This window comes from Austwickia sp. TVS 96-490-7B, assembly GCF_019331795.1.
Lineage (GTDB): Bacteria > Actinomycetota > Actinomycetes > Actinomycetales > Dermatophilaceae > Austwickia.
On sequence record NZ_JAHPZL010000003.1, the window covers coordinates 540891 to 598561 of the forward strand.

Genomic DNA, 57671 nt, shown 5'->3' on the forward strand with positions numbered 1-57671 from the left:
CAGCGCGCCGCTTTTCCCCGCCAGAGAGCTGGTGACATCTGCGATCGACGTATGAGGATAAACCCACCGTGTGAAGCACATGAAGGATCGCCTGACGCTCCTGCAGATCAGCTCCTTGCCATGGCGGCCGGTGGGGCACCCGTCCCAGCCCGACCAGTTCCCCCACCCGCAGTTCCTCAGGAGGTGCTTCCTCCTGGCTGACAAAAGCCACCTGTCGAGCGCGACGTACCGCCGATAAAGAGGTCAGATCCACGTCATCAAGCCGAACCTGCCCCCTCGAAGGAGGCACCATTCCCGCGAGGGTCCGTAACAATGTTGATTTTCCCGCGCCGTTGACTCCGACGATTGCGGTCCGGGATCCAGGCGGAAGCGTCAGATCAATCCCGCGAAGAATCACCCGGCCACCCACCGCACAGCTCAGGTCTCGCGCGTTGATCTCCGGGATCTCGGATGTGATCCGATCAGAGTGAGCAGCGGTGACCGCACTCACCGGGCACCGCCGAAGGAATACGACCGTCGTCCCATCAACGCCAAGAACACCGGAGCACCGATGACTCCAGTCACTACCCCCAGGGGCATCTCTTGTGGAGCAGCCGCAACCCGCGCCACCACATCCACCCACACCAAAAACAGCCCCCCAGCCACCGCTGCGACCGGAATCATCACCCGATGGGTCGCGCCCACAAGCAGCCGAGCAGCGTGCGGAACGATCAAACCAACGAACCCGATGCCACCACTGATGGCCACCAGTCCTCCAACGAGAAGCCCTAACAAGACAAACAACGTCAGCCGCACCCCCCGGACCGGGACACCGAGGGCCGCCGCTGTCTCCGGACCACAGGACAATGCATCAAGCCAAGAATGCCCCGCCCACAGAAGTAGCCCGGAGCAAAGAACAAGCACCGTGACTGGACCAATCGTGGTCCACGTCGCTCCGTTCAATGAGCCCAACATCCAGAAAAGCACCGAGGAAGCCGCGCGGGAATCCTCACCGAGAAAGATCAAGAACGACGCCATGGCGGAGAAAGCTGAAGACAGCACCACACCGGAAAGCACCAGCCGCATCGGAGTGAGCCCACCTTGGGCCATCGCGACGAGATAAACCGTCCCCGCAGCCATCAACGCGCCAAGGAGCGCCCCTAACGACAGCGAGTAGATCCCCGCCCCAGACAACACGCCAGTCGTGATGACCAGAGTCGCCCCGACTGATGCTCCGGAAGACAACCCCAATAAATAAGGGTCTGCCAATGGGTTACGCACCAGGGTTTGCATCCCCGCCCCGGCCAGAGCCAAGCCAGCACCGACAACTAGCGCCAGCAGCGCTCTGGGAAGGCGCAACTCCCACACAATGGCATCCCAGGGCGATCCATCGGAAGACTCACCGCGCACATGTGTGGACACCACCTGCCACACCACGTCGACCGGAATGTGTTCGCTGCCGAACGCCAAAGACATCAGCACACTGAGCAGACATCCCAACGACAAGGTGAAAAGCAGCAGAGGCACTGCCCAACGAAGTGGGACACGACGGCGTCCCTCCGGGGAGGAAGACGTGACAGTGGAGACACCGTCCGAAGACAACGACATGACGTATTCACACCTGACAGGACAGGGCCTGTTCGCGAGGCCACGTGGGTGATTCCGCGAGTCGACAGGTCTTCGGACTCAGAATCCTCCCCCATCCACGCCTTCCCAGGGTCTCCCCCAGTGGCATCCGTGTGGATACGGTCATCCTCACCGCTGCGCGCCAGTCCCGGAATTACACCGGGTTCCCTGACATCACGCTCCCGCGTCGATGTGCGATCGACTCGGCGCACACCCTAGCAGCGTCCGCTGATGGCAGCGTAGATCCGAACACGACAGCGGCGCCGTCCGTCCTGGTGTGGACGAGCGGCGCCGCTGAGTAGGCAGGTACGTCGCACCTCCCTCGCGGTGGGGTCAGGTCAGCTCACAGAACCATCCCGGCGATTGTGGCACTCATCAGGTTGGCGAGAGTCGCCGCGAGCACGGCTCGCATTCCCAGATGCGCGATTTCACCGCGTTTGTTGGGGGCCATGCTGCCCAAGCCCCCGAGCAAGATGCCCAACGAGCTGAGGTTGGCAAAACCGGTCAACGCGAAGGTCACGATCGCAGCGGTCTTCGGGGTGAAACTCGCCACCACCGGGCCGAATTCAGAGAACGCCACGAATTCGTTTACGACGATCTTCTGGCCGACGAAGCTGCCCGCACGCACCGCCTCATCCAGGGGCACCCCAATCATCGCCATGACGGGGGCAAAAACATATCCCAGCAGAGTCTGGAAGGTCAGATCACCGTGCCCAAAAAGACCACCGATTGCACCGAGGATCAGGTTGAGCAAGGCGATCAGTGAGATAAATGCCAACAGCATCGCACCGATATTCAGGGCGAGCTTCAAACCGTCGGCAGCCCCCGCAGCGGCAGCGTCGATGACATTGCGATGCTCGGGCTCTTCGGTGTCGGGAGCCGCTGTCGCCGTGGCCGTGGCCGAGGTGGGGGCGGCATCAGTCGCTGTGGCCGTGACCTTGTTTGCGGGCTCGGTCGCCGTGACAGTTTTTTCCGACGTCGCCTCGACCTTCGCGACCGTCTCGACCTTCTCAGCTGCCTCAGCCGTGGCGGCACGTCCGCCAAGCCAGCGCGGCCAGGTACGGCGCGCCTTGACCTCACTGTCGATGGTGCCGTCCTCAGGGACGACGATCTTAGCCATCAGCAGCGCGCCAGGCGCGGCCATGAAGCTTGCCGCGATGAGGTAGTCCAGGTTGGCGCCGAGCAGGGCATAGCCGACGAGGACTGAACCCGCGACCGTCGAGAGTCCTCCGACCATCACGGCAAACAACCCGGAGCGGGTCATCCCGGACAAGTACGGACGGATCAGCAGTGGCGCTTCGGTCTGGCCGAGGAAAATATTGGCAGCAGCATTGACCGATTCGGCGCGCTCAGTGCCGAGAACTTTTTCCAGGGCTGAACCCAGCCCTTCGACGAACCGTTGCAGTAGACCGAGGTAATACAACACTGAGGTCAGCGAGGCAAAGAACACGATGACCGGCAGCACCTGGAAGGCGAAAACGAACCCTTTTTCGGTGATGAGGGATCCAAACAGGAATCCAATTCCGGTCTTGGAGGAGTCAATGACCGCCTGGACACCCTTGGCCGCGCCGTTGAGGACGGAACGACCGGCGGGCACAAAGAGCACCAGGACACCGAAACCGATCTGCAGGCCCAAGGCTGGCAGGACGGTCCGGAGGGAGATGGCTCGACGGTTGGTGGAGGCGGAGACGGCGATGGCGAGGAGGCCGATCATGCCGACCAGTCCCCAGAGGATATGCACGGTGGTACTCCTTGATCCGCGGTAGCGGGGTGTGGACACAACAGCCGCTCACCGTAATACGAGAACCTCCACGTTGGCATCACGCAGCCAGAGAGCGGCCCGGCCAGGCCTCCCCCACCAGGACTACTGCTATTTGCGCGAATTTTATTTGCCACCAGCATCATTCGCTTATTTCTCTGAAACTTTCCTTCGTTCCCATGCCCGCACTGACCGGCAGGAACCATCCACGCCTCACCCATCAAGAGGCCCGCACCGCACCGCCAAACACACCCACCGCCCTGATCAACATCCCGCTCCACCGACCATCGGCAGCATGTCAGAACCACCCCAGACATGCCTTCAGAACCCCAACGACGATGCCCAGCACCACCCCACTCATCCGATGCCGCACTCCATCATTCAACTACTGATCAGTTCTTTTATCATTTCAGAATCAATCAAATCTCACCCAGAAAAATATGGTAGAAATGACGCTTGTCACTGGACAACTTCCGGATGCCCCGATTGCCCACCAGGTGAGGAGCCTTTAAGAATGTCCCAGATGGGGAGACGTTCCTTCATCGTCGTGTCCAGCACGGCTGCACTCGCATTTGGCTTAGGAATCAAGAGTTCACAGGCCGTCGAGGTGAACAGCAAAGAAACGAAAATCTACGACGATGCCGCCAAGAAATATGGCATCCCGGTGACTGTTCTTGCCGCGTTCGCCCATTGTCAGAGCCGCTGGCAGGACCACCAAGGCCGACCGAGCGTCGGCTCCGGCTTCGGCCCCATGCACCTCATCGATGCTGCCGCCCGGCGAAAAGCCTTGGAACGCGCAGGCAAACCCATCGCCGCTTCCGAGGACACCCTGGCAGCCGCTGTCAAAGCCAGCGGACTCGACGCCAACAAGGTGCGCAAAGACGCCGCCGCCAACGTCGAGGCTGGGGCCGCCCTCCTCGTGGCGCTGCAGAAGAAGTACCGTCGCCCGACTGGGGTGACCACTGGACCGGAGAACTGGTATCTCTCAGTGGCCCGGGCCAGCGGGATGTCAACGATCACCGCTCAGGCCGAGTTCGCCGATCGCGTGATGAAGACCATAGCGACCGGTAAGAAAGAGCGGCTCCCCCTGGGGCGCGCCATCGTCTTGCAGAAGAGCGACGTCGGCTCAGTCGAGGAGCAGAAGACCCAGCTGCTGAAGGCCTCCGTCAAGGAAAAGCCCGAACAGCCCCAAGACAAAACCGAATGGATTCCGGCGCCGTACGAACAGTACGGCGAGAACGCGGGCGACTACGGCAACCATGACCGCGCCTTCCGCCCGAAGGCGCCGACCATCAACTACATCATCATCCATGACACTGAATGCTCTTGGGAAACCACCCTCAAAAAGGTCCAGGACCCCAAATATGTCTCCTGGGAGTATTCGATCCGGTCGAGTGACGGGCATATCGCTCAACATCTCAAACCGCAGGACATCGGTTGGCATGCTGGCAACTGGTGGTTCAATATGCATTCGATTGGTTTGGAACACGAGGGTGTCGCAGCCCGCGGTCACAAGTGGTACACCGAGGCGATGTATCTTGCCTCAGCGAAGCTGGTCAAGAAATTGTCCGCACAGTATGGGATTCCCTTAGATCGCGCTCACATCATCGGGCACGATCAGGTTCCAGGCGAAAAAACTGAGAAGATCGCCGGTATGCATTGGGATCCGGGCCCGTTCTGGGATTGGGAGCATTTCTTTGAGCTTCTTGGCGCTCCACTGTCCAAGGGCACCAGCACCGATCCCGTCAAGGTCGGAGATGTCGTGCGGATCCTGCCGGGGTTCAAGGGCAATGCTCAGCCGATGACTGACTGCGGTGACGACGGCCCCTGCGAGTCCGGCAACACCAACTTCGTTCCGCTGCACTCGGCTCCGTCAAAGGACGCTGAGCTGGTGCGCGATATCGGTCTACGCCCGAAGGGAGACCCGCCCACCACTCAGGCCTCCGATATTGGCGCCCGGGCTGCTGCGGGGAATGAGTTTGTCGTCGCCAAGATCGAAGGCGACTGGACTGCGGTGTGGTTCCTGGGCTCGATGGGTTGGTTCTACAACCCTCGGTCAGCGCCCAAGGCCCGCAAAGTCACCGAGAAACGCACCGTGGTGACCACCACCGGCACAACCAAGGTCTACGGTCGGGCCTTCCCTGAGAAGGAAGCCTTCCGTGACGCTTCCCGCTATCAGGAAATCTTGCCGCTGGTCTATCAGATCGGGGACAAACAACAGTACGTCGTCGGTGAGGCGAACCCGGCAACGGCGTATTACTGGTCGAAGACCTTCTCGATGGATACCCCGGACGATCATGTCTTGATCAAGGGAAACGACCGCTATGTCTTGGTGTCCTTTGGGCACCGGCTGGCGTTCATGCGTCGCGCGGAGATCACGCTCCGCTAAGTCGCCCCGTCCTCCATCGCTGCCGCAGTCTCTCCTCAGGGACTGCGGCAGCGGTGTTGACGCATCGCTCGCTGCCAGGCGCCCGCGGAGGGGCTCGCGCAGCCTGGCCAGACGATGATGTGCCCTATGACTTCTCGCTATGACTAGAACTTGCCAATTAGTCACGCTACGATGACAAGCATGACAGCCTTCTCCTGTGGCTCATCTCGGATGACGGACGGCATCGTGGCACAAAAAACACCTGTCCAAGACAGGTTGAGCCGCCGAAATATGCCCCTCCACCAGCACAGAAATCTCTCCATGCTCTGACATAGATTTGTCATAGTGTCATTCATCTGCCAGTTCCTTGTCAGCACTGGCAGCAGGCGGAAGTCTCGACCCCGGCAGCAACCACGTCGAGGAGAGAGACCATGACACACGCTCTGGCCACCCGCCATGACCACCACCGGCCACCGACAATCCCACCAGTGCCACCAGTCCTAACTGGCTTGACCGGTTTGACCAGTGGATGCCAGCAGATCCTGGACAGCCGAGAACATCTGCTCTTGGGCATCAGCCCGTTCTCGTCAAAATTTGACCGCAGCTACCTCAGCACACTCTTCCGCTGGGCCCACGACCACTTCCGCGGCTTCGATGTCCTCATCCCCGGAGCCCTCTCTGAACATCTCCTCCGCGGAGCCGGATCAAGCCCCACCAAAGCAGCACAAAAATGCCGCCGAGAAACCCGACGGCAACTCACCGCCATCACCGACGCTCTCACGCTCGCTGACACCCAACTCCACTCCGGGCGGCCCTTCGTCATCTCCGAACACATCGGACAGCCCCTCTACCAAGACATCCACACCCTCACCGCCGCCTATTACCAGCGTGACGAGGCCTTCCGCGCCGCATGTCGAGACATGTCCGCTCACGCAGTCGACCACCGGCGGCGCGCCACCACCACCAACGACGCCACCCCCACCTCCGCCGAAAATCTCGACATCGCCGTCGAATACATCTTTGGGGAAATGCCGTTTTTCCTCGCCGCCGCCCCGTTATGCGGGCTCCCCCGTACCTGCCTGACCTATTACCGCAACTGGCCGATCAGCAGGTTCGTCACTGACCCCATCACCCCGTTGACCCTCCGACCAGGCAGCGGATTCGCTGTCGGACCATTCTGAGGAGATGTCATGACGACGTCATTACTCGACCCCGAGGTCATGGTCGACCCCTACCCCTTCTACCGGGAGATCCAACACACCCCCGGCATCCACCACGACCCTCGCCTCAACGCTTGGCTGATCAGCCGATACGACGCCGTACGCTCCGCCCTGTCTCAGGACACCCTCTTCACCACCGCCCCCCTGGCCACCCGCGCCGAACCCGTGATGCGCGGCCGGGTCCTCGCCCAAATGACCGGATCAGAACACGCCCTCAAGATGGCGGCGATCATGAAAGGAATCTCCGGGCGCATCCTCACCGAACGGTACGCCCCCCTCATCGAAAAACTCGCCACCCGCCTCCTCAATGACGCCATGTCACAAGACCACTTCGACCTGGTCACCGACTTCGGACGGCGCTTCGCAGTCCTCGCCACGCTGACCATCCTCGGGATCGACGAGGAATACGCCCAGCAGATCCGAGGATGGCACGACGGGATCACCCACTACGTCACATCCCTCGTGTCCACCGAGGACGAACGCCGCCATGACATCGCGTGCAGCGAACACCTCGAACAGTTCCTTCTGCCCTTCATCCACGAACGCCGCCACCACCCCGACACCGACCTTCTCTCCCTGCTCTGCCAGACCTCCAACGGCGGCATGACCGACTCAGAAGTCGTCGCCTTAGCGATCAACATCCTGCTCGCCGCAACCGAACCCTCCGACAAAACCCTGACCTACCTCACCTATCACCTCCTGACCCACGGCCCGGACGCCACCGCAAGCGCGCACCAGGACCAGGCCTACCTCCAGGACTGCATCGCCGAAACCCTCAGACTCCACTCCCCGGTACAGCTCATCCCCCGACAAACCGCCCAAGACACCATCCTCGACGGCACCCTGATCCCTGCTGGTGAGACGGTCTTCTGCCTGATCGGTGCCGCCAACCGAGATGCAGCCGTCTTCGACCACCCCACCGAGTTCCGCCCCCACCGACACGGCAGCGGCGGCGCGCGACCCTTCACCGCCGCAGCCCACCACCTGGCCTTCGGCCACGGCTTGCACTTTTGCATCGGCGCCGCCTTCGCCCGAATGCAACTGACTACGGCCGCCGCCGTCCTGGCGGCGCACCTGCCCCACCTCCGCCTCGACGGAAACCTCGCCGAGTCCGGGTTATACACCCGAGGCCCGATCACCCTGCCCCTGAGCCATCGATGAGGACGACCATGACTTCCACTCCACCGCTCCCGACTTCCACCCCACCGCTCCCGCAGAAACTCCTCACAGCGCTCGCGGTGGCGTGTCTGATCCCCTTGATTGACACCAGCGTGGTCAATGTTGCTATCCCCCGCGTGGTCTCTGACCTGAACGTTGCTGTTGATCGGGCCGGGTGGGTAGTCACCGGCTACATGATCGCTACGGGGGTGGGGATGGGGATATCAGCCGGATTGTCGAGGTACGCCGGGTTGCGCCGCACCTGGATGGGAGCCATGGTGGTTTTTACCGCAGCCTCACTGGTGTGCGGGTGCGCGCCAAGCTGTGACGCGCTCATCGCGGCCCGCGCCGTGCAGGGGCTCAGCGGCGGGGTGCTCACCCCGATGGTGCAGGCCATCATCGTCGCTGTCGCCGGTCGGGAACGGATGCGAGATGCGTTGGGTGTCATCGGGATCCCGGCTGTGGCTGCCCCGGCGATCGGACCCTTGTTAGGCGGATGGCTCACCACGTCACTGAGTTGGCGCGCGGTATTTCTCATCAACGTGCCGTTATGTCTGGTGGCGCTGCTCTTAGAGGGCCGCGCTATCCCGCAGGAATCCCACCCAGAGATCTCCTTGGACATCATCGGCGGGGCGCTGTTGGCGGTGGGTTTGGGCTCAGGCCTGCTCGGGCTGTCCTGGGCGGTTGAGGCGGATCCGCGTCCGCTCCTGCTCTGTACGGCGGCGTCGATCCTGGCGCTGACAGTGTTCACGGTCCACTCTCGCCGGGTCAGTGAACCCATTCTCAAGGCATCTTTGCTGTCCCACAGAAGCATTGGGACGACATTTGGCTTGTCCTGGTGCGTCGGGGCGACGTTTTATGCGTTCCTTTTTGCTTACCCCGTCACCGCGCATCACACCTTTGGCACCTCCATGACGATGATTGGGATGGCCCTGGGCATCCAAGGAGTCGGAGCGTTCATCGGCCGGCGACTACTCGCGACGTCGTTACGCACCATGTCGTCGTTCACGCTGCTCAGCGGGGGTCTCATCGGCACGGCCCTCACGACTTTGCCCTTCTCGATGATCGACGTCTTAGGAAACTTATGGGCCGTCAGCGGTCTTTTTCTGATCCGCGGTGCCCTTTTAGGAATTGTCACGATTGTCCTGTTAGGCGCCTGTGTCGAAAATGTCGATCCAGCTGATGCCCCGCATGCAAGTGCCCTGATCCGGATCGGCCTTCAGATCGGCGGGGCTGCAGGGATTGCCGCCACCACAGTGATGGTCTCTTTGGGTACGACGGTCACGTTTGTCGGCATCTCAGGTTGCGCCGGAGTCGGGGCGCTGTTGGCGGCGCCTTCGGCGCTCAGGTCGACCCCGCGGGTGCCGGCAGGCAAGCCCTAAACTGACCTGCATGAACAACCCCTCGGATTTCGGTCGGCGTCTGAAGTTCGCTCGTGAAAAGGCCCACCTGACGCAGAGCGAGTTGGCTTTGCGCGTTTCCGGGGTGAGTCCGAGTTATCTGTCTCGGTTGGAGGCGGGTACCCGTCGACCCAGTACCGAGGTGACCGAAGCGTTGGCGACCGCATTGGGCCTGACGGTGGGCACCTTGAGCGGCGCGGATTTTGGACAGGTCAGCGAATCATCCGATGTGACTGATGTGCTGTTGGCCGCGCTGACTGCCGGGGGAATAGTGGAGTCCTCGGTGGAGTTTCGGCGGCATGTCCACGCTCATCTGGTCCCGGAGGGGGTGTCGGATACCCCAGTGGGATGGCGCACCTTGGTGGTGCGATGTTGGCTTCATCTGATGGGGTCGCGGGTGTCGGCCGCCCATGAGGCCATCGCGCAGGCTGTCGAGCAGTGCCCCAGGAAAGATATTCGTGTCGTCCTGACCGCATGTCGAGAGACAATCGCTGAGCTATCAGAGAATCCGCGACGGGCAGCGCTCATCGGGATGACTTATATGGCTGATTTATTTATCCTCGATGCGCCATCGCCGATTCTTTTGCCTTGGCTGGTCAATACCGCTTTGAAACAGGCGCTGTCGACGTACGGCGACTTTGAGGGTTTTGCCGAAAAGTGGTCGCAACTTGCCGATCGGCAGCTCGTCGATTTCATTCTTGATGGAGAACTCGCAGCCATGATCGCCGCTGCGGGTCACGGTGGCGTGGAGTTCAGCGGATTGACTCAGACCGATTCAGATATCGGGATAGTCCATGCGCTTCACGTCACCGGGATCGGGATTCTGTCCCGTCCCGGTGACGATCCTGTGTCCGCGCCGGACATTGAGGCGATGGCTTCTTTGGAGGAAGCGGCCCGGCCCTTTGTCTCCACGACGATCAGGAAGCGCATGCTGGTCGCTCTGGTCCGCGCGCTGATCCATGTTGGCGATCACGAGCGCGCGCACGAAGTGCTGACGACCGCTGTCGCTCAGGATGCGCGTCTACTCACCCCGATCACTGCCGCCTTGCTGGCTCGTACGTCGATTGGCCTGGGGCGGTGGGACGAAGCGACGACTCACCTTGAGTCGGTGTATTCAGGCTCGTGCGCTTGATGTGAGCGTGCCGCTGGTGGCCGGGACGCTAGGCCGCAACGGGAACTCGAAGTGCAGGGTCTCAAAACGCGTGTCGGTCTCCCAGCCCCGATCGTCTTGGACCAGGTCAGCTCCGGTGGATCGCCAGAAGGCTTCGGCACCTGGGACGGCGGCGTTGGTGTGGAGGTAGATGACGCGATACCCGCCGTCTTGGCGGGCCCAGTCGACGGCAGCATCAACCATCTGACGGGCAAAGCCGCGACGGCGGGCTTGGGGCACAGTGACCACGCGGAGGAGTTGGGCCACGTGGTGGCGGTCGGCGTACCGGGCGGCGATGGCGGGGTGGTGCGGTGGGGAGTCCGGGCCGCCGACGCGGATCCCGGCGGTGGCGACGATCGTGCCGCCGAGGCGCCCGATGAGCATGACGTTGCGGGGATTGTCGAGATAAACCTCTCGGAGGTGTTCGACGTCCCAGTGCCAGTCGAATCGATAGCCGTAGCTCTGATCGTCCTCCATGCTGCGTCGGATCACGGCCCGGGCCTGATCGACGTCGTCGGGAGTGGTCACGGGGTCGATCCTCAGTTCCACAGGCACCTCATGTTTTAGCGATTTGTTTCTGAGACAAGGAAATTCCCAGGCCAAGCGGCAGATAAGGTCATCCTATCCTGATACACGTAAAGTAAATCTGTCCTGAACATCATTCTCAGCAAGCGCAAGGTCGTCCATGAACACCGCTGTCCGTCGCCCCTCCCGCCGCACTACTCTCCTGCTGACCGCCGTGGCCCTGGCCGCTACCGCCGGATGCGGCAGCGCCAATACCACCGCCCCCACGGGCACTGACGGCGACAGACCCACCATCACGTTAACCAACTGCGGCGAGACCGTGAAACTCGCCAAACCCGCCCAACGGGCCGTCACCACTGAGCAGTCCGCCACCGAGACTCTGTTGGCCCTCGGGCTTGCTGACCGCATCGCCGGCACCTCCAACCTCAAGACCAGGGTTGCTCCCGAATTCGCTGACGCCTACGCGAAGCTGAAAGTCATCACCCCCAAGGTGCTCACCCCCGAACAGACCCTCTCTGTCAACCCTGACCTGGTGTTTTCTCCCTTTGTGGACATCATGACCAAGGATCGGGTGGGCACCCGCGCCGAACTCGCCAGTAAAGGCGTCGCGACGTACCTCTCCGAGGTCGACTGTCCCGCTGACAAACGCACCATCACCAACCCCATCGAGGGGATGTACGCCGACTACCGCAACCTGGGCACTCTGTTCGGCGTCCCCGACCGTGCCGACAAACTCATCGCCGATCAGAAGAAGAGCGTTGAAGAGGCGACGGCCAAACCCACCGGGAAAGCCCCGAAGATCCTGTGGGTCTACGCCACCTACTCCGGATCGCCGTACGCTGCCGGGGGCACCGGCTTGGCACAAGCGATGACCGAGACGGTCGGTGGGGTCAACCCACTGTCCGAGCTGAAGGAGAACTGGCCTGAAGTCGCCTGGGAGAAACTCGGCGAGACCGACCCTGACCTCATCGTGATCGCAGACCTCGCTGAGCGGGGCAAACCCGGAGACTCCGCGGAATCAAAGATCGCTGACCTGCGCAAAAACCCGGCGACAGCCAAGCTGGACGCGGTCCAGAAAAACCGATTCCTGGTCGTTCCTGGCGTGGAGACCGACGCGACCGTCCGGTTCCCGCACACGCTGAAAGCACTGCACGACGAGTTGGTCAAACTCGAACTCGTCCACTGACATGGCCGCTTCGTCCCGAGGTGGAAACGCACGCCGATACGGCGTCCGATCCGCCCTTCTCTACCTGGCCGGAGTGCCGATCCTCCTGGTCACCATGCTGGTGTCCTTAACGTTGGGGGCAGCTGACACCCCGGTCACCGCGGTCGTCGATGTCCTGTCTGCACACCTTGGCCTGCCCAGCGACCCGGTGACCCCGGTCGTCGACTCGATCCTGTGGGGCTTGCGAGTGCCACGGGTCGTCACCGCGGCGCTCGTCGGAGCGGGGCTGGCGGTGTGTGGCGCGACCTTACAGGCGCTCACTCGCAACCCGTTGGCCGAGCCCTATCTGTTAGGTCTGTCTTCCGGGGCTTCGGCTGGGGCCGTCGTTGTCGTCGTCCTCGGCGTGGGCGGTCAGGCTCTCGGCCTGACCGGTGGCGCCCTAATCGGCGCGCTCAGCGCGCTCGCGCTGCTGTTGATTCTGCTGCGCCGCAGCGGGCTGGATTCGGTGCGGGTGGTGCTGACCGGAGTCGTGGTCGGTCAGCTGTTTGCCGCGTTGTCGTCGCTGGTGTTGATGGCCGATGGAGACGCTGAAACCACCCGGGCCATTACCTTCTGGCTGTTGGGCTCGATGGGCGCAGCCCGGTGGACGACCGCTCTCACCTGCGGCGTCGCGCTGCTGATCGGTCTGGCGGTGACCTGGTGGCATGCCCCCACCTTGGACGCACTGTCCCTTGGATCGGACACCGCTTCGTCACTGGGCATTGATGTCCGACGGACTCGGCTGGTGCTGCTGATCGTCACATCGCTGATCACCGCTGCGGCGGTGGCCGGGGTGGGCGCCATCGGTTTCGTCGGGCTCATCGTGCCGCACGCCATCCGTTTTGTCGTCGGCCCGCTGCACCGATATTTACTGCCCGCGGCGGCTCTCACCGGTGCGGTGCTGCTGGTCATCACGGATGCTCTATCTCGGGTGGTGTTCTCCCCACGGGAAATTCCCGTCGGCGTACTGACTGCCCTCATTGGCGTTCCGGTGTTTTTGCTGGTGATGAAACGGCGAGGTGAATTGTGAGTACGCAAGCACCGGTACGCATCGACCTCGAAGGTGTGTGCTGGAATGTGCCGGGGCGACGGATCGTGCACGACGTCCAAGCGGAGATCGCAGCCGGTGAAGTGGTGGGATTGGTCGGGCCGAATGGGTCAGGCAAGTCCTCCTTGCTGCGGTGCGTGGTCGGGGTGCGCCACACCAGTGCCGGAATGGTCCGGTACGACGGAGTAGACATCCGGGACATCCCACGCCGGGAGCTGGCCCGCCAGGTGGCTTTCGTCGATCAAGCTGGCGCCTCGCCGGACGACCTGACGCTGGCCGATGTCGTCGCCTTGGGCCGGATCCCGCACCAAGACAGGTGGTATGGACCCCGGGCGCAGGACGAACAGATCGTCGCCGATGCGATGGCACAGCTGGGCATCACCCAGCTGGCCGACCGGCCATGGCGACAGGTGTCCGGTGGGGAGCGGCAACGTGCCCAAGTGGCCCGCGCCTTAGCTCAGCAACCGCGAGCGCTGGTCTTGGATGAGCCGACCAACCATTTGGATATCCGTCACCAGTTGGATCTGATGCGTCATCTGCGGGGATGCGGGCTGACGGTGGTGGTGTCACTGCATGATCTGGGGTTGGCGGCGCGCCACTGCGACCGGGTGCTGGTGATGCGGGACGGACGGTTGCATGGTGCCGGTGCGCCGTCGGCGGTGTTGAGCCGGGAGCTGATCGACGACGTATTCGAGGTGGATGCGGTGGTCGGGGAAGGCCCGCGGGGAGAATGGGCGGTCACGCTCTATCCCCGTGAGGGTGCGTCGTCGGTGGGCGCGACGGTCTCGACGGATGACGATGGCGAGGTGGAGCTGAGCCTGGCCCCCTGATCACGGACTCGATGAGACAACGATGGGCTTCGGCGTACTGACTTGTGGTCGTACGTCGAAGCCCATCGTGATCGGTCACAGTAGACCGGGTGACCGGCGAGGTGGTTCCCGGGACGGCGGGTCAGCCAGTGGGGACCGGTGTTCGAGGTGGCACCTCCTGAGTGGGTTCCGGCGCGGCGGTGGGGGGTGGGGCGTCCCGGTATCCCAGGTCTTCGGCGGTCCGTCCGATCCGGGCGGCGGTGCGGTCCTGCTCCTCGACCGGAGCGATGTGGCGCATCAACGCGACGTATTCGGGGGTGTCGGAGTAGATCTCCTGAGTGCAGGGGTTACGGCGCAGGGTGACGATCCGGTAGACATGCCAGGCCATGACGCCGATGTTGGCCAGCAACGAGGCGAGCGCGATGAGGAACATCGCGGTCGGGTTGTGGGCCGAGCGGTGAGCAAACATGGAGTCCTGGGTGAAGTGGGGGACGGTCAGTGCGACGGCGCTCCACATGGTGAGGGTGTAGGCCCGGTATTGGATCCAGGCTCCGCGTCCGAAGGAGAAGAGCACCGGGACGGTGCAGGATGCGAGGAGCGCGAGTCCGGAATACCAGGAGCGGTCGGCGAGACAGTTGTAGATGTAGGAGAAGTTCCACAGGTCGTAGGCGATGATCCACCAGATGGTGAGGTCGCCCCAGATGATGGCTTTGCTCTTGCCCTCAGCGACGAAAATGCCGACCCACCCGGAGATGGCGAGGAGATTCAGGACGCCTGCGATGGCGTTCATGATGTTCCACGGCCCTCCCCAGGTGACCATGCCTTGGGTGGGGTCGACGCCGTTGAAGGAGTGACATTGCAGCTCCCGGACGACGGCTTCGAGGATGTTGATCGCCAGGATCAGGGCGGGGAGCAGCAGGTACCAGTTTTTTCGGCGTAATGACGGAATGTATTGCAGGCCGACCAGGCTGAAGCTGCCCACGAGGGCGGAGTAATGCTTGACCACGGGGAACCATCCGGCGACTTCGGTGCCGTCGGTGGAGTGGGGCCACCAGAAGATCGTCATCGTCAGTGGAATGACGACGAAGATGATCACGACTGCTGTCTTGCTGCGTTGGATCAGCCAGGCGGCGAAGGCCAGGCAGGCCGCGACGACGATCAGCATCGCGTAGTCCCACCATTCGCCCCGTTCGAAGAAGAACAGGGTCGGATAGTCGGGGGTCATGATCAGTGACCTATCGGGGAATGGTGTGGTTCTTTACCCCAGTTGGGCAGGTAGGAGCGTTCTTTCTTCTGGCGGATCTGCTCAGCCCAGGAGAAGGTCGGCTCGGTCCACCCGTCGAAGTAGGTGTCGTCGACGACGTCGGCCCAGGGGGTGCCGGGGCCGGTCGGCGGCCAGGTGGGGTCTTCAGTGACCGGCGGGCGGATTTCGGAGGCGGCGGGCTTCTGGCGTCCGTAGCGCATCCACTGGGTGTAGGTCTCTTCGAAGAGGGGGGTGCCGTCCCAGCGGCCTGCGGGGGTGCCGTTGTTGAAGAACCGTCCACCAAGGACGCCGCGCATGAACTTGCCGGAGAGTTGTTCGCGTTTGTGGAACTCAGCGACTCGCTTGATGTAGATGTTTTGCAGTCGGGTCATGACGCCACCGATCAGTTCGATGTTGATCCAGTTGACGGCGCGCGGCAGGCCGGTGTCGGGTTCGAAGCCGATCCGCCAGTGGTTGATGAGCCGGGTCCCACCGTTTTTGAGGGGGATCATGTGGAACGACCAGGTCACGCCGTAATGCTTCATGCTGGGGTAGCGGAAGGCGTAGCTGCCGGGCGCCGCCGGGGGGTTCTTGGTGTCGACCCATTGCACGAGGTATTTGCCGGGGACCACGTCGGTCCATTCCATGGACATGCCGTGGTAGTCGAAGGCGCCGATGTCGCCGGGCATGAGGGAGTCAGGCTGCTGGAACTCCTCTTGGATCTCGTAGCTGTTGTGGAACGGCAGTCTGGCGAAGGTCCGTTCGAGGAACTCTGAGCTGAATGATCCTGACTTGTCGGCGCCGAGTTGGCGGAAGAGCCGCCAGACGGCGTAGGCCGGTGCGTCGATGTTGATGGCGTACGTCGACGAATACGCGTTGGCGTAGTTGGCGTCGACGAGGTCGTCACCGGGGTAACGCCAGGCTTGTTCTTCGGGGGTGGCTTTGCCGCTGAACTGGCTGAACCAGACCATGCCGCCGAGTGCCCCTAGTGCGCCCAGCCCGATGAGCGCCTTGCCGTGACCCAGTCCCCTGACCATTCGAATCCTCCTTGATCCCCGGGCGTTCGATCCGACGCACCGGACTCTCCGCAAACTCGCACATACCGCGGGTTCGTGCTATAGCGTATCTAAAAACGGAGTACAGTCCACTTTCCAAGGATGATCCATGTCAGACCTGTTCCTGTGGGAGCTCGGAACCCCACGCGTCTACGCCATCTGGTTGCTCGTCTTCCTCGCACAGATCGCCGTCGCCGAAATCAACAGACGCTGGAACTGGACCGTCTTCGCGTTATGGACGGTCGGCGGGCTCATCCTCATGCCGTACGCCGCCTTCCACGGCACCCCCATGGTCGGCTGGTTCCCCTTCGGCAAATACGTGATCATGGTGCTCACCGCCACCATGAACGGCGTACTGATCGTCTACTGCAAGCGCAACCCCGTGAAAGCGCACCGCTACGCCATCTGGCTCGGCGTCGCACTCTGGGTCGGCCTAGCCGCCAACATCATGGAAGCCAACATCCGCGACCTGACGATCTTCGCCCAACGCGACAGCTACTACGCCTGCGCCGCCAACTGGCAATGCCTACAAGACATCAACAACACCCACACCATCGACATGATCGCCGGGCTCCCCGAAGCCCGCGGCGTCACCGCCCCCCTGCACAGCCAAGAGTGGTACAGCGCCGTCGCCACCAACCTCGCCGCCCACGGCGTCGGCATCGACCCCGCCACCGGATTCCGCACCATCGGCGGCTACTGGAACCTCATGTCCGCACTCGCCGGACTCCTCAACATCATCACCATCACCGGCCTCGGCAAAATCTTCGTCACCTCCCGCAAAGGCGCCAAAGTCCGCGGCCTCATCTGGGTCGACATGGTGTGGCCCTGGGTCGTCGCCTACGACCTGTGGAACCACGCCTTCCTCTACAACGCCCTCGGTGACTACACCTGGTATTGCACCCTCGCCCTCCTCCTGGCCTGCACCATCCCCGCATTCACCTGGGCCAAAGGGCAATGGATCTGGTTCCGCTGCTACACGCTCATGTTCTGGATCGCCTGCAACAACCTCCTCCCCGAAATCCTCGTCCCACCCAACGGCATGACCAACTTCGCCACGATGGACCCCACCGCAAACATCGTCTGCTCCGGAGCAGCGCTGGCCGCCAACGTCATCCTCTTCGGCTACTGGCTGTGGAAGATCCTCAAGCACAAGCGCAACCCCCTCACCAACGTGCTCTACCCCGAACTCGCCGAATTCCGCGCCATCATGAACGAACACGCCGACGACAAAGACAAATACTTCGTCACCGACATGATCAAAGAAACCCCCTACGAGTTGGGCTTCGAACCCACCTCCACCACCCCACCCCGCGACGGATACGTCGGCCACATGCCCTGGTGGGGACGCACCGACAAGCGCTACCCCAAGCTCCGCACCCCCGTCGCCGCCGACCCCGGACTCGTCGACAAAGGCGTCATCTCCGACAGCCAATGGGATGTGCCTACCCCCGAACAACAGTCCGGCCCCGTCGAAGCCGGTAGCACCCGATGAACTGGACCCGCCGCGACATGAACCGCTGAAATACCACCCCCCAACCACGGCGGCGCGTACGGCGCATCCGCGTCGCCGTCCCGGCCGTTCCCACCCAGGTCTGCTCCTAGGTGGTAACGGCCTTCCCCATTTCCCGCCCTCTCCCCTTCCGCTCTCTCCCGCTCTCCCCACGTCCCCAAAATTTTGAAAACCCGCCCACGGGCGACTTCCCCCACACCACACCCCGCCCACGGGCGACTTCCCACCACAAAACCCCAAGACACTCCCCACAAAACCCACCCACGGGCGACAAGTGCCATGACCAAAGCCGCCCGTGGGCGGGTTTTCAAAATCAGGTACGGCGAGACATAGCAGCAGACGGGCGAAATCCATGGCGTCACTCAGAGATCCAGCCCGCCAAACCCAAACCCAGGCCACGCGGCTCGAACCGAAGCCCAATCCATCAAACCCAGGCCACGTGGATCGAGCCGGAGCCCAGGGCGTCACTCCGAGTTCAAGAGCCCCGAGCTGCTGTCGAGTACGTGGAACTGAGGTCTGGCATCAGGAAACATAGCCAGTGCGCTGACGGGCAGTCGATACGTCGATGTCACACCAGCAACATGAAACAAGTCAGAGGTTCACATGACGACGTACCGCGAAGGTCAGGCTGGCTGGAGCCTCCCCCCAGTGAGCACGCCGAGTCTGGCGTCGCACTATCAGCGCAATGAACCTCTGAAGCAACTCACTCCCCACCGCATGAAAACAGCAGATTCATTGCGCCTCAAGAGATTTCATTTTTCCTGTGGGCAATGATTGTGACGCTAGTTGACTTCGTGACAACAGGGGCAGAAGCTGTGCCTGCATCAAACGTGAATGATGCTCTCCCACAAAGGCCCTCGAAGGTTCCCATGTCCCCATTTCGCGCCCTCACCGCGCTGACTCTCGCTGTTGTCACCCTCACCTCCTGCAGCGCACCCTCCACTCCGGAAACCGCTCCCACTCACGCACCCGCATCATCGACGTCCAGCACCCCCCTCCACCCCACCACCAACCCCACGCACACTGATCAGACCATGAACCCCAGTGGTGGCGACGAGGACGACGATGCCCAAGCCGCCCCAGCAGCGCCGAGTCACACACCTGACGGGGCAGGCTGCGCCACTACCGCCCCCGGCGGGATGGAGTATTGGAAGTGCATCACTCCGCGTCGTCCTCGCACCTGGTGTCTAGAGCATCTCTGCCCGCCGCCGTTCTGCGGCACCGATGTTGCCCGTCGCTCCGATGCGCGCTGTGACTACCTGCCAGCCACCCCACCAGCTGCCGCACCAACTCCTACCCCCACACCGACACCCCCCGCCCGAGTTGAGGAACCCTCACCTTCCCATCCTGCCGAGATGCCAACTTCTTTCTCATGCCGCGGAGGTTACGAAATCTGCGGCAAGAATCCATCAGTGAGACCAGGCGTAGCCTGCCCCACCGAGGGAGCCGTCGTCTTCTCACGATTCGGCAAGCTGACCTGTGAGGTTTACGGCGATGACGGAACCCCCCGGTGGCACAACTGACATCAGAGCAACCCCCAGCTCCGCAGGGATGCGGTCGCTGCCCCACGCCCCCCTGAGCCAGAGGCATACGTTCAGCGCGACAAGTGCAGTTTCAGCAGCCTGATGCGCACTCCCCCACTGAGCCACTCCCCCACTGAGCCACTCCCCCGATGGTGAGGCCCTCACTATCGGGGGAGTGTCTGCAGCATGTGAAGGATCGATCCACTGGTAGGCAGCATGTCCGTCTCGACAAGATGTGTCACCGTCACACCCTCCACTGCCTATCCGACGTGACCCCTTTACCGAACCACGCTGATAGCGACCTGCACGCCTCCTTGGCGCCACGTCAATATTTCTCTCTCAATGAAAGTGATATTGATAAGATTTTCAATCAATGAGGGTGCGACAGGCCAATGGTGAACGTCTCACCACCTTTCCACCATTCATAATACCTCAAAGTAAGCTGATTAATTGCTTAATGCAACCTGAGTAGCCGGCAAGGATCTCCGAGGATCTCAGATAATTACGGTGCAGTATTAAATTTAATCTCCCTCGGTCTTTAAGTCGGATTAATGGCTGCTCTCAGGGTTTATTCAGTGTTGACATCAAATCCTCAAAACCCCTACTCTTCAGATGTCGCCACGGCGACGAAACGAACACCCAAGCTTCTCGCGTAGGCCCACCGGGGGCGCCACCTATGCATCCCCTAAAATCAGCATGACCCAAACTTAAGACACCTAAACTAACACTATCCTACCTATGCTTTACCTAAAAAGATAACGTGCAACAAAAAACGTTTCTTTGATATTCATTGACGACCCTCTATGGCAGAGGATGATCCATTAATGATATCTGCAAGAAGTCCACCTTGATTGAGTCACCGCCACAGCTGCCATGAACTCCACCCAGGGCTCAGCAGCAACAAAGTCACCGCAGCAATCAGGTCAATGCGTAAAGCACAACGAAGCCTCACCGAAAAATCCGGATCATCGCTCAGTCGGACCCACTGCGACCCTCATCCCCACCGAGGGAGCCACTTCTTGGCACCAGGTCGCAGCCGCCGTGACCGATGAGTCCCTACACCTGCTCCTCACCGTGCTGACACTGGCAGCTCACCGGCATATCTCACCAGGTGAGCGGTCCAGTTGAACGCGTATCACAGCAAACACACCACGTGCAGCACCACTCACGAAAGGGTATAACGATGTCAAAAACCACCGCAGTCACCGCTTTGAAGCGGCTGGTCATCATGGGGGCCGCTCTTTCCATCACAATGGGCGGCGTCACCTCCGCACACGCTTCCTCCGAGCTTGATAAAGGCGCCAAAAGGGCACGGGAGCTGACTAACCCCATGTCCATGTATGAGGTCACCACTGGCGATCCTTGGAACGCCAAGTCCTGCTCTTTGGGCTTTGCTGGCACTTGGAAAGGAAACGAGAACTCTGTCGCCTTCCTGACGGCAGGTCACTGCACCACTGAAGACGACCTTAATAATGGCACTAAATACTATGTCGGCCCCTACCACTCCTACCTCCAGGCATCAGTCAAGGCTCGGAAGTGGGACGGCGGCCTCGGCAAGAAGGACTATGCCGTCATCGAAGGCGAGAAGAAGCAAGACGGCGCTGGAAAATTCTCCTTCGGACCCTCGAACGCCATGACCATTGACACCAAGTACAGCGAGTACAAAAAGGGTGTCATGAAGATCACCGGCATTGAAGACCCCAAACCGGGCATGGTGGTCTGCGCGCCGCTACAGACCAACGAAACGGTCAAATACACCGATAACCGCCAGATCACCTGTGGCAAGATCCCAGAGACTGACAACAAGACCAAGAGCGGCGAGAAGTGGATCGCCGAAACTGCCCGCATCCGTGGAGGCGACTCAGGCGCACCAGTCATCACCCCTGAGGGGAAAGCCGTCGGGATCATCAGCGAGCAGAAAGACCAGAGGACGAAGTTCGTCTTCACCGCCATCAAGGACATTCTGGAAGAGCAGCCAGATTTCAAGCTGGCGGTCGGATGACGTGATCACTGAGGGGCCGACAGCTGACCAGAGATGTCGGCCCCTCAGCCGCGTCAGGGACCTCCCACCACCAGTAGCTGTTTGACCCAAAAACTCACGACACAACCCGGGTCGTTAAACGGTCCGCCCCGACGTACGCCGGCTCGACGTACCACTCTCCCCGCCGTACGCGATCTCAACTGGTTTGCGCCGACTCGCGCGGTCGACGTACCCGATAGACCGCCACCCCGGCGAGCACCCACATGGCGAGCGCTCCGAATTCGGGGGCGCCGAGTTGGCCGGGTGAGCCGGGGACGAGGAGTAGGAGGAGGAAGGCTGCGGAGGCGGCGACGCCGACGCGGGCTTGGGTGCGTTCGCGGCCGACGCCGATGCGGGCGGAGATGTAGCAGGTGGAGAGGTAGGCGACACCGGCGAGGACGGAGCACATGTTGACGATGTAGTTGACGACTTCTCGTCCGGCCCAGGGTGCGATGAGGCTGATGGCGAGCGCGAAGAGCACGGCTTGGTCGTAGACGCCGATGGGGTTGAGTCGGTGGAATCGGGCGGGGAGGAAACCGTGTGTGGCGAGGGATGCGGTGAGTTTGCTGGCGGACAGGATGAATGCGTTGATGCCGCCGAGGACGGCTCCGGCGAGGGCGATGACGAGGATGCCCAGGCCGATGGGGCCGAGGACGGTTTGGACGGCGGCGCCGGTGGGCCAGGTCACGGTGTCGGCTTGGTCGGGGGTGAAGATCAGGGCAGTGAGGGTGTTGAGGGCGGTGTAGATCAGGCCGGCGAGGACGATGCCGGTGACGGCGAATCGGCTGGCTCGGCGTGGTGCGAAGCTGAGGTCGCGGGTCACTTGGGGGATGACATCGAAACCGACGAAGAGGAACGGCACGATCGCGATGACTGATCCGACGCGAGCCCAGGAGATGGTCCAACCGTCGAGGTAGGTGTGGGTGAAGGGGGTGGGGTCGACGAGGGTGACCATGAGCGCGAAGATCACGGTGACGTTGACGACGAGGCCGATGACGAGGAGGTTTTGGACGCGGGAGCTGCCGCGTAGGCCGCGGATGTTGAGCCAGGCGAAGGCGACCATGATGGCGCTGGCGATGGCCACGTCGGTGGCGTAGACGGGGTATCCGGCGACGGTGTAGAGGTGCCCGAGGGATACGGCGTCGCCGACGATGCGTTTGAGCACGAGGACGAATGCGGTGCCGTTGAGGCTGACCAGGCTGATGTAGGCGAGGAGCAGGGACCAGCCGACGGCGAATCCGGCGGCGGGTCCGAGGTGTCGGTGGGCGTAGCTGAATTCGCCGCCTTCGTCGTCGTGGTGGCGCATCATGACGTGGTATCCCGCTTGGATGAACACCATCAGGATGACGCCGACGGCCATGCCGATGGCGGTGTCGACGACTCCGGAGGTGCGGAGGAAACGGGATCCGGGGAGGGTGAAGGAGCCCCAGCCGATGGTCGCGCCGACGACGAGGGAGAGGACGTCGAGGCGGGTGAGCCGGTGCGTCCCGGGGGTGGGACGCACCGGCGCGGTGTCAGTTGAAGTTGTAATCGGTGACCACTCGTTCCCGCGGGTCGGTGAGGTCGTGGAAGTATTCCAGGCAGCTCAATCCAAGGAAGGCACCGTTGATGTTGCGCGCGAGGGGGTATCCGATCTGGTTGAGTTCACGGGTCACGTAGTAGGAGCGTTGCCCGATGCGGCAATGCAGGTAGACGGGGGTGTCTTGGGGAATCTCGTCGAGGCGGTCCCGGAATTGGCTGAAGGGGATGTTGATGGCGCCGGTGATGTGTCCTTGGGCGTATTCGCCGGGTTCTCGGACGTCGATGATGGTGGCGCCTTCGTCGAGGAGTCTGCGGACGTCGCTCATTTGGACTTGGGTGATGTCGCCGGTCAGTTGGTTGACGGCGACGAGTCCGGCCATGTTGAGGATGTCTTTGGCGGTGCCGTACATCGGCGAGTAGCAGAGTTCGAGTTCGGTGAGGTCATGCACGGTGGCGCCTTGCATGATGAGTGCGGCGACGACGTCGATGCGTTTGTCGGCGCCGTCTGTGCTGATGGCTTGGGCGCCGAGGATCCGCCCGGTGGGGGTTTCAAAGAGCAGTTTGAGGTGGAGTGGCGCGGAGTCGGGCATGAGGCCGACTTTGTTGGCGTTGATGTAGTAGATGGTGTCGTAGGACAGTCCGGCTGCTGCGCATTCGGTGTCATTGAGGCCGGTGGAGGCGGCAGTCAGGTCAAAGACGCGGATGACGCTTGATCCGATCACTCCGGTATGCCGGTTTGTGCGTCCGTTGACGTGGTCGGCGGCGGCGCGGGCTTGGCGTTGGGCTGGGCCAGCCATGGTGAGGCGGACGGGTTTGCCGGTGAGTCGCCCATATTCTTCGATGGCGTCGCCGACGGCGTAAATCGACGGGTCGGAGGTGCGGTAGTTGTGGTCGACGCTGATCCCGCCGGTCGTCCCGATTTGCAGGTCAGCGGCGCGGGCGAGGGATGTTTCGGGTGCGACGCCGACGGCCATGACGACGGTCTGGGCGGTGACGGTGCGTCCGGACGCCAAGGTGAGGGTGTCGCCGTCGATGCGGGCGACGGGGTCACCGAGGAGGAGGGTGACACCGTGGTCGTGGATTTCTTTGTGCAGGAGTTGCGCAATGTCCGCGTCGAGGCGGGTCATGACCTGATCGGCAGCTTCGATGAGGGTCACGTTTTTGCCGGTACGGCGGAGGTTTTCCATCACTTCGAGGCCGATGAAGCCACCGCCGATCACGGCGATGTCGGTCGCGGCGTCACAGGCTGGTTTGAGTCGTTCGATGTCGGTGACATTGCGGACGACGTGGACAGTGTCGGCGTCTTTACCGGGGATGTCCGGGATGATCGGGCTGGCTCCTGGGGAGAGGCAGCACACGTCGTACGGTTCGTCGAATTCTTCGCCGGTGTCGACCCGTCGTACGGTGAGCGTTTTGGCGGCGCGGTTGATGCGGATGACGTCATGGCCGGGGCGTACGTCGAGGTTGTATCGCTCACGGAAGATCTGCGGGGTGACCAGGACCAGGTCGGATGCTTCCGCGACCACCCCGGAAAGGTGGAAGGGCAACGCACAGTTGGAGAAGGAAACGTCCCGCCCCCGTTCGAAGACGACGATCTGCGCGGTCGGATCGAGGCGGCGGCAGCGCGCTGCGAAGGACATGCCACCGGCGACTCCGCCGACGACCACTATTTTCTTGCTCATGCTTCTGTTCCTTTCGTGGCCGGCGTCGATGCGGTGCCGTCCGTCCCGGATGTGGCGATCTCGAGGTAGTTGCGGGGTTGGGTGTGTCGGTCGGGTCCGACGAGGTTGATGCGGCCTTGGAAAATTTTCAGAGCAAGCAATCCCCCGCCAAAGAGCGCGATCGCGAAGGTCCACCCGGACAGGGAGAGGTTGCTCACTCCTGAGAACAGCGCACCGATGTTGCAGCCTCCAGCAAGCCGAGCGCCAAAACCCATGCACAACCCGCCGACGGAATATGCGACAGCGTCACGGGCCGTGAAGTCACGGTCGAAGCGGAACCGTCCAGCGAGCAGCAGTGCGCACGCGGACCCGAAAATGATGCCGATGTCTCGGACGCTGCCGGGGTGATTGATCAGCCCGGACGCCACCGAAGCGTTGATCGAGGTGAAAGCAGGGTCGGTGAACTGCACACCAAACAGGTTGAGGAAAGCGACAGCCCACACGGTGAACGCGCTGGTCACACCCCATGACTTGCCGGTGGTGATCAGGATGAACACAAACATGAACGCCAGGAGGATCCCGCCGGTGCGGAAATCCCATCGCGTGACTAGCAGGTTGTGGTAAGTCCGAGCGTCAAAGAATGAGAAGGGCTGGCCGGTCGGTTCTTGCGGGACATGCCGCTCAGTGCTGTCCCACTCCTCAACGCTGTAATAACCTTCGCGTTTGCGGAACTGCTCGTATCGACGTACGAGCACCCACACTCCGAGCAACCCGAGGAAGGTCACCGCGACCGCCCCCGGATAGCCGAAGACATCCGGCAGGTACACGCGGAAACCGGCACCGACGGGGCTGTGCGTCATCGTGGCACGTAACCAATGCCCAGGGATCGATCCCAGCACAAAAAATGGCAACGAAAACAGGACTCGTACGGCGCCTTCACCGAGGTCAGCTAGCGTCCCGGAGGCGCAACCGCCAGCCATGATCATGCCGACACCGAAGATGACCCCACCGATGATCAGCGGCAAGTTGGTCTCAGCGACCGCTTCCGTGCCGGGAATCACGGATTGGCCTTTGGCGGCAGTCCAGGACACCACCGCGCCTCGATGAGCGGCGGCCCAATGCAGGCCAGCAGTGACCGCTGACGCCAACCCGAATGTGAGGAGCAAGGCCTTGGACAGGCTGCCTTCTCCAGTGACGTAGATGCGTTTGATACCACCGGCGAAACCAAAACGGCTTCGCGTCAGGATGTATCCCAATATCAATCCGGTGCCCATAGAGAGCACAAAAATCTCTGGTTTTTTTGCTAACAACCCAGCTAGCAGCATGGCAGCAATGATGACGACTGCGATGACGGGTTGATGGCGACGATGAAGTGGGGGTGGGAGATGTCGCAGCGTGCGATCCGGGCTCCCCGACATCGGGGCGGGGGCAGCGTCGCTCTCCGTGGCGGACGACATACTGTCCTCCTTGGGCGAGTGCTTGCAGGTGAACGGCTTCGCCGTTGAAGCGGTGCAGGAGGGGGTAGTCCAGGGCAGGGGTCGTCCTCGCGACGGGGAGGACGGGTGAATACCCGTTCAAGCAAGCTGAACCTTACGTGAAGTTTGGGACATCGAATAGGGGTCTGGAACAAACAGCGCCAGACCAGGCACGAAACCCCCCTCCGACCCGAATAGGCCTGCGCGACAGGTGCCGACGCCCGCGCGCACTCCTGCCTCACCCCCGACACGCCGTCCGTCAAAAAGCCGCAGATGCGACGAGGACGCCGCGAAGGACCATGACACGACGTGTGGGCCGTCGCGACCACTCGCCGTCGCGACCACTCGCCGTCAGCGCTTTGACCTGCAGAGATGCCGTCACGGAACACATACTGGCCCGTCGGACACCTGGTGGAGCGTGAAACATGCGGCCGACGTCTCGGCCCCCCACTCAACTCCTGCTTTGCTCACTGCCCGCCGCGTTGAAATGTGGGTCCAGTGAGGGAAACCGAAGTGGAGTCTGCGAGAACACCTGCCGAGGGGGCATGGAGTTGATTCTTAGCGTGTCAAGGCACGATCGAGCGCAAGAAGTCCTGGGTTTCCGGGTCGGTCGAGTACAGCCCGATGCCCCGCATCGCGCGGGTGAGAAGCACTTTATAAACGTTGCGGATCAGCCGGTCGACTTCCTCATCGGTGACCGATTTCCTCGATCGGAACGCTGGATCACGACTTTCAGTACGTCGGGTTTCCCAGCGACCGGCACGTCGTACGAGGTCGGGACCGAGCACCACTCCTGCGTAGTCATATTCGAAACCTTGGGCGGTATAGACACAGCCGACTTGACCAAAGCCGGCAGGGTCGGTTGCCCACAGTGATTTCGGAGGTGCGCCACCGACAGCGCGGTCACTTTTAAGGTTCCATGGCCGCGTCCAATCACCGATCTGAATGTCGTGGACCAGCGATCCGTCGGGGCGAGGGTCACTCCATGGCCAGCAAAAACCGGCAGACATGCGCGCGGTCGTGTTGTCGTCGTGACGCGCTTCTAGCCAGGCTTGCAATTCCTGGGGTGATTCCATGACCTGTACGTCGAACGCAGCGTCACCTTCCCACGGGATTGTTTCTTCCCCGGTCAGACCGAGCAGACGCTGGACCCACCGCACATAGGCTTGGGAGCCACCGCACCGGAACTGGTCGTCAAGCTCAATCACTAGTACATCAATGCCACGTTGAGCAGCTGCTTCTCGAATGTCGTCAACAGTGCCCAGCTCGCCCGGACGGACCACTTGATGCTGGTCCAGGAGGAATACGGGCGTGCGGGCAGCGCAGAGGAGCTCATCGATTTGGGGACGACCTGTCCGCAATGATGCTTTGGTGTATTGGTTGACTGACGTTTCTCTGATGCGGTGCGCCTCATCCATGATGAGGACTTCGAGGTCGTTGGGTTCAGCTTGCATGAACGAGTTGAAATATTGGAAGGTCTTGCGGACTCTCGGTGAGCCTTTCGCTGCTACTTTGCGCAGCGTCTGAGTGAACGACTGCGATCCGGTGGCGTGAATCACTGTGCGACCTTGGCGGGCTAGCTCACCCATGAGTGATAAGGCAATCACGCTTTTACCAGATCCTGGGCCGCCAGTGACGATCACCGCAGTTTTCGTGTGGGCTCGCCTGGCGCTACTCACGGCATGTCGCACACATTCATAAGCGTCTCGTTGGTCGTCGAGCAGCACAAAGCATTCACGTTTCTGCACTTCCTCAGCTGCCAACTCCATCAATTTCCTCGTGGGGCCAAGGCTGCTGTTTTCGAGAATATCTGCAGCTTCTGCACCACTACGCGGGGCGAAATATGCGGTGAGAAATTCTCGAAACTCTCCACGGCGTTGCCCAGTAAACATCCGTCCCAGCTGGCCACCGGGACGGGTCAGGAGGTCGGCGACGCCGTACTCAGTGGCGTTATGTAAGTAGGCGACGCCGGCAAGGGCTTCGGGGGTGTCCGCCAGTGCTGCGGTGAAGTCTTGAAGGTATTCGCAGTAGCCGCGCACTTGGTCGATGGGATGTGAAACCGGACGGCTATAGCCGTCGACGGCAACGAGGACATCACTGTCTTCAAACTGGTATGCGTGAGTCCACTGTTTGAGTTCAACGACGAGGTACGCCGGACGTCCGGTGGCGGCGGAGATACCTGCGAGGACGACATCAGCGCGTTTGTTAGTGAACGGCAGCTGATATTCCAGCAGCATTTCCACACCGTGCAGGCCTGCATCACACAAATCTGCGGCAAGAGCTGGGAGGCTATGGTCCCATGATCGACGTTCGCTGGGCGATGGGTAGTGGCCCACTGAGTGCCACATGTGATCTGCGAGCAGCTGCGACAGCCGTGCCTCAAGCAGAGAGAATTGTCCGGCAGGTAAACGATGCAGTGACGACACGAAGAGGCTCCCGAGCAGCACGACATGGCGTGCGGGGAAGCATGTCCTTCTCAGGAAGCTCGTCGATCCGCGAATGACAGCGTCACCTTACCGAAGCTGTCGACAGCTCGACAGCGCATTGACTCTCACCCATCAGGTCAGCCCAGTAGGAGTCGACGTGTTCGACTGGCCTCGAACGCATTTCGCCGTACTACGTACCACGGCACCGCCTGGCTGGGACCAGGTGAAGGCTGCCGCGTCGCGCGGGCATCATGGGCGCCCGAGTGGACTGGAACGGGTCAGGGCAAGCAAGAGGTCAAACTTGAGGGCTTCGCTCAGCGACCCTCGGAGAGGGATAGATGCAGGAACAGTCAATGCTGAAAACGGTGATGATGAGCACTCAGATCGTCATGGCTTGGGTCGCCCTATTGGGTCTCGTCGCCGATCTGGGATGGATTGATGCGGCCATCTGGTGGATCCTCTGGTTCACGCATAGCACGTGCGTGTATGCGCTGCGGGACCCAGACAGCATTCCAGCATTGGCAAAAATCGTGATGATGACCCCTGCTTGTGCAAGTTCTGGAATCATTCTCTTTGATATTTTCCCCGCGCTGGCGCGCAGGCCCGATGCTATCACCTGGGGAATCTCACTGCGAGTGATCGCTGCGGCTGCTGCTATCTCATTCTTATTTCCTGCAGTTCATCGTGGTGTCGATTTCACTGTCGAGCCCGACTGACCGACTCTCAGACAAGCCAGGCTGGCCAGCCCTGCTCCACTAGGGCGACAGATGCGCATCCGGATGTGCATGAGCGCCACCTTAGTGCTTCATAAATAACCATTTGAACGTAGAGTGGCATCAGATCGGAATGTCCCCGTCATTGCGCTAGGCACCTAGCGGTGAGAGTGACTGCTGTTTAGTCAGACAAGGCTCATTTCATTGAGGCTCGAATAGCCAAACGGTGAGACAACTCATAGCTAACACACCAGGAGACTGCAATGACCTCACCCACCTTCACGATCCGCATGATTACGATCGACTGCCTCAACCCAGGTGCATTAGCTGAGTTCTGGTCAGCCGCAACCGACCGCCCCGTCCTGGCGGACCACGGCGACTTCGTCATAGTTGACTCGCGCCCACTCTTGGGCTTTCAACGTGTTGACAGTCCCACCCCTGGAAAAAATCGGATCCACTTTGACGTCGGGTCCTCAGATCGTGAAGCTCTCGTCGGTCGGTTGCGGCAACTCGGCGCAGTAGAACACGAGACCTACACCGTACCTGGCCTGACATGGACAGTCATGCGTGACCTTGAAGGAAACGTCTTTTGCATCGGCAACTCTCACAACGATTGACGATCGCAGCGACACCTATTTGCCCCGATGCCTCTCATGGCCATTGCGATTCTTTATGTGAATACTGCAGGCGATTCGACATCCGATGGGCATCCCACATACGACCCACATGTCAGGTCGCTGCGATTCTTTTTCTGGTGCTGCCTGTCATCAACATTTACTCACACAGCGGCATATTATCTCAAGCTCATGGCGCTATAGCAAGGACTTTACGTGGGCGCTCCCGAGTCACAATTTATACGTTTGGCGCCGATCGTGGCGCATACCGCTGCTGATCTGGGATGAGGTGGTTCAGCCCGCCCAGATTTTCTGTCTAGTATCACGTCGAAGCAGCAGTCCTGAATCTTTCATCAAGGAACGACGTCGATGTAGCGGGGGTTGTCGCCATCTGCAACAGGGGATACTACTTCACGTGGAGGTGACAGTTCCCCATGCATGCCCAGCTATAGCTTGGTGATGAAAAGAACCAACCCGCCAGTATGGCGAGGGTACTGGACTGCGCTCTTGATATGAGCCCTCAACCTGCCACGCCAAGGTGTCGCACACTCACCGAGGCCCGGAGCCGGTCTTGAGTCTGCCCTCAGTCCGGGTCAGGCTCCGATTGGATGTCTGGTCGAGGGATAAATAAATACCCAGAGGTACCCATCCCTAGAATAAATGAGCCCCACGCGAAGATGGTGCTCGGCGTGTTAAGGGGAGCATTCTGGATGAGCGCTAGTGCGAGGCCCAGTATGCATGCGATCGCGCCCACACCGGTCAACGTTCCTACAACGATACGGCGAAAATAGCCGTGAATTATGGTCACCCAGCGATCATAGATGCACAGGCATGGCGGACCATGCCGGTTTGCCGGGATTCGCCGGTACCCCACCCTTAGACCGCTCTGCCAGCACCGCGATGCCCTCCTGGTTCCTCGACGGCAGGCGCGGACGCCTTGGGCAACAACCTCGGCTCCGTGGGGAACTGGGTGAAGCCAAGCCGCCTCACCGGACCCTCTGCCCCAGCGGAAGCCGTGACCGGCGAGGTGCTCGTGATGGCCTTCCCTGGGCTGCGCTACTCGGTGTTGTCCAAACTGTGGAGTAAAGAAGCAAGACTGCGCCTCAGTTGCTGCCACCTGCATCGTGGTCGTGATGTTGATCGCAGGAGCTCACTGTGCCCTCAAAACAGAAAAGCCCCCGATCGGAGTTGAGGGATTTTCTGAGCTGCTGATCCGAATCAAACAGACGACCTATTCATGACGGCAGCCGGCCTTCAGGCACGTCAGTGTCATGGCGAGGGAGGTCCACAGCTTCCCGGCGATCACTGGGGTTCTGACGCGTCAAGGCCACTGCTCCGGGATGCCTTCGTCGCTGGCCCAGAGTGCTTCTGTTGCATCCCCACACCTGCTCCACTGCGGCTATCCGTCGTGCCAGGTATTTAAAGCCAGGTCAGGCAGACCCGCTTGCTCATTGATGCGCCGGTCAACCTCGTAGTCATACTCCCAAGGCATGAGCCTGCTTATGCGCTGAGCAAGAGTGATCCAGTCAGGCGCTGGTCCGGATGCGACCACGATGCGCCGAACAGCTGAATCGAAGGCATCCGTGGACCACGACTGCATCAACCACACGCCGGTGACAGGTCGAATAGCCCCTCCGGGGAGTAGCTCATCGTCGACTCGGGCATCCCACTCCGACCCGATGTAGGCGGCATAGCGTTGGGGAGAAAAGACCATGAGATCGAAAGAGTCCGCCAAGTCCTCACCCGCGACCCCGACAAGAACCTGTGCACTCACAAAGAAGTCGGTTGCCCCATCCGAGGGTGGGGCATCACCGGGGTGGTAAAGGATGCACTGCACTTCACCAACGACGCTCTTGGCTCCCATACCTACATGCTGACCTCGACTCGCTCTTGGCAGAGGTCGTTTGCGGGCATCATCTCCCGGCTCTGAGGCGGGTCCCATCGCGCTTTTTTGAAGCTACGACGCCGGTTAACATCGCCCGCGGCGTACGGTTCTTCCACCGCAGGTCCACTCACCAGCGATTCCTGACAGCTTCTGAGTCGGCCGCTCTGGCCGACCGCCTCGGGAACGACGGCAGCCTCGTCTTGGCGATGGCCTCCCTCGGCGGCGCTTCTGAACGCCATTCTTCTGGCGTTGATCGCACTCACCGCATCGCCCCTGAACTACAGAAAAGCCCCCGACGGGAGTCGAGGGCTTTTTCTGAGCCGCTTGTCGGAACCGAACCGACGACCTATTCATTACGAGTCTCGCCACGAGCTTCTTTCAGCGGCGCATAGTGCGTTGGCCTGCGGCAACCGTATGAAGGTGGGGCCATCGGGGTGGTTGGTTGAACCTGTTTGGTGCCATTTTGGTGCCATTTTGGTGCCACGCCTGGGGCCCGCTCCCTTCCCCGACCAGAGAGAGCCGCCGACCCGATAGCGGAGCACGAGAGCACGGCGGAGGTGACGGGTCAAGGGCGGATGCTCAGCGCCGGGTCGTCGGCCGTCAGGTCACTGCGGAGACTTCGGTGACGGTCGGGCCCGTCACCCCCGCACCGCCGCGAGCAACCTTCCATAGGCGCTGCTGGCCGTCGGAATAAGAAATCAGGACATGCCAGGCGTAATTGCCCTTGCCCGGCTTCCGCAGGGCCATGACGATGTTGCTGATCCCGGTTTCACGCTCTCGGCGCCGCTGCTCCTCACTCCACCCGGCCAGCAAGTCGGCGATGACTCGCAGGGGGATATCAGACGGTTGAAACATGTCAACACCGTCCCGCCGGTCAATCGCCCGGGGAGCCGGGGCCTCCTCGGGGCCGTCCACGCCAGGATCATTCGCGATCTGGCGCATCGCTCCGGGGCCCAGCTTATCGACGTACTCTTTGAACATATTCCGTGTCTCGTTGTGCTGACCCGTGGCCTCTGAAGACTGCCGCCTGTAGATGGCGACGGAAACCCCGATGGCCCCGAAGGTGAGGAGTACACCGAGGACAGTGAGCCCGAGTGACCAGATCGAGAGCGCATGGTCCGTCATGAGCGCTTCATCGACAGGAAGAGCCCGTGGATGAGAGGATCAGTTCACGCGGCGGGGTGGGCGGAGGCCGAGGCGCGAAGCGCCGCAGGCCGGAGCGCGGGGCCCCGCCGCTGCGTCGCGCGCAGCCCGGCGCTCTTGAACCAGTAAAGATATTCCTCACGTCGCACTAGGTAGCGCTTTTGTCCTGTCGCGGGTGATGCTTGACTGATGTGTGTCGGTTGATGCTTGACACCTGTCGCGTTGGGTGAATTCTTCGTCGTGATGTTCCGTGGATATCGCGAAGGGCGGGGTCGAGAATGGCACTGGTGGTCATGCCGATTGCGAGCGGGTAGAACCTTCTCTCGGCAGTTTCGTCTAAAGCGGGCATGTCGGGGATCGGCCTAGAAACTCATTCTAGTGCTTCAGCAACCGTATCCGCTTGCGCAACCCCCAGTTTCCTAGCTCTCGGCCGCTCTTACACCGTCGTCAACATCGGCTCGGTGAATTCAGTTATGGATCGCCATCTCGTGAACACTGAATTCCTTGGGGATCCGAGCCAGGATCACGCTCGCGCGCGACACACACTACATACTGACCGAATTCCTCAGAGTTTAAGGTTCGATCACAGCAAATATCCCGCCAGCCTACCCCAGTGGGGCTGGCGATCTCAAATATCATCTATTTAGGGCGTTATTCACGAGCGACGAAACGTCTGGTGACCTATCCGTTGCAAGGGCCTGTGACCTGCAGGTCTACTGGCTCTCCACAAGGGGGTAATCCCTTGTGAATAACGCCTTTATACAGCGGTCTTTAATCAGCGCAGGTAGATGGAGGCTTGGTTGAATAACTTCAACGCCCTCATCACCAATGTGATCATATAGATGACCAGAGCCCCAGCGACGACTGGCAGCCATCCGAGAGCCCAGATAACCCAGTCGGTGCCCCTGATCGAGCCGAACATCATCTCTGAAACGATCGCGGTGACGGCAAAAACGCCGACCTGGACCGTATAGATCAGGTGAGTACGCGTTTCATCGATCAGCTCAAGCGTGTAGTTTTGACCCGACCACTTCGGGTCTTTACGGGCATCAATGCTCTTGTTCCAAAAGACGACCGCCATTGAGAAGGTGAAGCCGGTAAGGATCGATGTGGCCGTGAGTAGGCTCCCCAATGATGCTCCCAGACTGACATTACAGAACCAGAGGACAGCACCAGCAACGAAAGCTGGTATAATAGCAGCGACTTGCCACCATCGCACGTTGCGGTCGTGACCATTCGGCTGCAAAGTAGTGAACTGGTCAATCGGAACGCGTAGCAAGTTGTCACTCGGAAACACCCCACACCGCCTTCCATGGGTCTTTATCTGTCCAGCACTCCTCTAGGCTCCAATCGCACATGTGTTCTGGCCCAAAGTCTAGCCCATCCTCGCGAAGCTCTTTCATGGCTTTTCGGGCCGCAACCTGAAACTCATACTCGGTTGGATGGCGACTGACACCCTTGTGGAGGTGGATTGGGAACGTGATCGTGATGCCAGTCTTAGACTCAACGCTCATCCGGCGACGGCGATTCTGCTTGTCTAGCCCAAGCTTGACTTCCCAGCCATCTTCAAGAAGCTGCTGAGTGACTGTCTCGGCTTCATCTGCAGTTACGCCTGGAAGAGCTGGCACTATAGTCGTCAGAACCTGTTGCTTGGTTAAGTTTTCAGGCTCGCCCAGCATCCCCCAGGTCCAAGTCCGGCTTCTAGGCGCCTTCAACTCGATCACCGTTCCATACGGAAGGTCACCAAGCCGGCGTGTCGACTCACCTGTAACGGAGTTGGTGTGCTGGATCACAATGCTCTTGATCTGAGCGTCTTTTGCCCACGCCTTCATGGCCTCAGCTGTCATGACCGGCTCAACCTTTACCATCAAGTCACCTTTATTCGCCTGGATGCTTTGTTTCAACACCTCGGTGATTCGCGCAAGTACTCCCGCCGAGCTTACACGCTCGGTGAGAAGCAGGCCGACTTTACGACCAGGCATAAACACAAAAACAGACCTCAAAGGGGTCTCCGTCCAATCCTGTTCGGCTACCAAATACGGATCCTGACGCTTTCCCTCGTTCATCTTGACTATCCGGGCAGCTACACCATTGACCCCAGCAGCGGCTTCGACCATGACTATGGTGTCCGCACGCCGGCGGATTCGCTCAACTACGAAGGACTTCCCGTCAACATCTTTACCCCGATGCGGAATATTCAGGTACGGGTAAAAAGAACGAGCTACAAGGCTCGCTGCCGTGGTGCCCCTACCGTCCAGGTCGCTGACGTCCTTAGGGTCAGTGGGGTGTCCCTTGAGGTGAAACTTGATGGCGTATGGCACCAGTTGATAGTCAGGCATCGGCTAGTTTCTCCTCACATCATCAAGCTTTGCAGGTTCGACGATACGCAGGAAAGCTAGTTACCGGGGCGCAGACACCCCAAAGATCGCATTCCATGTTGCACCTCGCAAGAGTCAGAGCACCATACATCGCGACTCTGCCTCCTAGAGAAACCAAACTGGCTCTTCGCAGATGAGGGATGCTCCTATGTTGCGTAAGCTGGTTGTTGGTGGTTGGTGAGGTAGTCGAGGTAGGTGGTGGTCCTCTCGTGGTTGGAGGAGTGGCCGCGTTCGATGTAGGACACCGTGGCCATGGGCCAGTGCAGGTCTCGCGCGGCGGTCTCGATGGTGATGTCGGTGGCGTGGCGTATCGGTCGCTGTTGGTTGGTGTTGAGGGGCTGGGGCGGGTCGGTGAGCAGGTGAGGTGGTAAACCTCTCTGACGATGGCGCGTTTGAGGAATCGCAGGATTTCGTGGGTGGACTTGCCCGTGGCGCGTCGGGGAGCGGCGTAAGCGCGGGTTCTTGGGTCGGTGTGTAGCCGAACGACGGTTATTCGGTGGAGCGCGCAGTTCGCGGTGCGGTTGCCTGCGCGGTTGAGCCGGTGGCGGGTGATCTTCCCGGACGAGGCGGGCAGCGGGCAAGCGCCACAGAGCGTGGCGAAGGCCGCCTCACCGGTGATGCGCTCGGGGTTGTCGCCAGCGGCGATGAGTAGGTCGACGGTGGATATGGCACCGATGCCCTTCGCCTGGATCAGTGCGGGGTTGACCTCGGTGACGAGCCTGGCCAGGGTGTGATCGTGCTCGTCGATCTCGATGCGGAGTTTCTGGACGCCATTCTTCTGGCGCGGATCGCGCTCACCGCATCGCCCCTGAACTACAGAAAAGCCCCCGACGGGAGTCGAGGGCTTTTTCTGAGCCGCTTGTCGGAATCGAACCGACGACCTATTCATTACGAGTGAATCGCTCTGGCCGACTGAGCTAAAGCGGCAGTGCCTCACGGGTCGCCGGTGGGCGAACCTGGATGCGGCTCACCAGCATACCGAAGCGGTCGACCAGCACCAAAACGGGGCTGGGTGCGTTGGTCAGCAGGTGACGTCTCGGTCGGGTACTTTGCCTTCGATGAGGTAGTCGTCGACGGTGTTGTCGACGCACCGGTTGCTGCGGGTGTATGCGGTGTGTCCGTCGCCGTCGAAGGTGACGAGGCGGCCTTTTTTCAACTGTCGGGCGAGTTCTTGCGCCCATTTGTAGGGCGTGGCGGGGTCGCGGGTGGTGCCGACCACCAGGATGGGTGGTGCCCCTTCAGCAGCGACTTTGTGGGGTTTGCCGACGGGAGGCACCGGCCAGTTCATGCAGGTGTAGGACGCGCCAGCCATGTAGGGCCCCCAGGTGGGGGCTACTTTGGAGAATTCGGCGATTTGCGCGTCTCGTTGCGCGTCGTTCATTTTTTCGGCGGGGTGGTCGAGGCAGTTGACCGCGGAGATCACTTGCATGATGTTGCCTTGGTAGTGCCCGTCGGGGCCTCGGTTGGCGTAGCGTTTGGCCAGGTCAAACATGGCGTTGCCGTTGCCGCGTTTCATGGCGTGGAGTGCGGCGGTCACGAGGGGCCACTGGTCTTGGCTGTACATGCCGTGTGCCACGCCCATCCATGCCCAGCCGGGGGTGAGTTGCCGCACTCGGGTGTCGCCGCTGACTGATGGCGGGGAGGTGTTGACTTTCGCGAGGATTTCTCGCAGTGACACCAAGGCTTCGTCGACGTTCGCGCCGGTGAGGGGGCATTCGCCTTTGTCGAGGCAGTCTTTGGCATACGCGCGGGTGGCTGTTTCGAAGCCTTCGGCTTGTCCCAAGCTGAGTTGTGCGTCTGTGAGGTCGGGGGTCATCACGCCGTCTAAGACGAGGCGCCCCACTTTGGTGGGAAACAGGTCAGCGTACGTCGAGCCGAGGTAGGTGCCGTATGACTTGCCGAGGTAGGTGAGCGTTGATTGGCCCAGCACGGCCCGGGCGATGTCCATGTCTTTAGCGGCGTCGATGGTGGAGACGTGGCCCAACATTTTGGGGTATTTGCGTTGGCAGGCCTGCCCGAATGATTTGGCGATGCTTTCTGCTTTGGCGCGGCCTTCTGGGGTGGTGGGGACGGGGTCGGCGCCCATCATGTCGTCCATCGCGGTGTCGTCGAGGCAGACGATGGGGCTGGATTGTCCGACGCCGCGTGGGTCGACGCCGACGATGTCGTAGTGGCTGCGTACCCGGGGTGTGACGATCATGTTGGCTTGGGCGGCGTATTCCGTGGCGGATCCACCGGGCCCGCCGGGGTTGACGAACAGTGCACCGTGCGATTTATCTCCGGCGGGCACTTTGAGCACCCGCAGTTTCATCCGGTCTCCGCCGGGGTTGCCGTAGTCGATGGGCACGTCCATCCATGCGCATTCTGCGTTGCTGGACATGATTTTTCCGCAGCCGCTCCAGGACAGCTTTTGCCCGTAGAACGGCGCTAGGGCTTCCTGCCCTGGGGGTGGGGTGCCCATGCCGGGGGTGCTGGCTGCGCCTGGCAGGTCCGAGTCTGGGTTGCGACTCCACGGCATGACGCTGCAACTACTCACGGTGAGGGCGACGCCGAGGATCAGTGCCCATCCTGCGGTCGTACGGCGGGCACGGCGCCTCGCCTGCTGAGCCCCCTGGGGGGCTGTGTGGCCGTGTCCTCGTGTCACCTGATGCTCCTCCGCCCAGCCGAATTCCTCACAGACGCTACCGGTTCACCGACCCTACCTGGGCTGCGGGGCCGCTGCGTGATCAGCGGTGTACTGGCAGGCGCAGGTCGATCGCCATTGCTTCGAGGGCCAGCAGCGGTGCGACATTCGCGGCGATCCGGTCTCGGGCCGTACTGATCGCGTCCATCGCGAGCACGATCCGCTCCGGGGGGAACGCCCGTGCCACCGGCTCCACGTCGCTGCGCAGGTCTTCGTTGATCAAGGCCACGGGGCTGCCCCACCGCAGCACCAACGCGTCCCGGTAGACGGACATCAGGTCGACCAGTGCCCGGTCGACGACGTCTCGAGCGCGCCGGGTCGCGCGCGCTTTCTGTTCTTTTTCCAACGCGGTGACTTGGGAGCGCACATGCGGTGGTTGCACCCGCGCGGACGGGTCGGCCCCCAACGTTTCTAGCAGGCGGGCTTTTTCGGCTGCGTCACGTTCACTTCCGGCAGCACCGGATTCGGCTCCGGCCAACGCTGTCAGTTGTGCTGCCGCCGTGATGGCGTCAGCGACGTCGCGGATCTGCGAGGCGACCCGCACGACGTCGCGGCGGCGTTCCCGAGCGCCGGCGTCACGGGCGAGGCGCCGCGCCAATCCGATGTGGCTTTGCGCTGCTCGCGCTGCGAATAATGCCGCTGACGCGTCGATTCCGTCGCGGCGCTGCAGTAACGCTGCGACATCGTCTACCGGCGGGATCCGCAACCGGAGATGGCGGCTTCGGCTGCGGATGGTGATGATGACGTCGTGCAGCGATGGCGCGCACAACATCCACACGGTGCGGGCGGCGGGTTCTTCTAAGGCTTTGAGCAGGGCGTCGGCGGCGCGTTCCGTCAACCGGTCTGCGTCCTCGACGATGATGACCCGCCATGCGCCCACGCTGGGACGCAACGCTGCGGTCGCGGCCAAGGTCCGTGCCTGTTCCACCCGGATCGATAGGCCTTCCGTGGCGAGGACAGTCACGTCGGCGTGGGTGCCTTCGATCGCCGTACGGCACTCTCGGCAGTGGCCGCAGCCTCCATCTGGGCATTGCAAGGCCGCCGCGAACGCCCGGGCCGCTGTGGACCGCCCGGATCCTGGTGGCCCGGTGAACAGCCACGCATGTGTCATCGCCCCTGGATGAGCGATGGCGCGCTGCAACACGTGCACCGTGCCCTGTTGCCCGACCAGGTCGTCCCAGACACTCACGTGCCGCTCCCAAACCAACCGGTGGCGACTAACCGGTCGGCGATGACCTGGCCGATCTGCGCTGACGGCAGGGACGCGTCGACCACCAGGTAGCGTGCTGGCTCGGCCTGCGCCAACGCCAAGAAATGTGCCCGGACCCGCTCGTGGAATCCGCCCACTTCCGCTTCTAACCGGTCCGGGTGGCCCGTACGTCGTGCCGCACCGACGTCGACTGCCACGTCCAGCAGCACGGTCAGGTCAGGGAGCAGACCGCCGGTCGCCCACAACGACAAGTCTTTGACTTCGTCGGCGCCCAAGGCCCGCCCTGCCCCCTGGTAGGCGATCGAGGAGTCCATGAACCGGTCGGTGATGACATCCTGGCCGGCCTCCAACGCTGGCCGGATCACGGTGTCCACGTGGTGCGCCCGATCGGCAGCAAAGAGCAATGCCTCAGCGCGCGCCGACACCGCGCCCCCATGCAGCAACACTTCACGGACCCGCTCGCCCAGCTCGGTGCCTCCTGGCTCCCGAGTCACCACGAACTCGCGCCCATGCGCCGCCAACCATCTCGTCAACCGGGCGATCTGCGTCGATTTTCCGGCGCCGTCACCACCTTCAAACGCGATGAGCACTCCCCGGCGGGGCTGCGAAGAGGATGTGGCTGACCGATCCTGTGCTGTCACATCAGGCAGCCTAGGGCAGGACACCGACAGGGCAGGACCCCCAGTCTCACGGTGGGGACACCCGGACAGACTGCGCGCGCCGGACCCCTCAATGGGGAGCGGCGCGCGATGAGCAGCGGGTCAGCAAACGATGAGCAGCGGGTCAGCAATAGGTATTGACGTGGCGCCCCAGGGCGCCTTCGGTAGCTAGCGGAAGAGCCAACGAATCCAACAGTTTCGTGGCGGCAGCGCCCTGCGTGTCCATCGCCTTTTTCAGGACGGAGATCTGCGCGTCGGCCATCGCCGCATCCGCGCGGCTACCCAAGACTGACTGAGCGAGTGCGGCGACATCCATGTCGGTGGAATCTCCTGTCAGGCATCGTGTGCGGACTTGAGGTCCGCCTTGTCGGGGTGGTGCCGGTGTGGGGCCGGTGTCGCACTTCTCATCGGCGATACACCCGCACTGCTGAGCTTGCACCCCCGATGACCTGCGAAAGCGCTGCGGCAGCGGGCTTCTCGGCAGTGTCGAGGATCGTTGTCAGGTCAGCGCCACTGCGATACGACGCCTGGGGGCCGCCCACGGTCACCCGTAGCCGGCCCCCAGGTCGATCACTGCGCAGAAAGGCCAGTTACTACGCAGTATCGGTGTTCTTCGTCGCGGCTTTCTTCGCGGTGGTTTTTTTGGCGGTGGTTTTCTTCGCTGTGCCTGTCCCTGTCGTTGCGGTCTTCTTCGCAGTGGTCTTCTTCGCTGCCGTCTTCGACGTACCGGCGGTCTTCGACGTACCGGCGGTCTTCGACGTACCAGCCGCCTTGGACGTGGACTTGGTGGTCTTCTTCGCTGCGCGTTTCCGCGTCACCGGCCCCTTGGCCCGTTTGTCCGCGAGGAGTTCATAGGCGCGGTCTGCCGTCAAGGTGTCGGGGTCGTCGTCGCGCCGTAGGGTCGCGTTGGTCTCCCCATCAGTGACGTACGGGCCGAAACGGCCATCTTTGACCACGACCGGTTTGCCACTGACCGGGTCGGGATCGAACGACGCCAACGGCGGTTTCGCCGCTGCTCGGCCCCGCTGCTTGGGCTGGGCGTAAATCGCCAACGCCTCGTCGAGGGTGATGTCGAACAGCCGCTCTTCGCTGTCCAAGGTGCGCGAGTCGGTGCCCTTTTTCAGGTAGGGACCGTAGCGGCCGTTCTGCGCGGTGATCTCCACCCCTTCAGCGTCTGTGCCCAATGTCCGGGGCAGACTGAGCAGTTTCAGCGCAGTGTCGAGGTCGACGGTGGCTAGGTCCATGCTGGCAAAGAGCGACGCGGTCCCCGGCTTGGGTTTGGCTTTGCCCTTGAGTGCGTCCTCCTCGTCGGTGAGGACCTCCGTGACGTAGGGGCCATACCGTCCGGCGCGGGCGACGATCTTGCGACCCGTGGCGGGGTTGGTGCCCAGTTCACGGCCGTCGTCGGAGGCCACCTCAAGCAGTTCACGAGCTTTTGCTGGGGTGAGTTCGTCCGGAGCCAGATCTTCCCGCAGGGTGGCGCGGCGCGTCTTGACGTCCTCAGTAGCGACGTGGTCAGCGATTTCCCCGGTGGCGGGGTCGACACCGACCGGAGCGACTTCTTCGACGTACGGGCCGTAGCGACCGACCCGCACCACCATGCCGTCGCCGAGAGGGATCGTCGAGATCTCCTTAGCGTCGATGTCACCGAGGTCGTCGACGAGTTCACGCAGACCTTCACCGTCGCGGGCCTGGTCGCCGAAGTAGAACCGAGTGAGCCAGTCGACCCGGCCGCGAGAGCCGCCCGCGATCTCGTCGAGATCTTCTTCCATCCGCGCAGTGAACTCGTAATCGACGAGTTGCGCGAAATGCGTCTCCAACAGTTGCGTGACCGCAAAAGCCAACCAGGTGGGCACCAGGGCGCTGCCCCGTTTGGTGACATAGCCGCGATCTTGGATGGTGGCGATCGTCGCGGCGTACGTGGAGGGGCGGCCGATGCCTTTTTCTTCCATCGCAGCCACCATCGTCGCTTCGGTGTACCGAGCAGGTGGGGTCGTCTCGTGCCCGTCAGCGCTGGTGTCACGCACCTCGACGCCGAGACCGACGCTGACCTTCGGTAGGCGACGCTCCTCCGCGCGAGCCGCAGCACGGGCCAGATCGTCGTCATCGCGGCCCTCGTCGTACGCCGCGAGGAAACCCCGGAAGGTGATGACCGTGCCGCTGGCGCTGAACTCGGCGCGGCGATGTGGCGCACCGGTCAGGTCCACGCCGAGACGCACCGTCGCAGTCGAGCCGCTGGCATCAGCCATCTGACTGGCGACCGTGCGTTTCCAAATGAGCTCATACAGGTCGAACTCTTGGCCGCGCAGCTCCCCCGCGACCTGCGCTGGCGTGCGGAACCGGTCACCGGCCGGTCGGATCGCCTCGTGAGCTTCCTGGGCGTTCTTGACTTTCTTCTCGTAGCGGCGCGGCCGGTCCGGCACATACGCGGCGCCGTACATGTCGCGGGCTTGGGTGCGAGCCGCCGTTAAGGCCGAATCGGACAGCGTCGTGGAGTCCGTACGCATATAGGTGATGTAGCCGCCCTCATACAGGCGTTGCGCGACAGACATGCAGGTGCGCGACGTCATCCGCAATTTGCGGCCCGCTTCCTGCTGGAGCGTGGACGTGGTAAACGGCGCGTACGGACGGCGCGTATAGGGCTTCTCGGCCACATCAATCACGGTGGCCTGCGCAGCGAGCGTCGCGGCAGCCACCGCGCGCGCCGCCGCCTCATCAAGATGCACCAACGCGTCAGAACGCAACACACCCGTGTCGTCGAAGTCCCGCCCCACCGCGACCCGGGCCCCGTCCAGAGCGACAAGTTTCGCGTCGAAACTTTCCTTGCCTGCCGCGAAAGTGCCCTCAACATCCCAGTACGACGCCGACCGGAACGCCATACGTTCCCGTTCCCGTTCGACGACCATCCGGGTCACCACCGACTGAACCCGACCGGCAGACAAGCCCTGACGGACCTTACGCCACAACACCGGGGACACCTCGTAGCCGTAAAGACGGTCGAGGATACGACGGGTCTCCTGAGCATCAACGAGCCGATTGTCCAGGTCACGAGTCTCATGGAGCGCCCGCTGGATCGCTTCTTTGGTGATCTCGTGGAACACCATGCGCCGTACCGGAATCTTCGGTTTGAGGACTTCCAACAGATGCCAGGCGATCGCTTCGCCTTCGCGGTCCTCATCGGTCGCCAGGTACAGCTCGTCGGATTCCTTCATGAGCCGCCGCAGCTCAGTGACTCGGCGTTTCTTGTCAGCGTCAACGACGTAATACGGCTCGAAGTCGTGATCGACGTCGACCGCGAACCGACCGTACGGGCCCTTCTTCATGTCGGCGGGCAGCTCAGAGGGGTTGGGCAGGTCGCGGATGTGCCCCGAGGAGGCTTCGACGGTATAGCCCTCGCCCAGGTAAGCGGCGATGTTCTTGACCTTGTTCGGCGACTCAACGATGACGAGTCGGCGGAGTGCACTTCCTGCCACAGTTCGCGTTTCCTGTTCGTCTAGCCACGTACGGCGGATTCGTCGCCGTTTCGACGTGGATGCCCCGGACACGATACGACCGATCGGGTCGCGCCCCGAGCGTAGCGCTCACCCCAACCTGCGCTGTCGTCGGACCCGCCGGTGATCGCAGATGTGCATCCCGGTGCGGTCAGGGCGAGCGTTCGCGCATCCACCCGATGCACCCCACCGGGGTGACAGAGTGTCAGGAAGGTCAAATCTCGGTCAGGGAACGGCATGCCCCCTTGTCCACTCCAGCCACTCCCCTTACGTTGCCAACACGTCGGTGTGGTGGAGATCACTTCACCGGTCGTGGTTCGACGGACGGCGTTGTCCGTGACCACCGCACTATTCAGGTCGCCCAGGACGATGCCCCCACGTACGCCCCCGTACTTCACGTGCCGTGCCGAAGGAGTGCCATGCCAGTCCATCCGACCCGCCACACTCTGCACCGACCCACCTGCGATGATCCCCGCACCCACCCGCGACGACGCCGTACTCGCGCCGTCACCGCCCTCCTCGCTCTCCCTCTGATCACCCTCGGTGGTGCGGCCCCCGAAGCCGCCGCCACCCCACCCGCCACGACCACCCCAACCGCCACCTCACCGACCTACCTCGTCGGACGCGGACTAGCTGACATCACCGGCGAACCCGGCGAAAACGGCATGCTCGGCTACGGCGACTCCACCCAAAAAACCAGCGGCATCCACATGCGGCAACACGCCCGAGCCTTCGTCATCGTCGACCCGCACACCGGCACCCGCCTGCTTTACCTCCTCGGCGACATGCTCACCGGCGAATCAAAAATCCGCCGCGACGTGCTCACCGCGCTCGCCGACCGCTACGGCAGCAGGTACGGCGAAGCAAACGTCATGATCGGCGGCATCCACACCCACGCCACTCCCGGCGGCACCGGCGAATACAGCCTGTACAACGTCACCACGATGGGCACTCATCAGGACACCTTCACCGCGGTCAAGGACGGCTTGCTCGCTGCGGTCGATCGCGCCGAAGCGGACCTGGCACCCACCAGGATCAACGTGAGCAGTAGCGCCCTGACCAACGCCAGCGTCAACCGCAGCCGGTTGGCCTTTGATCGCAACCCCGACGAGCTCACCGCTCGCCTCCCCGACGGGATCGATCCCCGATCGGTCACATTGACCTTTGACCGCGCGGGCGCCACCGTCGGCGCGATCAACTGGTTTGCCGTCCACCCCACCAGTCTCACCAGCAAAAACACCCTGATCTCCACCGACAACAAGGGGTACGCCGAATGGTTGTGGGAACGCGGACGAGCTGGCGTCGACTATGAAGCCATCAACCAGGGCGGCAGCCCCGCGATGGTCGCCGGGTTTGCCATCAGCAACGGCGGTGATGCCACCGCGAACCTCGGCTTGAAGCCAGGCACCGGCCCCACCACCGACCAGTTCGACAACATGCGAATCATCGGCCAACGCCAATTCGACGCGGCGTACGGACAGCTGAAGGGTCCCCGCACCGCCGTGACCGGTCCGCTGGACTCACGCATCATCTACGTCGACATGCAACACGCCTCCGCGCCAGCAGCATTCACCCGCACCGGTCATGACGAGTCCACGTGCCGGGCCACCCTCGGCGCGGCTTTCGGAGCGTCCAGCACGGAGGACGGCGGTGGCGGTGCCACCTTCCTGGCCGAAGGGGTCGATGGCAACCCGTTCTTCGCGGTGCTGACCAAGCCGACGTACGACGCCGACCCGGCATTCCGGCAGTGCCAGTCCCCCAAAGCAACCCTGTTTGAATCTGGCGCACTGGACGGGGTCCAAACGGTTGTGCCGGTGCAGGTCTTCCGGATCGGTGATGTCTATCTCCTCGGGATGCCCGGAGAAATGACTGCGGGCACTGGAATTCGCCTGCAAGACACTCTGGCCGCCGCCCTCGGCACCACCGCCGACAAAGTGATCCTGCAAGGCGTGACCAATGCCTATTCCCACTACTTCACCACCCCGGAGGAATACGACCGGCAGGACTATGAAGGCGGCGCCACGATCTTCGGCAAATGGACCACCCCCACCTTCCAAGGTGTGGTGGATCGGCTGGGCCGTGACCTGCGTGACGGGCGAGCCACTCCGATCGGGACTCCACCAGCGCCACGAGCGAGCGTGGAAAGCGCCGTCGGGAAAGTCCTCCTGGACTCCCCCAGCCCGGAACATCAGTACGGCGACCAGATCGATGGCACCCCCGGATTGCCCGACACCCCGGGCGCCCCGACCACTGCCAGCGTGGCGCCCGGCGGACATGCCAGCGCCGTATTTGTTGGCGCCCATCCCAACAACAGCGTGCATCGGCGCAGCAGTCTGATGCAGGTGGAACGACGTGATGGCGACCGGTGGGTGCGGATTGCTGACGACAACGACTTCGCCACGTCCTTCGCCTGGGCCCGCTCCGGGATCGCCGCCTCAACTGTCACCCTGACCTGGGCAGTTCCAGCTGACACTCCGGCCGGGACCTACCGGCTGGTCTATACCGGCGACGCCAAAGATGCCGCTGGCCAGATCAGCGCGATCCGCGGCGAAGGACACCCGTTCCACGTCGGGTGACCTGCGCCGGGTGGTCTGCGCCAGTGAGCGGCGGCGCCAAGGTTATGCCGGACGCAAAAAACCATCCGCGATCAGCTGGTGGATCGTCGGCCACGCCTCGGCGATGACCTGTGCGACCGGGCGTTCCACCAATGCAGCAATCGCTCCGAGCGCCTGACCTGCGGTGAGCTCACCATCGCAGACACCGACAAAAGCGGCCACCACCGTGTCGACCTGGACCGCCGCGCCCAGTCCCCCGCCCTGCCGGATCCGAATCACCGCAGGGTCGGGGGCACCGGGCCGACCAAAGCGTTCCTCGGTGACATCGTCCGCGACCTGCCATGCCCGTTCCAACACTCCAGATACGCCGTGCTCAGCCAGCCAGATGCGCGCCTGCAATGCTGCCCACACCGTCGGACCCATGGGTGAAGCCACCGGGCCAGTGTGCTCCACCACCTCGATAAACGGTGCTCTGACCTGCCCATCTGCTGAGTCCGGCCGATGCAGGGTGATCACCCCAAAACCGATCTCCTGGACCTGCCGCTGCGCGAAATCGTCAATCCAGGCCCCCATCAAGTCATCATGCGCAGCACTACCAGGTTGCAGCCCACCGTCCCGGATCCAGGTACGCGCATACTCCCAAGGCTCTTGGGTGTCCCGTTGGACGACACAGGCATCCAGACCGGTCCCGTCCAACCACTCATCCCACACCTCCCGCCCACTCTGCCCCGCCCGCACCTCCCAGTTGCCCAGCAAGTGGGCTATGCCTCCCGGGCGTAACCGGTCGCCCACCTGACCGACCAGGTCAGCGACGATCCGGTCACCGGTCAACCCCCCATCGCGATAGTCATAGCGCGGGACGCCCGGCTGGCGCGGAGTGATCACGAACGGCGGGTTGCTCACCACCAGATCGAAGGTCTCCTGCGCCACCGGTTCAAAGAGACTGCCCGCCCGCAGATCCCACTGCTGCCCAGCCAAGGCCGCATTGAACGCCGCAAAAGCCAACGCCCGCCGCGAGATATCAGTGGCCACCACCTCGCCGCAATGGCCGTGCAGGTGCAACGCCTGCACCCCGCACCCGGTGCCCAAATCCAACGCGCGCGCCACCGTCGGCCGCGGCGTCCACGACGCCAACGTCGCTGACGCGCCACCAATCCCCAGCACATGATCCGGCGCCAACGGCCCACCCGTGGCCATCTCCCCCAGATCTGATGTCACCCACCAGTGATGGGTCTCGTCGCCGTACGGACGCAGGTCACATGCGGCGCGCAGCCTCGCACCGGGCGCGCCCTCCACCCCGGGAAGCACCAGCCCCAACCGGGCCAGCCCTTCACCTCCGGTCCGAGGAAATGCTGCCGCCACCTGCGCGACCGGCAGCTCGGCACCCAAGGTAAACAAGGCCACCGCCGTACCCAACGGGCTGTCATCCCCGGCAAGGCGGCGCCGCGCGGGCATGGTGAGTTCGTGGTGTAGCGCTGCAGCCGCCTGAGCACCCAGGAGCGAATGCACCCCGTCGACGGTCATGTCGAGTTCGGTGAGGTCGTCCCGCAATCGGTCGATCAGGGCAAGGTCACGCTGAGGTACGTCGGTGGTGATCATGCTTCGAGTCTGACCGACCACACCAGCACCTGCCGACGAGGCCACATCCCTCCTCGATCAGCTCGGCAATCCGCGAGACTGGACGACATGCGCCGCCACCGCCCGCAACTTCATGTTTTTATCCTGGGAATAGCGACGCAGCACCGCGAATGACTGGTCGGTGGTCAAATCGAAGCGTTCCATCAGGATGCCCTGGGCCAAACCGATCAGGTGCCGCCCATCCATGGCCTCCCGCAACCCGCTCTCGGTGCGGGCCGCAGACAAAGCCACGGATGCATGACCTGCGAAAATCGCGGCCAGGGTAGCGTCTTCATGGTCAAACTGGTGGGGCTGAGCGCCATACAGGTTCAATGAGCCGATCGTCTCGGCCTGCGTAAACAGCCGCACCGACAGGACACTGCGAATCCCCAGATCCACCACCTGACGGCACCAGGCCTGCCAGCGAGTTTCCGTGACGGTGTCGGCGATGATGAACGTGCTGTGATCATCAATGGCTTCCAGGCATGGTCCTTCGCCGACAGCGAGTTGCAAATCATCGGCCTGTTGGACCAACGGATCGCTGACCGCCGCGGTCTCCACCTTGTTACCGCGATGGACCACCATCACTCCACACATCTGCGCTCCGGCAGCTTCACAGGCCATCTCCGCGATGCTCTGCAAGGTGTCCGTCACATCGCCCTGCGCATGCAGGTGACGGGCGATATCCGCGAAGTCTGATGCATTAGGGGAGGTCGCCTTCGGCGCCCTCGACTCAGTGACCTCTCGTTCCACGGCACCCACCTTAACTGTCGGCGCCATGATGTCCTGATCGGCGAGAACATCCCGGTTCTCCTGCAACGTCACTGACTCTCCTCACGGTCGATGAAGGCTCGCAGGTCCTGCAGGATCCGGGTCAACAACCGAGAAACCTGCATCTGACTGACCCCGATCTCCCGGCCAATCCGCTCCTGAGTCCATCCGTCAACAAACCGCAACGCGAGGATCCGTTGATCCCGATCAGGCAGCGAGCGCAGCGCTGGCCGTAGCGTTTCCCATGCGTCGACGTGGCTGAAGCGGTCGACCTCGTCAACGATGAGGTCCGCTAGTACCGCCGAGCTGTGTCGGCGTACGGGAGAGTCCAAGCTGACCGCGGTGAAGCATCCTTCGGTGAGCTCTACTTCGGCCCATTCTGGTCCGTCGACGCCGACTCTTTTGGCGACTTCGGCGCGGGTGGGGGTGCGTCCGGTTTCGTGGTGGAGGTCGCGCCGGGCTGCTTCGGCCTCGGCGTGGAGTTCTTGGAGCCGTCGTGGCGGGCGCACTGCCCAGCTGTGGTCTCGGAAGTATCGTTTGACTTCGCCGGTGATGGTGGGGACGGCGTAGGACAGGAAGGTTGAGCCGACGTCAGGGCGGTATCCCTGGGCGGCTTTGATCAGTCCCACGTAGGCGACTTGGATGAGGTCGTCGAGGTCCACACCTCGGCGGCGGTATCGCCCAGCCACCGATTCTGCGATGGGCCGATTGAGTAAGACCACCTGGTCGAGCAGGCATTGGCGTTCTGTTGGCGGGCAGTGATCGCTGGCTCGCCGTAACAGATCATGGGTGAGGGTGTCCCGGAGCTCTGGGCTCAGGTCGCTGAGGGATCGTCCGTGCCACCAGGAGGGCAGCGCAGGACTGGTGAGAAGACAGCCGGACACGGTGAGGTATGCCCTTCTGGACGTGACCGATGTGGCACGGTCTCGACCACAGCGACCACGCTAGACGCTGACCCGGTGTCAGGACAATGCCGGTCCTCGGCTGCCGCCGCGCCTTGCAGACCTTTGTCGGATCCGAAGGCGCCAATGACGTTGACTCTCTTAGATTTACGCCGAGGCTGACACACCAAACGAGGCCACTGCGTCCTCAGGGGTGTCATAGAGCGGAAAAACCGTGTCTAACCCGGTGATGGACAAGACCCGCAACATTCGTGGCGCTGTCACGACCAATCTGATCGAGCCCCGTCGGGCCCGCACGACTTTCATCCTGCCGACGAGCACCCCTAATCCGGTGGAGTCCATGAAGGGCACTCCCCGCACATCAACCACGACATGTGCCCGTCCGGTGGCGAGCACATGGTCCAGGGTGTCTCGCAGCCGGGTGGCATTGCTGACATCGACGTCACCGTCCACAGTGACGATGGCCACACCCCGGTCTTCCTTGGTGCTGACTTCGAGTTCGCCCACACCCACTCCTTCCGCCTGCGCTTCACCCTAACCAGGTGTGTCCGGTGGGGCAGCCCGTCACCGATGAACGGGTGTGTGGTGCGCCGGACGACGACAGTTGTTCCCCGTGAGACCGGATTCATGCTCTGCAGGAGCAGGATTCACTGGCGTGGTGGCCCAGCTTTCGCCCGTCCGCGCGCTGCGGGCAGCGCTGGCCAGTCGGTGGGGACAGAGACGGTGATGTCGACGTCGTCACCGTCGAGGACGCACCGCTCGAGGGTGGCTCCGTGAGCGGCGGCGACCAGTCCTCCCCGGGAGCAGGCATCGCCTCCGACGCTGGCTGCTGCCGCGAGCGCGGCGAGGTCGGCGGCGGTGGCGGCGCGATGGCTGGCGAGGACGGCGGCTGCGAGGGCGAGGAGCCCGAGGATGAGGCTGATGAGGACGGTGACGACGGCGAGGGTGAGGACGGTGCCGGAGCCGTTGTCGCCGGTGGGGCGCGTGGCGGGGCAGGTCATGGGGTGGGGGTGGTTTCGTCGGCGGCGGTGGCGCGGGCGTGGAGGGGTGGTAGCTGGGTGAGTGGCCAGGGTCCTGGTGGGGGTGCGGTGACGTCGACGTGGACGAAACCTGCGGTGCGGCTGAGCTGGATGGTGGCGGTGTCGGGGGCGCCTTGCCGGGTGATGGCGGTGATGGCGGTGTCGCTGTCGCCGCGGGCGGCGGCTCTGGCTCCGGCGCGGGCGGCGTCGAGGCAGCGGATCTGGTCGAGGGCGGTTCGGGCTGTCCCGAGTCCGAGGATGAGGGTGAGCAGGACGGCGGGGATGCCGATGGCGATTTCTGCGGTGACCATGCCGGCGTCCCCGTCGGCGGGGGGTCGGGCCCGCCGACGGGGGGTGGTCATTGGCCGAGTCCGAGGGCGCGAGTGATGATGCCGAGCAGCGCGGTGCGGATTTCGGGTGAGCGGACCACGGCGATGAGCAGCGCCGCGAAGGTGCAAGCGGCGACGGTGCCGATGGCGTATTCGGCGGTGGTCATGCCGGCTTCGCGCTCGCGTCGGGTGTGGGGGCGGCGTAGGAGCCGGGCGAGGGTTGTGGTCATTGCTGATGTCTTTCTGTGCGGGGTGTTTGGTGGGTTCAGCCTGGTGGGGAGCACCCTGGCGCGTGGGGTGCGCCGCTGGTGCTTGTGGGTGGTGGTCCGGGCGGGGTGGGGTTGTGGATGACGGTGGATTAGGGGCGTGCGATGCCGACGGCGAGGGTGAGGACGATGGGGACGACGCTGGTGAGGACGAAGGCGGGGAGGAAGCACAGGCCGAGGGGTAGGACGACGGTGATGCGTAGGCGTGCGGTGGCGATGTCGAGGTGGTGGCGGGCCCTGGTTCGGGTGTCGGTGGCGGCGCGTAGTAGGGCGTTGGAGGGTGGGATGCCGCCGTGGTCGGCGAGTCGGAGTGCTCGGGTGAGGGGTGCCCATCGGGCGGGCAGGATGTGGGCGTCGTCGGTGTCGTCGACGCCCCAGTGCCGCCCGGCGAGGAGGCATCGCAGCGCGGCGGCGGGTGCGGGGGCACTGATCGCGCTGACGGCGTCGAGGGCTTCGTTGACGCCGATGCCGGAGGTGAGGGCGAGTGCGACGAGGTCGCAGGTGGTGGCGATGTCGTGGGCGGCGGCGGTGTCGGCGGTGCGGCTGGTGCCGGTGGGTGCATCTGGGGTGGGTGTTGGGGGTGCGGTGGGTGGTAGGTGGGCTCGGGTGTGGGTCCACCACAGGACGGCGGCGAGGCCGATGAGCAGGGCGCACAGAAGGCGAGTGTGGGGAGTCATCGGGGTCGTTCCTGGTCTATGCGGGTGAGGAGCCGGCGCATCCAGTACCAGCCGGCGACGAGCAGGGCCAGACCGCACAGGGTGCTGATCGCGGCGGCGGGGGTGCCGTAGAGGTCGGTGGGTGAGATGCCGATGGCGGGTGCGAGGAGAGGCCCGGCTAGGGGTAGTCCGATGAGGACGCGAATGGTGGCGCGGGCTTCGGCGACGGCGGATTCGGTGGCTCTGGTGGCGGCGAGGTCGGCGCGGGTGATTTGGGCGACGGTGCTGCTCATCGCGGCCAGGGGCGCGCCGGTGCGTTCGGAGAGAGTCCAGGCGCGGGCGAGGAGGATCAGTCCGGGGAGTTCGGTGGGGTCGAGGCCGTGCGCGTCGGTGGTGGAGGTGCTCAGCGCCACTCCGATGGGCAGGCCGGTGCGGGCTTGGGTGACGGCGGTGGCGAGGTGGGTTGCGAGCATCTGGTCGGGGCAGCTGCGGGCGGCTTCGGTGAGGGCGGTGGGGCCGTCGAGGCCTGCTTCAAGGGCAGGTGCGAGGGCGTCGACGATGCTGAGGAAGGCTTCGCGGCGCTGGCGGTGGCGTCGCCGTGGTGGCTGCCAGCTGCGCAGGTGTCGCCAGTAGTGGTGGAGGGTGTCGGCATGTCGGCTCTCTGGGGTGCGGGGTGGTCCGGTGTAGGTGGTGGCTGGCCAGAGCAGGAGGGCGATCCACAGCAGGGCGAGGACGGTGGGGGTCACTGGCATGGGTGGTCCAGGGGCAGGTGGAGTCGTTGGGCCAAGAGGGGCCATCCTGGTCCGGGGGTGGGGTCGTCGACGTGCAGCGCGGTGAGGACGGCGAGGTGGTCGTCGCGGCCGGTGAGGATGCCGATGGCGGCGAGTTCTCGGCCGTGGCTGCTTCGGCGGAGGTGGAGGACAACGTCGAGGGCGCTGGACATTTGGCTGCGGACGGCGGCGGGGGTCATTCCGGCGAGCGCGCCGAGGGCTTCGAAGCGGGGGATGACGTCGTGGATGTGGTTGGCGTGGATGGTGCCAGCGCCGCCTTCATGGCCGGTGTTGAGGGCGGTGAGGAGTTCACGGACTTCGGCGCCACGGACTTCTCCGAGGATGAGGCGGTCGGGGCGCATCCGCAGGGATTGGCGGACGAGGGTGACGAGGTCGATGCCGCCGCGGCCTTCGACGTTGGGGGCGCGTCCTTCGAGGCGGACGGTGTGGGGGTGGGGTACGGCCAGTTCGCGGACGTCTTCGACGACGACGATCCGTTCCTGGTGCGGAACGTGGTGGAGCAGGGCTGCGAGCAGGGTGGTTTTACCGGTTCCGGTGCCGCCAGTGATGACGTAGGACAGTCGGTGTTCGACGAGGGCGTGCAGGGTGGGTCGCCAGTGGGGTGGGATCGATCCCCAGGCGGTGAGGTCGTCGAGGGTGGGGGCGGTACGCCGGGGGATGCGCAGGCTGAGGTGGGCGGCGCCATCGACGAGGGGTGGGAGGACGGCGTGCAGCCGGATTCCGCCGGGGAGGCAGCCGTCGACGTAGGGGCTGGTGTCGTCGAGTCGTCGACCAGCTTGGCCGGCGAGGCGGACGGCGAGGCGGCGGACGTCGTGGGTGTCGCCGAGGTCGCAGTCGATGCGGCGGAGACCGTGGGGGTCGTCGATCCACACGCCGTTGGTGCCGTTGACGAGGATGTCGGTGATCTCGGGGTTGTCGAGCCAGGGCTGGAGGGGGCCTGCACCGAGGACGTGGGCGCTGAGTTCTTGGCGGGCGGCGGCAAGTCCTTGGTCACCGAGCAGGACGGCGGCGTCGGCGAGGACGGTGTCGACGCCATGTGCGGTGGGGGCTTGGCCAGCGTGGATGAGTTCGCTGACGCGGGCGGCGACGCTGGTGGGGTCGGTCATGCGGCGTCCTGTGCGGTCAGGAGGTTGCCCCAGAGGCGGTCGACGGCGCGGCGGAGTCGTCCGGGGTGTGTGGCGGGGGCGTGTCCGCGGGCGAGGTGTCGGTCGATTCCGGGGTCGTCTTCGATGAGGCCGAGGAGGGGCAGGCCGAGACGTTCGGCGACCTGGTCGGCGAGGTCGCCACGGCCGCGGGGGCAGCGTTGCACCACCCAGATTCGGGTGTGGGCGGGGAGTCTACGGTCGAGATCGGCGGCGACTCTGGCGGCGCGGGCGAGCGCGGGGACGGTGCATCCGACGACGAGGATGAGGTCGTCGCTGTCCGGGAGGGTGTCGCAGCGGGTGCCAGCGTCGAGGATGAGGAGGTCGACGGCGTCGCTGAGGGCGTCGAGGGTGGCGCGGACCACGGTGGCATCGGGCAGGGCCGGGTCGGTGGGGGTGGTGGGTGAGGTGGTGGCGGAGGCGAGGACGACCAAGCCCGGGGTGACTTCGGGGAGGATCTGTGCGAGTGCGGGGCCGTCGAGTCGTCCACGGGCGGCGGACAGGTCTGGCCAGCGGACCGCGGGAAGAGCTTCGTGGTCGAAGAAAACGTCGAGGCCGCCACTGTCGGGGTGGACGTCGACGCAGGCGGTGGTGGGGTAGGCGGGGCGCGCTCGGGTGGCGAGTGCGGTGGCCAGGGTGGAGGTGCCCAGTCCGCCGGAAGCTCCCAGGACGGTGATGGTGCGGGCGGTGCGTGACGGGGCTGCTGCGCCGGATGCTGGTGGGGTGCGAGGCGTGGTCATGCCCGGCACGGTGGCAGAGCTGCGGCGGGGGCGCGTCGCGGCGGGAGTGCCGCTGTGGACAGCGGTGAGGCTGTCAGGGGATGTGGACGGCTGGGTGGCTGATCTGGTGGGCCGCCCCGAGAGGAGATAAGGGGGCGGCCCCCGCTGGGGGGACAACGGGGGCCGCCAACGCGCCTAACTCCGGGGGGGAGGAGTTGGTGCGCTGCGCTCAACCCGAGGGGAGCGCCGGAACAAGTGTGCCTCTCTGAGGCGACTGAGGCAAACGCGCTGGATGCGTGTCAGGTTGACCGGGGCGGGCGGCGCTGAATCAGGACTGATCTGTCATCGCAGTGTCGCCTTCCCCCCGGACGTGACGATGGCATCCTCGACGAGCGAGGATGCCATCGTGGTGGTGGGAATCACGGGGTAGCAAGCGTGCATCTGACCTTCCGACCAGCGGAGATACCGCTGGATCGGTCATGTCCATCAGTGGACAGCCCGCGAGTGGGTTCCCGTTTTTCCCACCTCCGGCGGCGGGGCGACCCGCCGTCTTACGTTCAGGTGTACGCCTCTGACAGGGGTGCGACAAGAGTCGAGGAATGTCACCAACATCACATCGGATCGTGCGATTTTTTGCTCAGTTTTCCCGAATGAGCGAACGTGCCTGCCGCTGAGACGTGTTCTGGTGCCGTGAGGCGCCCAGCGCGGACGGCATCAGCGATCCGGGTTCCTTCTCGCGTTCCGATGAGCATCGCCTCAGCCCACGTCTGGATCCACTGCTCCATCCCGGCGACGCTGCCTTCGGCGTACGCCCGTAAGGCTGCGCCGTACTCCCCCGCACCGATCACCGCCCACCCGACTTCCGGGACGCTCACTCCGGTCGGGTCGATCCCGGACGCGGTGAGGAAAGCTCGCTCCACCGCGCGGGCCACCACGGCGTTACCTCGCACAAACGGACGCACCGTCGCCAGCTCGGCATGCACGAGGGCAGCCACCACCGTTGCTGAGAGCCGCGAATCCGTGAGCAGTTCAGTGATCCCGGCCAGCCGGGATGCCACCTGTTCGGCGGGGAGCGCCGGACCGATCATGGTCAGTTCCGCGCAGTTCTGCGTCCCGGTGCGTGGCCGCCCCGCCTGGTCGGTCGGCACGGACGTCCCCACCGCTGCCAGATGCAGTCGGGAGAGCAGCAAAGCGGGAGTACGGCGTACCGCGGTGGACAGGTGCGCTGACTCGACGGTCGCACGCACCGCTCCCACGAGGAGATCTTCTGCCGGATCGGCTGGATGCTCCGGCAGCCCCGCGCACAACCAGTGGCGCACCACCGTCGGGTCAGCCCGCGACCCATCGAGTTCGGCGCTGGCACAAGCTCCACGGACCCGGGATTCCACTGCTGCCTCCGGGATACGGCGGCGCAACGCCGGGTGCCAGCGCAGCTGCGTGCAAGCATCCCGGACGTCAGTGATGACCGCAGCAACCTGCGGCCATTCAGCGATGGCATTGATCCTCTCGACCGTTGTCACGGCGCCAGCCTAGAGTTCGTGAGGTGACGACAGCGGCCCAGGCATCAGCCCTTACCGCCCTCGAAGAAGTCCCGGGCTGGGCGATGATCACCGGACTGGCCTTAGTCGCTGCGGTGTTGATCCTGCTGATCAGCGCTTCGATCCGACGGCGCGGCCGGTTGTCCTCCCCGGAAGCACGGGCCACCTATCAGGCGCTCCACGTCGCGTCAGAAGCGGCCCGCCACCTGCGCAGCGGTCTGACGCCGCGGGCTGCTGGTCGAGCCGCAAAAGATCTGCGCCCCTTGCTGCAGGTGTCTGCGGTGTCCTTGTGTGACCCCACCACCGTGCTCGCCTGGGAAGGTGTCGGCGAACATCACCGTCGGCAAGCGCTCGACCTCTGTCAGGAAGTCCTGGAAAAAGGCACCACGGTCCACGTCGGGGCACTCGACCTGGAATGTGACCACCTCGACTGCCCCATCCGTGGCGCCATTCTGGCCCCAGTGATCAGCAACGAACGCACCGTCGCGGTCCTCGCGTCGTACGACGACGATGTCTCCGCTGACCTGGTGCGGGCCACTGAGGCAGTCGCAGACTGGATCTCCACTCAGCTCGACCTGGCTGAGCTGGCCACCGAACGAGAACGCGTGATGGAAGCCGAGCTGCGTGCCCTGCGCGCACAGATCAGTCCGCATTTCATCTACAACTCCCTCGCCGCGATCGCCAGTTTTGTGCGCACCGACCCGCCACGAGCGCGGGAGTTGCTTTTGGAGTTCGCTGATTTCACCCGGTATGCGTTGCGCGCTTCCGGGCCGATGGCCACGCTCTCTGAGGAACTAGAAAACATCGAGCGATATCTCACGCTCGAAGAAGCCCGATTCGGAGAACGACTCGTCGTGAGCTTGATGCTCGCCCCGGAGGCACTCAGCGTCCAGGTGCCCACCTTGACCATTCAGCCGTTAGTGGAAAACGCCGTCAAACATGGCATTGAATCCTCTTCGGGGGTCGGCCACATCTCATTAACCGCCCGGGATGTCGGATTGGACGCGGAAATCTCCATCGAAGACGACGGCGTCGGAGCTGATCCGGAAGAAATCCGGGCCATGTTGGCCGGTGAGCGCGGCGATCATGTGGGATTGGCCAATGTCGATGCCCGTCTCCGGCAAACCTTCGGTGATGACTATGGCCTGGTCGTGGAGACCGCTGTCGGGGCGGGCACCAAAGTCACTTTCAGAGTCCCGAAGTACTCCGCCCGGACGCAGGACCGCTGAGCGCGCCTGAGGGTACGCTCGTCGCATGAGTAGTGATGCGCCCGCAAAGGAAGGTCTGGCAGCCCTCGTCGTCGACGACGAGATACCCGCCCTCAGCGAGCTGGCGTGGCTGCTCAATCAAGATCCACGGATCGCCACCGTCCGCACCGCGACCAGCGGAGCAGACGCGCTCCGGGCCCTCGACGCCACGCCCGCAGATGTGGTGTTCTGCGACATCAACATGCCCGGCCTAGACGGTCTCGAATTGGCTAGAGTCCTCGGCCGCTTCGCCGAACGCCCTCAGGTGGTCTTCGTCACCGCCTACGAAAAACACGCCGTCGACGCCTTCGAAGTCTCCGCGACTGACTATCTCGTCAAACCGATCCGGGAGGAACGTCTTTACGAGGCGGTACGGCGCGTCATGGCAGCCCGGCACAACACCGCCCCGTTGCCTCCGGTCCCCACCCCCGAAGACGAGACCATTCCCGTCGAACTCGGTGGCGTCACGACCTTCGTGCAACGCAGCGACATCATCTATGTCCAGGCACAAGGTGACTACGCCCGGTTGCACACCCGCACTGCCAGCCATCTGATCCGAGTATCCCTGACAACCCTGGAAGAACGCTGGGCCAGTGCAGGTTTCGTCCGGATCCACCGCAGCACCCTGGTGTCCTTGCCCGCTGTCACCCAGGTCCGCAC

The 57671-nt window shown here is 63.1% G+C and carries 50 protein-coding genes, 1 tRNA gene and 1 riboswitch (2 of these 52 cut by a window edge); of the genes, 17 read left to right on the forward strand and 34 right to left on the reverse strand.

Annotated elements, in window-relative coordinates; all coding sequences use genetic code 11:
* The 3 genes from KEM60_RS05000 to KEM60_RS05010 all read right to left on the reverse strand — a co-directional run.
* Positions 1–490, reverse strand: partial view of an ABC transporter ATP-binding protein gene (locus KEM60_RS05000; protein ID WP_255574258.1) — the 5' portion only. The gene continues 356 nt to the left of window position 1, outside the view; only the first 490 of its 846 coding nucleotides appear in the window; the start codon lies at positions 488–490; its stop codon lies beyond the left edge, outside the window.
* Positions 487–1587, reverse strand: a complete 1101-nt coding sequence (locus KEM60_RS05005) for an iron ABC transporter permease (protein ID WP_219106382.1) — start codon at positions 1585–1587, stop codon at positions 487–489. The genes KEM60_RS05000 and KEM60_RS05005 overlap by 4 nt, the downstream gene beginning before the upstream one ends.
* 45 nt (positions 1588–1632) lie before the next feature.
* Positions 1633–1823: riboswitch (cobalamin riboswitch) on the reverse strand.
* A gap of 125 nt (positions 1824–1948) precedes the next feature.
* Positions 1949–3346, reverse strand: coding sequence for a NupC/NupG family nucleoside CNT transporter (locus tag KEM60_RS05010; protein ID WP_255574260.1), 1398 nt, complete (start codon positions 3344–3346; stop codon positions 1949–1951).
* A 541-nt stretch (positions 3347–3887) separates the two neighbouring features.
* Here KEM60_RS05010 and KEM60_RS05015 point away from each other — a divergent pair.
* From KEM60_RS05015 to KEM60_RS05035, 5 genes are all read left to right on the forward strand, one after another.
* Positions 3888–5753, forward strand: coding sequence for an N-acetylmuramoyl-L-alanine amidase (locus KEM60_RS05015; RefSeq protein ID WP_219106383.1), 1866 nt, complete (start codon positions 3888–3890; stop codon positions 5751–5753).
* A 410-nt stretch (positions 5754–6163) separates the two neighbouring features.
* Positions 6164–6913 (forward strand): tRNA-dependent cyclodipeptide synthase, encoded by a 750-nt coding sequence (locus tag KEM60_RS05020; RefSeq protein WP_219106384.1) that lies wholly within the window; start codon positions 6164–6166, stop codon positions 6911–6913.
* A gap of 9 nt (positions 6914–6922) precedes the next feature.
* The gene (locus KEM60_RS05025; protein ID WP_219106385.1) at positions 6923–8113 is read left to right on the forward strand and encodes a cytochrome P450; all 1191 of its coding nucleotides are present in this window, start codon (positions 6923–6925) and stop codon (positions 8111–8113) included.
* Positions 8114–8121: 8 nt separating this feature from the next.
* Complete coding sequence (locus KEM60_RS05030) at positions 8122–9492, forward strand: MFS transporter (protein WP_219106386.1); 1371 nt, start codon at positions 8122–8124, stop codon at positions 9490–9492.
* Between the two features lie 10 nt (positions 9493–9502).
* The gene (locus tag KEM60_RS05035) at positions 9503–10642 is read left to right on the forward strand and encodes a helix-turn-helix transcriptional regulator (RefSeq protein WP_219106387.1); all 1140 of its coding nucleotides are present in this window, start codon (positions 9503–9505) and stop codon (positions 10640–10642) included.
* Here KEM60_RS05035 and KEM60_RS05040 read toward each other — a convergent pair.
* Positions 10625–11188 carry a GNAT family N-acetyltransferase gene (locus KEM60_RS05040; protein WP_219106388.1) on the reverse strand — a complete coding sequence of 188 codons (564 nt, stop codon included), beginning with the start codon at positions 11186–11188 and terminating at the stop codon, positions 10625–10627. The two genes, KEM60_RS05035 and KEM60_RS05040, sit on opposite strands and share 18 nt — an antisense overlap.
* Before the next feature lie 157 nt (positions 11189–11345).
* Between KEM60_RS05040 and KEM60_RS05045 the strand changes: the two genes are divergently transcribed.
* Genes KEM60_RS05045 through KEM60_RS05055 form a run of 3 tightly spaced genes read left to right on the forward strand, consistent with a single transcriptional unit; the run spans position 11346 to position 14267 of the window.
* The gene (locus KEM60_RS05045; protein WP_219106389.1) at positions 11346–12371 is read left to right on the forward strand and encodes an ABC transporter substrate-binding protein; all 1026 of its coding nucleotides are present in this window, start codon (positions 11346–11348) and stop codon (positions 12369–12371) included.
* 1 nt (position 12372) lies between these two features.
* The gene (locus tag KEM60_RS05050) at positions 12373–13419 is read left to right on the forward strand and encodes an iron ABC transporter permease (RefSeq protein ID WP_219106390.1); all 1047 of its coding nucleotides are present in this window, start codon (positions 12373–12375) and stop codon (positions 13417–13419) included.
* The gene (locus tag KEM60_RS05055) at positions 13416–14267 is read left to right on the forward strand and encodes an ABC transporter ATP-binding protein (RefSeq protein WP_219106391.1); all 852 of its coding nucleotides are present in this window, start codon (positions 13416–13418) and stop codon (positions 14265–14267) included. The genes KEM60_RS05050 and KEM60_RS05055 overlap by 4 nt, the downstream gene beginning before the upstream one ends.
* Before the next feature lie 121 nt (positions 14268–14388).
* Here the strand turns inward: KEM60_RS05055 and KEM60_RS05060 are convergent, their stop codons facing one another.
* Positions 14389–15471, reverse strand: coding sequence for a DUF5692 family protein (locus KEM60_RS05060; RefSeq protein WP_219106392.1), 1083 nt, complete (start codon positions 15469–15471; stop codon positions 14389–14391).
* A 2-nt stretch (positions 15472–15473) separates the two neighbouring features.
* Positions 15474–16526 (reverse strand): hypothetical protein, encoded by a 1053-nt coding sequence (locus KEM60_RS05065; protein WP_219106393.1) that lies wholly within the window; start codon positions 16524–16526, stop codon positions 15474–15476.
* A gap of 127 nt (positions 16527–16653) precedes the next feature.
* On the opposite strand from KEM60_RS05065, the gene KEM60_RS05070 reads away from it, so the two are divergent.
* From KEM60_RS05070 to KEM60_RS05080, 3 genes are all read left to right on the forward strand, one after another.
* Complete coding sequence (locus KEM60_RS05070; RefSeq protein WP_219106394.1) at positions 16654–18039, forward strand: DUF5692 family protein; 1386 nt, start codon at positions 16654–16656, stop codon at positions 18037–18039.
* A gap of 887 nt (positions 18040–18926) precedes the next feature.
* Positions 18927–19580 carry a hypothetical protein gene (locus tag KEM60_RS05075; protein ID WP_219106395.1) on the forward strand — a complete coding sequence of 218 codons (654 nt, stop codon included), beginning with the start codon at positions 18927–18929 and terminating at the stop codon, positions 19578–19580.
* Between the two features lie 1183 nt (positions 19581–20763).
* Positions 20764–21582, forward strand: coding sequence for a trypsin-like peptidase domain-containing protein (locus KEM60_RS05080; protein WP_219106396.1), 819 nt, complete (start codon positions 20764–20766; stop codon positions 21580–21582).
* A 175-nt stretch (positions 21583–21757) separates the two neighbouring features.
* Here KEM60_RS05080 and KEM60_RS05085 read toward each other — a convergent pair whose 3' ends face one another.
* From KEM60_RS05085 to KEM60_RS05100, 4 genes are all read right to left on the reverse strand, one after another.
* Positions 21758–23104 carry an APC family permease gene (locus KEM60_RS05085; protein WP_219106397.1) on the reverse strand — a complete coding sequence of 449 codons (1347 nt, stop codon included), beginning with the start codon at positions 23102–23104 and terminating at the stop codon, positions 21758–21760.
* Between the two features lie 10 nt (positions 23105–23114).
* A complete protein-coding gene (locus KEM60_RS05090) occupies positions 23115–24803 on the reverse strand; it encodes an FAD-dependent oxidoreductase (RefSeq protein ID WP_219106398.1) in 1689 nt (562 codons plus the stop codon).
* Positions 24800–26239 (reverse strand): YeeE/YedE family protein, encoded by a 1440-nt coding sequence (locus tag KEM60_RS05095; protein WP_219106399.1) that lies wholly within the window; start codon positions 26237–26239, stop codon positions 24800–24802. The genes KEM60_RS05090 and KEM60_RS05095 overlap by 4 nt, the downstream gene beginning before the upstream one ends.
* 584 nt (positions 26240–26823) lie before the next feature.
* Positions 26824–28683 (reverse strand): DUF2075 domain-containing protein, encoded by a 1860-nt coding sequence (locus tag KEM60_RS05100; protein WP_219106400.1) that lies wholly within the window; start codon positions 28681–28683, stop codon positions 26824–26826.
* Between the two features lie 353 nt (positions 28684–29036).
* On the opposite strand from KEM60_RS05100, the gene KEM60_RS05105 reads away from it, so the two are divergent.
* Positions 29037–29399, forward strand: a complete 363-nt coding sequence (locus KEM60_RS05105) for a hypothetical protein (RefSeq protein WP_219106401.1) — start codon at positions 29037–29039, stop codon at positions 29397–29399.
* Between the two features lie 260 nt (positions 29400–29659).
* Complete coding sequence (locus KEM60_RS05110; RefSeq protein ID WP_219106402.1) at positions 29660–30013, forward strand: VOC family protein; 354 nt, start codon at positions 29660–29662, stop codon at positions 30011–30013.
* Positions 30014–31409: 1396 nt separating this feature from the next.
* Here KEM60_RS05110 and KEM60_RS05115 read toward each other — a convergent pair.
* From KEM60_RS05115 to topA, 12 genes are all read right to left on the reverse strand, one after another.
* The gene (locus tag KEM60_RS05115) at positions 31410–31874 is read right to left on the reverse strand and encodes an Imm8 family immunity protein (RefSeq protein ID WP_219106403.1); all 465 of its coding nucleotides are present in this window, start codon (positions 31872–31874) and stop codon (positions 31410–31412) included.
* Between the two features lie 621 nt (positions 31875–32495).
* Positions 32496–32876, reverse strand: a complete 381-nt coding sequence (locus KEM60_RS05120) for a hypothetical protein (protein ID WP_219106404.1) — start codon at positions 32874–32876, stop codon at positions 32496–32498.
* A gap of 937 nt (positions 32877–33813) precedes the next feature.
* Positions 33814–34335 carry a hypothetical protein gene (locus KEM60_RS05125; protein WP_219106405.1) on the reverse strand — a complete coding sequence of 174 codons (522 nt, stop codon included), beginning with the start codon at positions 34333–34335 and terminating at the stop codon, positions 33814–33816.
* Positions 34322–35377: a hypothetical protein gene (locus KEM60_RS05130; RefSeq protein WP_219106406.1), complete on the reverse strand. Its 1056-nt coding sequence runs from the start codon at positions 35375–35377 to the stop codon at positions 34322–34324. The genes KEM60_RS05125 and KEM60_RS05130 overlap by 14 nt, the downstream gene beginning before the upstream one ends.
* A 22-nt stretch (positions 35378–35399) precedes the next feature.
* The gene (locus tag KEM60_RS16835) at positions 35400–36305 is read right to left on the reverse strand and encodes a transposase (RefSeq protein ID WP_219106407.1); all 906 of its coding nucleotides are present in this window, start codon (positions 36303–36305) and stop codon (positions 35400–35402) included.
* Positions 36270–36343, reverse strand: a tRNA-Thr gene (locus KEM60_RS05140). Before KEM60_RS05140 ends, KEM60_RS16835 begins: the two co-directional genes overlap by 36 nt.
* A gap of 94 nt (positions 36344–36437) precedes the next feature.
* Positions 36438–38060, reverse strand: coding sequence for an alpha/beta hydrolase (locus tag KEM60_RS05145; RefSeq protein ID WP_255574271.1), 1623 nt, complete (start codon positions 38058–38060; stop codon positions 36438–36440).
* A gap of 82 nt (positions 38061–38142) precedes the next feature.
* A complete protein-coding gene (locus KEM60_RS05150; protein WP_219106408.1) occupies positions 38143–39288 on the reverse strand; it encodes a DNA polymerase III subunit delta' in 1146 nt (381 codons plus the stop codon).
* Complete coding sequence (gene tmk / locus KEM60_RS05155; protein WP_219106409.1) at positions 39285–39950, reverse strand: dTMP kinase; 666 nt, start codon at positions 39948–39950, stop codon at positions 39285–39287. Before tmk ends, KEM60_RS05150 begins: the two co-directional genes overlap by 4 nt.
* A 142-nt stretch (positions 39951–40092) precedes the next feature.
* The gene (locus tag KEM60_RS05160; protein WP_219106410.1) at positions 40093–40284 is read right to left on the reverse strand and encodes a YjfB family protein; all 192 of its coding nucleotides are present in this window, start codon (positions 40282–40284) and stop codon (positions 40093–40095) included.
* A gap of 88 nt (positions 40285–40372) precedes the next feature.
* A complete protein-coding gene (locus tag KEM60_RS05165; protein ID WP_219106411.1) occupies positions 40373–40510 on the reverse strand; it encodes a hypothetical protein in 138 nt (45 codons plus the stop codon).
* A gap of 51 nt (positions 40511–40561) precedes the next feature.
* On the reverse strand, positions 40562–43441 hold the full coding sequence (topA, locus tag KEM60_RS05170) for a type I DNA topoisomerase (protein ID WP_219106594.1): 2880 nt from the start codon (positions 43439–43441) through the stop codon (positions 40562–40564).
* 437 nt (positions 43442–43878) lie between these two features.
* Here topA and KEM60_RS05175 point away from each other — a divergent pair, with 437 nt between their 5' ends.
* Positions 43879–46035, forward strand: a complete 2157-nt coding sequence (locus KEM60_RS05175; protein ID WP_219106412.1) for a neutral/alkaline non-lysosomal ceramidase N-terminal domain-containing protein — start codon at positions 43879–43881, stop codon at positions 46033–46035.
* Between the two features lie 42 nt (positions 46036–46077).
* Here KEM60_RS05175 and KEM60_RS05180 read toward each other — a convergent pair whose 3' ends face one another.
* The 11 genes from KEM60_RS05180 to KEM60_RS05230 all read right to left on the reverse strand — a co-directional run bounded on the left by KEM60_RS05180 (position 46078) and on the right by KEM60_RS05230 (position 54247).
* Complete coding sequence (locus KEM60_RS05180; protein ID WP_219106413.1) at positions 46078–47613, reverse strand: methyltransferase; 1536 nt, start codon at positions 47611–47613, stop codon at positions 46078–46080.
* Between the two features lie 57 nt (positions 47614–47670).
* Positions 47671–48456 carry a GAF and ANTAR domain-containing protein gene (locus KEM60_RS05185; protein ID WP_255574273.1) on the reverse strand — a complete coding sequence of 262 codons (786 nt, stop codon included), beginning with the start codon at positions 48454–48456 and terminating at the stop codon, positions 47671–47673.
* The gene (locus KEM60_RS05190; RefSeq protein WP_255574274.1) at positions 48453–49286 is read right to left on the reverse strand and encodes a sigma-70 family RNA polymerase sigma factor; all 834 of its coding nucleotides are present in this window, start codon (positions 49284–49286) and stop codon (positions 48453–48455) included. Before KEM60_RS05190 ends, KEM60_RS05185 begins: the two co-directional genes overlap by 4 nt.
* 165 nt (positions 49287–49451) lie before the next feature.
* Positions 49452–49811 carry an STAS domain-containing protein gene (locus KEM60_RS05195; RefSeq protein ID WP_219106414.1) on the reverse strand — a complete coding sequence of 120 codons (360 nt, stop codon included), beginning with the start codon at positions 49809–49811 and terminating at the stop codon, positions 49452–49454.
* Positions 49812–49951: 140 nt separating this feature from the next.
* Positions 49952–50305 carry an Rv3654c family TadE-like protein gene (locus KEM60_RS05200; protein ID WP_219106415.1) on the reverse strand — a complete coding sequence of 118 codons (354 nt, stop codon included), beginning with the start codon at positions 50303–50305 and terminating at the stop codon, positions 49952–49954.
* Complete coding sequence (locus KEM60_RS05205; protein WP_219106416.1) at positions 50302–50685, reverse strand: TadE family type IV pilus minor pilin; 384 nt, start codon at positions 50683–50685, stop codon at positions 50302–50304. The genes KEM60_RS05200 and KEM60_RS05205 overlap by 4 nt, the downstream gene beginning before the upstream one ends.
* Entirely contained in the window at positions 50682–50882 is a 201-nt protein-coding gene (locus KEM60_RS05210; RefSeq protein ID WP_219106417.1) for a DUF4244 domain-containing protein, read from the reverse strand. The genes KEM60_RS05205 and KEM60_RS05210 overlap by 4 nt, the downstream gene beginning before the upstream one ends.
* A 128-nt stretch (positions 50883–51010) precedes the next feature.
* Positions 51011–51595 (reverse strand): type II secretion system F family protein, encoded by a 585-nt coding sequence (locus KEM60_RS05215; protein WP_219106418.1) that lies wholly within the window; start codon positions 51593–51595, stop codon positions 51011–51013.
* Complete coding sequence (locus KEM60_RS05220; RefSeq protein WP_219106419.1) at positions 51592–52326, reverse strand: type II secretion system F family protein; 735 nt, start codon at positions 52324–52326, stop codon at positions 51592–51594. The genes KEM60_RS05215 and KEM60_RS05220 overlap by 4 nt, the downstream gene beginning before the upstream one ends.
* A complete protein-coding gene (locus tag KEM60_RS05225) occupies positions 52317–53471 on the reverse strand; it encodes a TadA family conjugal transfer-associated ATPase (protein ID WP_219106420.1) in 1155 nt (384 codons plus the stop codon). The genes KEM60_RS05220 and KEM60_RS05225 overlap by 10 nt, the downstream gene beginning before the upstream one ends.
* Positions 53468–54247 carry a hypothetical protein gene (locus KEM60_RS05230; RefSeq protein WP_219106421.1) on the reverse strand — a complete coding sequence of 260 codons (780 nt, stop codon included), beginning with the start codon at positions 54245–54247 and terminating at the stop codon, positions 53468–53470. Before KEM60_RS05230 ends, KEM60_RS05225 begins: the two co-directional genes overlap by 4 nt.
* On the opposite strand from KEM60_RS05230, the gene KEM60_RS16460 reads away from it, so the two are divergent.
* On the forward strand, positions 54246–54377 hold the full coding sequence (locus KEM60_RS16460; protein ID WP_255574279.1) for a hypothetical protein: 132 nt from the start codon (positions 54246–54248) through the stop codon (positions 54375–54377). The genes KEM60_RS05230 and KEM60_RS16460 overlap by 2 nt on opposite strands.
* Before the next feature lie 460 nt (positions 54378–54837).
* Here KEM60_RS16460 and KEM60_RS05235 read toward each other — a convergent pair whose 3' ends face one another.
* Entirely contained in the window at positions 54838–55746 is a 909-nt protein-coding gene (locus tag KEM60_RS05235) for a Fic family protein (protein ID WP_219106422.1), read from the reverse strand.
* 23 nt (positions 55747–55769) lie between these two features.
* On the opposite strand from KEM60_RS05235, the gene KEM60_RS05240 reads away from it, so the two are divergent.
* Complete coding sequence (locus tag KEM60_RS05240) at positions 55770–56993, forward strand: sensor histidine kinase (protein ID WP_255574280.1); 1224 nt, start codon at positions 55770–55772, stop codon at positions 56991–56993.
* A 25-nt stretch (positions 56994–57018) separates the two neighbouring features.
* Positions 57019–57671, forward strand: the 5' portion of a protein-coding gene (locus KEM60_RS05245) for a LytTR family DNA-binding domain-containing protein (RefSeq protein WP_219106423.1). It continues 115 nt past the right edge of the window; only the first 653 of its 768 coding nucleotides appear in the window; the start codon lies at positions 57019–57021; its stop codon lies beyond the right edge, outside the window.

Bases quoted from the DNA above. Each gene is read 5' to 3' on its own strand.
- KEM60_RS05005 (WP_219106382.1), bottom strand. From the start codon at position 1,587: ATGTCGTTGTCTTCGGACGGTGTCTCCACTGTCACGTCTTCCTCCCCG.
- KEM60_RS05015 (WP_219106383.1), top strand. From the start codon at position 3,888: ATGGGGAGACGTTCCTTCATCGTCGTGTCCAGCACGGCTGCACTCGCA.
- KEM60_RS05020 (WP_219106384.1), top strand. From the start codon at position 6,164: ATGACACACGCTCTGGCCACCCGCCATGACCACCACCGGCCACCGACA.
- KEM60_RS05025 (WP_219106385.1), top strand. From the start codon at position 6,923: ATGACGACGTCATTACTCGACCCCGAGGTCATGGTCGACCCCTACCCC.
- KEM60_RS05030 (WP_219106386.1), top strand. From the start codon at position 8,122: ATGACTTCCACTCCACCGCTCCCGACTTCCACCCCACCGCTCCCGCAG.
- KEM60_RS05035 (WP_219106387.1), top strand. From the start codon at position 9,503: ATGAACAACCCCTCGGATTTCGGTCGGCGTCTGAAGTTCGCTCGTGAA.
- KEM60_RS05045 (WP_219106389.1), top strand. From the start codon at position 11,346: ATGAACACCGCTGTCCGTCGCCCCTCCCGCCGCACTACTCTCCTGCTG.
- KEM60_RS05050 (WP_219106390.1), top strand. From the start codon at position 12,373: ATGGCCGCTTCGTCCCGAGGTGGAAACGCACGCCGATACGGCGTCCGA.
- KEM60_RS05060 (WP_219106392.1), bottom strand. From the start codon at position 15,471: ATGACCCCCGACTATCCGACCCTGTTCTTCTTCGAACGGGGCGAATGG.
- KEM60_RS05065 (WP_219106393.1), bottom strand. From the start codon at position 16,526: ATGGTCAGGGGACTGGGTCACGGCAAGGCGCTCATCGGGCTGGGCGCA.
- KEM60_RS05070 (WP_219106394.1), top strand. From the start codon at position 16,654: ATGTCAGACCTGTTCCTGTGGGAGCTCGGAACCCCACGCGTCTACGCC.
- KEM60_RS05075 (WP_219106395.1), top strand. From the start codon at position 18,927: ATGTCCCCATTTCGCGCCCTCACCGCGCTGACTCTCGCTGTTGTCACC.
- KEM60_RS05080 (WP_219106396.1), top strand. From the start codon at position 20,764: ATGTCAAAAACCACCGCAGTCACCGCTTTGAAGCGGCTGGTCATCATG.
- KEM60_RS05090 (WP_219106398.1), bottom strand. From the start codon at position 24,803: ATGAGCAAGAAAATAGTGGTCGTCGGCGGAGTCGCCGGTGGCATGTCC.
- KEM60_RS05095 (WP_219106399.1), bottom strand. From the start codon at position 26,239: ATGTCGTCCGCCACGGAGAGCGACGCTGCCCCCGCCCCGATGTCGGGG.
- KEM60_RS05105 (WP_219106401.1), top strand. From the start codon at position 29,037: ATGCTGAAAACGGTGATGATGAGCACTCAGATCGTCATGGCTTGGGTC.
- KEM60_RS05110 (WP_219106402.1), top strand. From the start codon at position 29,660: ATGACCTCACCCACCTTCACGATCCGCATGATTACGATCGACTGCCTC.
- KEM60_RS05115 (WP_219106403.1), bottom strand. From the start codon at position 31,874: ATGGGAGCCAAGAGCGTCGTTGGTGAAGTGCAGTGCATCCTTTACCAC.
- KEM60_RS05120 (WP_219106404.1), bottom strand. From the start codon at position 32,876: ATGTTCAAAGAGTACGTCGATAAGCTGGGCCCCGGAGCGATGCGCCAG.
- KEM60_RS05130 (WP_219106406.1), bottom strand. From the start codon at position 35,377: ATGCCTGACTATCAACTGGTGCCATACGCCATCAAGTTTCACCTCAAG.
- KEM60_RS16835 (WP_219106407.1), bottom strand. From the start codon at position 36,305: ATGAATAGGTCGTCGGTTCGATTCCGACAAGCGGCTCAGAAAAAGCCC.
- KEM60_RS05160 (WP_219106410.1), bottom strand. From the start codon at position 40,284: ATGGATGTCGCCGCACTCGCTCAGTCAGTCTTGGGTAGCCGCGCGGAT.
- KEM60_RS05175 (WP_219106412.1), top strand. From the start codon at position 43,879: ATGCCAGTCCATCCGACCCGCCACACTCTGCACCGACCCACCTGCGAT.
- KEM60_RS05180 (WP_219106413.1), bottom strand. From the start codon at position 47,613: ATGATCACCACCGACGTACCTCAGCGTGACCTTGCCCTGATCGACCGA.
- KEM60_RS05200 (WP_219106415.1), bottom strand. From the start codon at position 50,305: ATGACCTGCCCCGCCACGCGCCCCACCGGCGACAACGGCTCCGGCACC.
- KEM60_RS05205 (WP_219106416.1), bottom strand. From the start codon at position 50,685: ATGACCACCCCCCGTCGGCGGGCCCGACCCCCCGCCGACGGGGACGCC.
- KEM60_RS05210 (WP_219106417.1), bottom strand. From the start codon at position 50,882: ATGACCACAACCCTCGCCCGGCTCCTACGCCGCCCCCACACCCGACGC.
- KEM60_RS05215 (WP_219106418.1), bottom strand. From the start codon at position 51,595: ATGACTCCCCACACTCGCCTTCTGTGCGCCCTGCTCATCGGCCTCGCC.
- KEM60_RS05220 (WP_219106419.1), bottom strand. From the start codon at position 52,326: ATGCCAGTGACCCCCACCGTCCTCGCCCTGCTGTGGATCGCCCTCCTG.
- KEM60_RS05225 (WP_219106420.1), bottom strand. From the start codon at position 53,471: ATGACCGACCCCACCAGCGTCGCCGCCCGCGTCAGCGAACTCATCCAC.
- KEM60_RS16460 (WP_255574279.1), top strand. From the start codon at position 54,246: ATGCCCGGCACGGTGGCAGAGCTGCGGCGGGGGCGCGTCGCGGCGGGA.
- KEM60_RS05230 (WP_219106421.1), bottom strand. From the start codon at position 54,247: ATGACCACGCCTCGCACCCCACCAGCATCCGGCGCAGCAGCCCCGTCA.